The following is a 57,671-nucleotide window of genomic DNA, read 5'->3' as shown; positions in this document are numbered from 1 at the left end:
CAAGGTCCTCGACCGCGCCCACCCGTCGACGAAGAACCTGCCCGAGCTCTGGGAGCGTAACGAGGAGTGGTACAACTGGCGCACGAACCCGACCGGGAACGTGCACACCCTCGCCCAGATCAAGGTGCGTGACGGCGACAACAAGCTGGACGAGGGCGTCGACCACGCGTACTCGTGGTGCCAGAACTACGACGGCGGCCGGTCCTGGTACACGGCCGGCGGCCACTCGGCCTCGGCGTTCAGCGAGCCGGCCTTCCTCGAGCACCTGCGGTACGGCATCGAGTGGGCCGCCGGCGCCGTCGAGGGCGACTGCAGCCCCACGAAGAAGAGTTCCTACTCGCGCGTCCCGCTGGTCACCGACGGCCTGTCGGACCCGTTCGAGCTGGCCGTGGCTCCCGACAAGCGGGTCTTCTACATCGAGCGCACCGGCGCCCTGAAGGTCATCGACCAGGGCACCCTGGCCACCACCACCCTGCTGGACTTCGACTACACGGCCGAGCAGACCAGCCAGTCCGGCGGGCTGATCGGTCTGACCCTGGACAAGGACTTCGCCACCAACAAGTGGCTGTACATCCTGTGGTCCGACAAGACCCAGTCACAGCTCAACCTGTCGCGGTTCACCGTGTCGGGCAACTCGGTCGCCCTCTCCTCGGAGAAGCGACTGCTGACCATCCCGGTCTTCGTACCCAGCGGGAGCCGAGCGGCCTCGCACCTGGCCGGCTCGCTCGCCATGGACAAGACGGGCAACCTGTACGCCGGCATCGGTGACAACACCGACCCGTTCCAGTCCTCGGGCTACACCCCGATCGACGAGCGGGCGGGCCGTTCCGCGTTCGACGCGCAGACCACGGCGGGCAACACCAACGACCTGCGTGGCAAGATCCTGCGCATCAAGCCGCAGGCCGACGGCACTTACACCGTCCCCTCGGGCAACCTGTTCGCCCCGGGCACCGCGAAGACCAAGCCCGAGATCTACGCGATGGGCCTGCGCAACCCGTTCCGCATCACCGTCGACTCGCAGACCAACGCCGTGCTCGTCGGCGACTACGGTCCGGACGCGCGCGGCGCCGACCCGAACCGCGGTCCCGAGGGCACCGTCGAGTTCGACCGGATCACCTCTGCCGGAAACTACGGCTGGCCGTACTGCGTCGGGAACAACACCCCGTTCAACGACTACAACTTCGCCACCAACACCTCCGGTGCGAAGTTCAACTGCGCGGCCCCGGTCAACGACTCCCCGAACAACACCGGCCTGCAGAACCTGCCGGCGTCCAAGCCGCCGCTGGTGTGGTACGCCTACTCCGCCTCCGCCGAGTTCCCCGAGGTGGGCACCGGCGGCGGTGGGACGATGAGCGGTCCGGTCTACGACTACGACCCGGCCAACACCAACCCGAACAAGTTCCCCGAGTACTTCGACGGGAAGTGGATCACCTACGAGCTGACGCGCCAGTGGTTCAAGACGCTGTCCATCCACAAGACCGCGCAGACGTTCACCAACTCGAAGTTCGCACCCACCAAGGCCGGCGACCTGCAGTCGATCAACGGGATCTTCGGTGACATGACGTGGACCCAGCCGTTCGAGGCCGAGTTCGGCCCCGACGGCGCGCTGTACGTCATCGACTTCGGAGAGGGCTCCGGCTCGGGCCGCGGCGGCAGCAACGAGGGCGCGGGCATCTACCGGATCGACTACACGCCCAACGGGCCGGCGCCGGTCGCGAGCATCACGGTTGACAAGGACAGCGGGAAGGCCCCGCTGACGGTGGCGTTCTCCAGCAGCGGGTCCACCGGGACGAACCTCACGTACAAGTGGGACTTCGACAACAACGGCACGGTCGACTCGACCGCGGCCAACCCGACCTTCACCTACGGCACGACGGGCAAGAAGACCGTGAAGCTGACGGTCACCAACACGGCCGGGTCGAACTCCGCCCTCAAGGACATCGTGGTCGGCAACACCCGGCCCACGGTGAAGATCAGCATTCCGGACGGCGGCGTCTTCGAATGGGGTGACCGGATACCGTACGTGGTGACGGTCACCGACCCCGAGGACAGCACCATCGACTGTTCCCGTGTGATCGTCCAGACCAAGCTCGGGCACGACTCGCACGCCCACCCGCTGGACACCTACACCGGGTGCAGCGGCACGCTGCTCACCGACCCCAGCGGTGCCGACGGCCACGGCGAGGGTCAGAACCTCTACGCCGTGGTCAGTGCGCAGTACACCGACGCCGGCGCGCTGAACGGCGCCGTCCCGGCCCTGGCCGGCTCCACGGAGGTGGAGCTGCGGCCGAGGTTCATGGAGGCCGAGCACTTCGACGCCACCAACGGTGCGGTGAACGCCGGCCGGACCACCGCGCACGGTGGTGTCCGGGTCACGGACCTCGACCACGGTGACTGGATCAAGTTCTCCCCGCAGAGCCTGCAGTTGATCAACTCGGTCACGCTCGGCGCGTCGGCCGGGGCGGCCGGGGCGACTGTGGAATTCCGCGCCGACTCGCCCACGGGCCAGCTGCTCGGATCAGTGGCCATCCCGAACACCGGCAGCTACGACACCCTGGTTTCGCCCACGGTGCCGCTGACGAACCCGAACCGGACGTTCGATCTGTACCTGGTCGTCAACAACCCGAACGTGACGGGAGACCTGCTGTCGCTGGACTGGCTGCGGTTCAACGGGCGAGGCGTCAAGCAGGAGTCCGGCGCGGGCGGAACGGCCACCGTCGCTGCTTCGACGACGGCACGGACGATGAACTTCTCCGCGACGGTCACGCCGCCCGCAGGGCGGACGATCGTCGACCAGGCGTGGTCCTTCGGTGACAACAGCGCGGACGTGCACAGCTACACCACCACGCACACCTACGCCGCGCCGGGCAGCTACACGGCCTGGCTCACAGTGACCGACAGCGCGGGCGCGAAGCACTCGTTCACGCGCCCGTTCACGATCACCTGACAGCGGAGGGGAGGGGCGGGCCGGCCTGGCCCACTCCTCCCCTCCGAGTGTGATTCCCCTGGGTAGGTGGTGCCCCGACGGGGGTGGGGGCACCGCCTACCCAAACGCCTGTCCTGCCTCCGTCCCCCGGCGGCACCCGGGTCTCCCCAACCACTCCTGCCTGCGGATCCTCGTCGTCACAGCGCGTTAGGGTCCGCCCGCACATTCCTACCTACGGAACCCTCGCGCCGAATAGGGAGGGGCCCGTATTGTTCCGCTCGCGATCCGGACCTTTCCTGGACATGTCCGGTCCGTGCTCAAGCTCGGACGGGGGGCCTCACCGTACGGGAGTCGTCATGAACCGTCCTCTTGCTCCTGACCACCGTCAGGTCGTTCGGTCCGCTCCGTTGTGGCGGGTCTCCGCAGGCCCCTCGCTCTCCGTGGTCCAGGCAAGCCGGCAGGTCAGGGAGATGCTGTGCGGATGGGGCATGCCGGGCCTGGTCGACGCCGCAGTGCGCATCGACTCGGAACTGGTGACGAACGCTCTGCGTCACGGCAGCCGACCCGTATGGCACACACTGCGGCAGGTGCTGCTCGCTGACGGTGGCCACTCGGTCCACATCGTGGTGGGCGACCGGGGCGAAGGGTGGGAACTCCGATCGGGTCCGGCAACCGCTGCGGTGAAGGGCACGACAGCCCGGGGGCTCGACATCGTGGCGATGCTGGCGGCGGCCTGGGGAGCCACGCGTTCCTATGCGGGCCACCTCGTCTGGGCCGACCTGAGGATCGAACAGCAAAGATCCCCGGGATCCGGCAGCCCTCGATCCTCGACACCGACGGAGCGGCGCTTCACCAGCGCGATCTGACGTGCAACGTCCTTCGGGCGTTCCACCCGCTGCCTGACGGCAGCACCCCTGAGCGGCGGCCCGCGGCCGCCCCCCCGTCCTGACCGGCGAGGCCGCGGGCCGTCTTCCTGCCCAAGGTCGACGCCCCGCCATGGCGCGGGTCCTCCGGTCGGATGCCGATGCCCTCCGGACGGCATGCCGAGGGCCCGGCCACCGCCGTGGCCGGGCCCTCGATGTTCCGCGTCGCGGTCAGCGCCCTGCCAGCACATTCAGCAGCCGGGCGACTTCGTCCGCCACCGCGTCGCGCGCCGGCCCCAGGTACTTGCGGGGGTCGGCGACATCGGGGAGTGCCTCCAGCCGCTCGCGCACTGTGCGGGTGAACAGCTTGTTGAGGTGGGTGGAGATGTTCACCTTGGTCATCCCGGCCGCGACGGCCTTCGCGAGGTCCGTGTCGTCGACACCCGAGGAGCCGTGGAGCACGAGCGGCACGTCGAGCACGTCCTTCAGCCGACCTATGAGGCCGAGGTCGAGTTCGGCGTTACGGGTGAGCATGGCGTGCGAGCTGCCCACAGCGACGGCTAGGGCGTCCACGGCGGTCGCCGCCGCGAACGCGCGGGCCTCGTCCGGGTCCGTCCGGACGCCGGGTGCATGGGCCCCGTCCTTGCCACCTACTTCTCCGAGCTCCGCCTCGACCCATACGCCGGCCCGGTGGCAGTGGTCCGTCACGGTGCGAGTGGCGGCGACGTTCGCGCTGTACGGCAGGGTGGAGGCGTCGAACATGACCGACGTGAATCCGAGGTTCACGGCTTCGTGAACGAGCTCGATGGACTCGGCGTGGTCGAGGTGCACCGCCACCGGGACCGAGGCGGAAGCGGCGATGGCGAGGGAGGCTACGGCGATCGGCGCGAGGGAGCCGTGGTAGCGGGCGGTGTTCTCGCTGATCTGCAGGATGACGGGGAGCCCGGCGCGTTCGGCTCCGGTGACGATCGCCTCGGCGTGCTCGATCTGCACGACGTTGAAGGCGCCGACACCCGTGTTGGCGGTGCGCGCGGGCCGGATGATGTCGTCTGTGGGGGTCAGAGGCATGTGTGTGCTCCACGAAGCGGTGACGGAAGAACGGCTGGTGATGTGGGAACGGGTGTCCACATCACCAGCCCTGCCGGGGCGGCGTTACGGGACGGTTCTCAGGCGCCGGCAGACGTGAGGATCACGGAACGGGTCAGGTTGCGGGGGCGGTCGGGGTCGTAGCCGCGTGCTTCGGCCAGGTGAACGGCGAGACGCTGGGCCCGGATGAGGTCCGCGAGCGGGTCGAGGGCCCCGGCCCGGTCACCGGACGCTTCGGAGTAGATGCCCCCGACGCCGGCGATGTCATCGGCCAGCCCGAGCGGTTCGGCGCCGAACAGCCAGACGACGCGGCCGGGGCCGGTGATGCTGATGGGACCGTGGCGGTACTCCATGGCGGGGTACGCCTCGGTCCAGGCACCGGCGGCCTCGCGCATCTTGAGGCCCGCTTCGAGGGCGAGGCCGTAGGTCCAGCCGATTCCGAGGAAGGTGAACTGCTCGGCACCGCAGACCGTGGGGTCCAGCGGCTCCGCGACTGCGCGCTCGGCGTCCTCGATGGCGTCGGCCAGCGGACGTACACCGGCCGGCAGCGCGCCCTCGGCTTCGAGGTGGGCACGCAGCAGGACGAGGACCGTGGTGGCGAATCTGGTCTGGACGACGGACTGCTCGTCGGCGAAGTCCAGCACGGCGACGGCATCGGCGGCCGTCATGACGGGGGTTGTGGGGTCGGCGGTGATCGCGCCGGTGGCCACCGTGCCCTTGACCCGCGTCAGGAGGTCGAGGACTTCGGTGGTGGTTCCGGAGCGTGTGATGGCGATGATGCGGTCGTAGGTCCGGCCGGCCGGGAACTCGGACGCGGCGAAGGCGTCGGTCTCGCCGTGACCGCCGCTCTCCCGCAGCTGCGCGTAGGCGAGGGCCATGAACCACGAGGTGCCGCAGCCGATGACCGCGACGCGCTCGCCCCGCCGGGGCAAGACCTCTGCGTAGGAGTGGACGGAGGCGACGGCACGCCTCCAGGCGTCCGGCTGGGATGCGATCTCGAGCGATGTGCGGGAGGTCTCGACAGTGGTCACGGGATTCCTTGGGCTCGAAGGAGGGGAGGGAAGGAGGGCCGTCGCGCGCGGCAGTGTCCGACTCGATGCTTGCTCTCTAGGAGCATTGATATTGCCAAGATATGCTCAGAACAGCTTAGTTTCAAGCAGTTTCAAGCGTAGAAGGTTCGCCCTCCTCCACGCGGACCACTTGACGGAGCCGGCGATAGACGGAGGCGTCGATGTCGCCGGCGACGGCACACGGGACGGCGGCAGCCGAGAGGGCCACGGCCTCGCGCAGGATGTCCGGCCACCGTGCGGAGGCCGCCAGGCCCGACGCGATGGCGGCGACACAGGCGTCGCCGGCCCCGGTCGGGTTGCCCGTGAGACGTTCGGCGGGAGCCGCGCGCCATGTGCCCGCCGGCGTGATGGCAAGCAGACCGTCCGGACCCGCCGACACCACGACCGCCCGGGCCCCGCGGGCGCGGAGCTCCGCGGCGGCCGCCGCGCGGTCGTCGCACCCGGTCACCTCCTTGAGCTCCTCGGCATTGGGCTTGATTACGTCGGGCCCGGCTTCCAGGGCGGCCGACAGGGCGGGGCCCGATGTGTCGAGCACCGTCATCGCCCCCTCCGCGGCCGCACCGCGGATGAGTTGGGCGTAAGCGTCTTCGGGTAGACCGGGAGGAGTGCTGCCGCTCAGGACCACCACGCTCGCGCCCCGGACGAGCGAGGCGTAGTGCCGAGAGAAGGTCGTCCACTCCGCCGGGGACACCGTCGGGCCCAGCCCGTTGAAAACGGTGGCGTCGCCGTCGTCGCCCGAGACCACGGCCAGGGTGCGCCGGGAGTCACCCTCCACGGCCGTGAACGCGTCGTGAATGCCCGCGGAGCGCAGCCCGTCGCGTATGGCGCGCCCGGTGGGACCGCCCGCAAGCCCGGTGGCGACCGGCGTGTGCCCGAGGAACGCGAGCACCCGGGCTACGTTGATTCCCTTGCCGCCCGCCTGCTCGTACGTCGTGTCGACACGGTGGGAGCTCCGGGGCCGCAGTGCGGGGACGTTCCAAGTGACGTCGAGAGCGGCGTTGAGAGTAACGGTGATGATCACGAACTGGATGCTCCTGTCAGGGTGATGGGGATGCGGTGGCCAGCCGCCTGCCATGCCATCAGTCCGGCGCCCAGACATCCCGCGCGGTCCCCGAGCTCGGCCCGGACGAGTAGCGGGACGCGCTGGAAGGTGAGTCGTGCGGTCAGGCCGTCCCGTACGGGATCGAGCAGGAGCCGGTCTGCTTCGGCCAGGCCTCCGCCCAGGACGATCAGTTCCGGGGCGACTAGCGTCGTCACGGCGGCAAGTGCTTCCGCCAGGCCTTCTGTGGCGCTGCTCCAGACGGCCCGGGCCGCCCGGTCACCCGCCTCGACCAGCGCGGCGACGTCGGCCGCGCCCGCGACCGAACGTCCGGTGCGGGCGCCGTACGCCGTCGCGATGGCGCTCGCGGAGGCCACGGTCTCCAGGCAGCCGGTCCCGCCGCAGGCGCACGCGGTGCCCGCGCGCACCACCACATGGCCGAGTTCGCCGGCGAACCCGCCGGACCGCACGGGCCTGCCGTCACAGACGAGGGCTGCGGCGATGCCGGTTCCGACTGCCACGAAGAGCACGTTCTGCGCACCGCGTGCCGCGCCCAGGACGCACTCGCCCACGCCGCCCGCCCGGACATCGTGACCCAGCGTCACGCGCAGGCCGGTTCGGGCAGCGAGAATGGCGCCGAGTGGGAGGTCGCGCCAGCCGATGTTGGCCGACCAGACGGCCTTCTGCAGGTCCTCGTCCACGATGCCGGGGACCACGACACCGGCGTGGCGGACCGTCGCTCCGCGCTCTGCGGCCATGTCCGTCAGAGCGAGCAGGGCGCCGGCAATGGCGTCGACCACCGCCTCCGGTCCGTCGGCGCGCGGCGTCGGCAGGTGCAGTGTCGCGACGGGCTTGACGGAGCGGTCCACGACCGCGCCTTTCATGCCGGTCCCTCCTACGTCGAGAGCGATCACACACTCCGGGTCGCGACCTTGGCCGGACCTGGCTGCTTCCGCTCCGACCACCGGGGTCGAAGGGGGCGAGGCGTAGCTGTGCATCACTTTTCGAACCATTCTGTGTGAGCGATCATGCGTGTATGGCAAGCAAATCACGCGCATTCCTTCAATATTTGCGTTCGAAGTATCTGCTGCGGGACCCTTGAGGTCTAGAGAGGGGTGCCTCACACTCGTCCGACGTGCAGAAAAGTGCTGGTCTCCGCAGTGCGCGGATCATGGCGGTACTACGATCAACTTCGCGCATGCTTCCCCCGTCGGCTGTGAGTCCCCACGCCTGCCGTGAGACTCCGGGTGTGCGGTCGGAAGTCTCAGCGCCACGGAAGGGTGAGGTGGATGTCCAAGCAGGAGCGGTGGAGCAAGTTGCTCGAATTGCTGGCCGTCGAAGGCAAGCTGGACGTGGAGGAGGCGGCCGCGTCGGTGGAGGTGTCGGCCGCCACCATTCGCAGGGACCTCGACGAACTCGCCGAACAACGGTTGCTGGTCCGTACCAGGGGCGGGGCTATCGCGCACGGTGTCTCGTACGAGCTTCCCCTGCGGTACAAGTCCTCCCGGCGGGCTTCCGAGAAGCAGCGGATCGCCGGAGCCGTGGCCGACATGCTGGGAGTCGGAGAAGTCATCGGCCTCAATGGCGGCACGACCACGACCGAAGTGGCGCGCGCGCTCGTCCTCCGGGTCGGCGCAGGCCAGACCGAAGCGGGTGACGGCCTCTCCGGCCCCTTGTACACCGTGGTCACCAATGCCTTGAACATCGCCGGCGAGCTGGCGGTCCGGCCACAGTTCAAGATCGTGGTGACCGGTGGTGTGGCGCGACCGCAGACCTATGAGTTGGTGGGCCCGCTGACGGCCGGGGTGCTGAACGAGGTGGTGCTCGATGTGGCGGTGCTCGGTGTCGACGGGATCGACCCGCAGTTGGGGGTCATGACGCACCACGAGGACGAGGCCGGAATCAGCCGGTTGTTCGCCGAACGCGCCCGCAAGGTCATCCTGGCGACAGACTCCTCCAAGATGGGCAAGCGTGCCTTCGCGCGGATCTGCAGCCTCGATCGGATCGACGTGGTCGTCACCGACTCCGGCATCGCCCCGGACATGGTGACCCGGCTCACCGAGGCTGGCATCGAGGTCGTCGCCGTCTGAGCGCTGGTAGTCGCCGAGCCTCCGTGCGCCGGTAAGGACGCACGGAGTACAGCCGGTCCACGCCGGGAGGCGGGACGGTTGTGCCCGGCGGGCCCGGACCGCCGGTCTCCGGTGTCGCCGCCCCTTCTTCTCCTCTTCCTCCTCCTCGCTCTCCCCGCCCGGCTGACGTAGTCGCCGTTGCCCCGCGACGTCAAGCCGACGTGGCCCGCCGGATCTCGATGGTCGGCCCCCTCGCAGCGCTCCCTGCGCGCGGTCGGACCCCGCTAGGCGCGCACGGCGCAGAGGTCTGCCGCCGACCTGTGCGCCCGCTGTCGGCGGAGTCGGGATTCCGGCCGAGGCGCAGGTCGGCGACCGTGAACACGTCGATGCCGCCGGCGCCTACCTACGGATTCGGCGCCACCGTAGGTACCTGCCCTCATTGCTCCCCTGTGCGCCCTGTCCTTGACTGGGAAGAGCCAGTGCGAAGCGGACGGACCCCGTTGACCGCAGGTGGATTTGGCATCGTTCGCGTAACGACTCTTGGTGTCGATACTGGCGTTCGTGTTTACTGCGGCAGCAGCAGATGCTCGTTAATGAGTGAAAACCCGTGACAGCACCCAGAATTATGCAGGTCTCGCGTCTGCTGCTGGTTCAACTCCCCGGTTGCGTCGCTCCGACAGCCGGCAGATACAGAGGCGGTACTGATCATGAAGAAGCGGCTGCTCGTTGCGACCTGCACGCTCGGTGTGCTCACCCTCACGGCGTGCGGCTCCGGAAATGGCGGGGGCGGTTCGGCGGACGGTGAGGTGACGCTGAAGCTCGTCGCCGCCGACTATGGCGACAAGGCGTCGAACAGTTCGACGGTCTACTGGAAGGACGTGGCGGAGCGCTTCACCGCCGCCAATCCCAAGATCAAGGTCGATGTCCAGGTGATCAACTGGAACGACATCGATGCCCAGGTCAAGACGATGATCCAGAGCGGCAACGAGCCGGACATCCTGCAGACGGGCGGCTACGCCGACAAGGTCGCGGACGACCTGCTGTACAAGGCGGACGAGGTCCTGTCCGAGCAGACCCGGGCGAACGTCATCGACAGCTTCGCCATGGCCGGCGAGGTCGATGGCACGCAGTACGGCATCCCGTTCGTCGCCTCCGCGCGCGCCTTCTTCTACAACAAGGCCGTGTTCGCCCAGGCAGGCATCACCGAGGCACCCAAGAGCTGGGACGACCTCAAGGCCGCCGCCGAGGCGATCAAGGCCAAGGTGCCGGGCGTCACGCCCTACGCGCTGCCCCTCGGTCCCGAGGAGGCCCAGGGCGAGTCGCTGATCTGGGAACTCGGCAACGGCGGGGGCTACACCGACGCGGCAGGCAAGTATGCGCTCGACAGCAAGGCCAACATCGAGGCCTTCTCCTGGCTGAAGACCAATCTCGTCGAGCCCGGCCTGACCTACACCAATCCCGCCACCACCGACCGCAAGACGGCGTTCGCCGACTTCGCGGCGGGCAAGACCGGGATGCTCAACGGTCACCCTTCCCTGATCCAGATGTCGAAGGACGGCAAGGTCGACTACGGTGTCGCGCCCATCCCCGGCAAGGCGGGGGCGTTGAAGTCCACCCTCGGCGTCGCCGACTGGACTATGGCCTTCAAGAGCGGCGGCCACAAGGAAGAGGTCCGCAAGTTCCTCGACTTCGCGTACTCGAAGGAGAACACGCTGAAGTTCGACGAGACCTACAACCTGATGCCGGTCACGAAGGACACGCTCCAGGAGATGACCACCAACGGCAAGCACAAGGACCTGGAGCCCTTCTTCGCGCTGCTGCCGAACGCGGTCTTCTACCCGCTGGGCGACACCACTTGGGACTCCGTCTCCGCCGAGATCAAGAAGAGCGGCGGCACGGCAGTGAACGACCCGGCGAAGGTGCTGGGCGAACTGCAGAAGAAGGCCGAGACCGCTGTCGCCGACAAGTAGCCCGGCGCACCGCACGTCAGGGAAGGCACCTTCGTGTCCAGCAATTCATCAACCTCCGTCCGCCCCGCCCGCAAGGGCCGGGGCGGCCTGGCCCGCCTCGGGCCGCTGCCCTGGGTCGGTCCGGCCGTCCTGCTGATCGTCGTCGTCGTGCTCTGGCCCGTCTACGAGATGGTCCGCACGTCGTTCCTGAAGATCAGTAGCAGCGGGTTCGTCCGCGGCTCGGCCGGATTCGACAAGTACAAGCAGCTGTTCGACGAGCCGTCACTGCCCTCGGTCGTCGTGGCGACCGTCGTGTGGACGCTGGTCGTGGTCACCGCCACCATGGTGATCTCACTGGCGCTCGCCCAGCTGTTCAACCAGAAGTTCCCCGGCCGCCGCGTCACCCGCTGGGCCCTGATCGCGCCGTGGGCCGCCTCCTTGGTGATGACCGCCATCGGCTTCAAATGGATGCTCAACCAGACCGCCGGTGTGCTCAACACTGCGATGACGGACCTCGGGCTTATCGACGGTCCCGAGGACTGGCTGGGCGACCCGTCCACGGCCTGGCCCTGGATGATGTTCGTCGCCGTCTTCGTCTCGCTGCCGTTCACCACGTACACCCTGCTAGCCGGACTGCAGACAGTCCCCGAGGAGGTGTACGAGGCCGCGAAGGTCGACGGCACCAACGCCCGGCAGACCTACCTGCGGATCACACTGCCGTTGTTGAGGCCCGCTCTGCTCGTCGGCATGGTCATCAACCTGATCAACGTCTTCAACTCGTTCCCCATCATCTGGAGTATGACCCGCGGCGGCCCGGACAGCGACACCGCGACGACCACGGTGTTCATGTACCAGATGAAGAACTCCGACATCGGTCAGTCCGCGGCCATGTCCGTCGTGAACTTTGTCCTCGTCGTGGGCATGGTCGTCCTCTTCCTGAAGGCCAGCCGCTGGAACCAGGAGGAGAACTGATGGCCCAGCCCACCCTCGCGCCCGCACGCCCCGAGGCCCCAGTTCCCGCACAGGGCAGGAGGCGCAAAGCGGCCCCGCGGCGCCGGCGAACCCTGAGCCCACGCACCCTGCTGGTCACAGCGGTCGCCTGGCTCCTGGCCGCCGTGTTCCTGCTGCCGTACGCGGAGATGATCATCACCGCACTGCGGCCGGCGGACGAGCTGCGCGACGCGACGTACTTGCCGAGCGTGCTCGAATGGTCGAATTTCATCGACGTGTGGCGCGAGTCCCACCTCGGTGAAAACCTCCGTGTCACGCTGCTCGTCGCCGGGGGATCCACCCTGCTCGTCCTGCTGGTCGCGATCCCCGCCGCGTACTACACGGCACGCATGAAGTTCCGGGGCCGGAAGCTGTTCCTCCTGCTGGTGCTCGTCACCCAGATGTTCCAGCCGACATCGCTGCTGGTCGGCCTCTACCGCGAGTTCTACCAGTTGGACATGCTCAACTCGGTGTGGACCCTCATCCTCTGCAACGCCGCCTTCAACCTGGCGTTCGCGATCTGGATCCTCACGGCTTACTTCTCCTCCATCCCCGAGGCCCTCGAAGAGTCGGCCATGATCGACGGCCTCAGCCGGGGCGGCGCGCTCCTGCGGATCACCCTCCCGCTCGCGATGCCGGGCGTCGTCACCGCGATGATCTTCACTTTCATCGCGGCGTGGAACGAGTTCGTGATGGGCCTGACGCTCTCCACCATCCCGGAGAACCAGCCCCTGACCGTCGGCATCAACAGCTTCATCGGCAACTACACCGTCCAGTGGAACTACCTGTTCGCCGGCTCGGTCATCGCCATCGTTCCCGTCGTCATCCTGTTCGCGCTCATTGAGCGCAAGGTCGTCTCCGGACTGACCGCCGGCTCCGTCAAGTAACCCGAAGAGCTGCCCGCGGCCCGCTCGCCCACCATTCGTTCGGCAGGCGAGCCGGGCCGCTCTGCCGTCAGCCGTCCCGCACAGATGAAGAAGGGGGCAACACAGTGCCGAGGCACCGCCGGGTCCTGACTGCGGCCGCTACCGCTCTCGTTCTATCCGTCTCGTCGGCAGGCTGCGCCGACAGCCACGAGGATCGAGTCACCTTGCGGCTCGTGGCCGCCGACTACGAGGTGGGAGGTCAGTCCGACAGCACCGAACGGTACTGGGATGGTCTGATCACCGCGTTCGAGGCCGCGCATCCCGCCATCAAGATCGACGTGGAGGTCGTGTCCTGGGACTCCGTGGACCGCAAGGTCGCCGATATGGTCAAGGCCGGCCAAGCGCCTGACTTGGCGCAGATCGGGGCGTACGCCAACTACGCCGAGCGGGGTGAGCTCTACTCCGCCGACAGCCTGCTCGACCTTCGCGTGCAGACGAACTTCCTACGACCGTTCTCCGCCGCCGGAGAACAACGGACTGAGCAATTCGGCATGCCGTTCGCGGCCTCGACCAGGCTCCTCTTCTACAACGAGGACCTGTTCGCGAGGGCGGGCGTCGACCGGCCCCCGACGACCTGGGACGAGCTGAAGGCGGTCGCGCGACGACTGAAGAGCCGTGCCGGCGTCCCGTTCCCGATAGCGGTTCCGCTGGGACCGGAGGAGGCCCAGATGGAGACGATGGGCTGGTTGTTGGGAGGCGGAGGCGGATACACCCGCTCCGGCGGGTCCTACGCGATCAGCTCGGAGGAGAACGTAGACAGCCTGAACTGGCTGAAGGAGAACCTCGTCAAGGAGGGGCTCACCGGTCCCGTCCCGCCGGAGCAGCTCAACCGCAAGGAGGCGTACGCGGCCTTCCTGCGCGGCGAGGTGGGCATGGTCAACGGATTGCCTTCCTTGCTCAAGGAGGCGCGGGCGGCAGGGATCAAGGTCGGGACGGTGGCTGTGCCCGGTCGTGAGGTCAAGACCGCGCCGGCGCTGGCGGTGCTCGACTGGATCATGGCATTCAAGAGGAATGGGCACCGTAAGGAACTGGCCGCGTTCCTCAACTTCGTTTTCAAGGACGAGAACGTACGGGAGTTCGCGACGCGCAACAACCTGCTGCCCGTCACCCTGTCGGTGACCAGACAGATGAGGGCGGCGGACGAGTACAACGACCTTTGGAAGTTCCTGGACGGGCTGCCTTCCTCGCAGCTGCCCCCTGTCGACAAGACCTCGTGGGCAGCGGTGAGCGACAGCATCAAGCGGAACGTCGGCAGTGCGATGAGGCCCAGCATCAGCCCCGCAACAGCCCTGCGTCAGATAGCCGAAGACGCCAGGAGGGCCGAGGCCGGCCGGTAGCTATGGGCTGTCGTGGCCGTGACGGCCGGTCCGGGCGCGGACCGTACGGGACGGTGGGGCCGCCGGGACGGCGGACAGTGCCCGGCGCATCAATACGGGCAGTCGGAATGAAAGAAGTTGCTTGGTTTAATGCAATCTGAATCATGTATTGACAATCAGAGTGGTGTTGCGGTGCACTCGGCCACGATAGGAGGGGCCTGCCGGGGACGACATGGCCGGAGCAATCGCCGCTCGGGGCTAGAGGCACGGTGCCGTTCCCGGCCGCCTCCACGACCAAGGTGAGGAAGAATTCCCCATGCGAAGTCCGTCTCCCCGAACCACCGTGCGCACCGCCACCGCCCTGGCCGCGTCCGTCGCCGCCCTGGCGGCGTTCGTGTCCGTGCCCAGCGCCGAGGCCTCGCCCACGGCCACCAGCCCCTCCGGCAACTCGCTGGCCGTCACTCCGCCCATGGGGTTCAACAACTGGGCCCGGTTCGGCTGTCGGCCCGACAACCCCAACACCGGCGACGAGGGAGTCAGCGAGAAGCTGTTCCTCGACCAGGCCGACGCCCTCGTGAGCAAGGGGCTGGCGGCCAAGGGGTACGACACCGTCACCGTGGACGACTGCTGGATGACGAGGTCGCGTGACGCCTCCGGGAACCTCGTCGCCGACTCCACTCTCTTCCCGCACGGGATGAAGTGGCTCGGTGACCAACTGCACGCCAAGGGGATGAAGTATGGCGTCTACCTGGACAGCGGCACCTACACCTGCGGCGGCTTCCCGGGCAGCTGGGGCCACTATCAGGCCGACGTGGACCTGCTCGCCTCCTGGGGCGTCGACTACATCAAGCTCGACGGCTGCAACATGCCCTCCACGGCGAGCGACGCGGCCGGGTACATCAAGGCGTACAAGGACTTCGGCGCCGCGATGAAGGCCAACGCGAGCAAGCGCGACATGGTCTTCTCGGAGTCCTCCCCCGCGTACTTCTACATCGGCAAGTCCGACCTCGCCGACTGGTACACGGTCATCGACGAAGCCAGCAAGAGCGGCCAGCTCTGGCGCGAGGGCTATGACGTCAAGATGTACCGCTCCACCCACAACGCCTGGAGCACCAACATCAACCAGGCCGGGGTCATGGCCCAGTACGGCTACAACTCCCAGCTCGCCCGCTACGCGGCACCCGGCAGCTGGAACGACCCGGACTTCCTCATCACCGGCGACGCCCTCACCAAGGACGAGTCGCGCAGCCAGTTCGCGCTGTGGTCGATGATGGCCTCACCGCTGATCCTCAGCGTCGACGTGCCGAACCTCTCCGCGGACTCCCTGTCCACGCTGTCCAACACCGACATCATCGCCGTCGACCAGGACCCGCTCGGCAAGCAGGCCAGCATCGTCTCCCAGAACGGTTCGGCCGACATCCTCGCCCGCCCGCTGGCCAACGGCGACCGGGCCGTCGCGCTGCTCAACCGCGGGAGCAGCACCGCGACCCTGAACACCACCCTCACAAGCGTGGGCTTCCAGGGCGGCGCGGCCTGCACCGCATCGGTCAAGGACCTCTGGACGGGAACCACGTCCACCAGCAGCGGAACGATCAGCGCATCGGTGCCCGCACACGGTACGGCGATCTTCCGGATCAAGCCCGGCACGGGCTGCACCGGCCAGAAGCCCACCGGGCAGATCTCCGGCATCGGCGGCAAGTGCCTGGACGACGCCAACAGCCGTACCGGACCCAACAACCCGGTCACCCTCTACAGCTGCCACGGCGGCGCCAACCAGCGCTGGACCGTGCAGGGCGACGGCACCATCCGTACCCTGGGTGCTTGCCTGGACGCGACCTACAAGAGCACGGACAGCCGCTATGTCGGCTACTGGGCGGTGCTCAACCCTTGCAACGGCAGCGCCGGCCAGAAGTGGGCATACCAGCGCAACGGCTACCTGAAGAACACCGGCCTGAACCTCTGTGCCGACGACTACTACTCCCTCACCACCGACGCCAACCCCATCATCGTCGGCACCTGTGGCGTATCCAAGCCCAACCAGGGAAACCAGATCTGGGTCCTGCCCAACTGACGCCCGATGGGTGAGGGGCCGTACCCGCCGGGCGGCGGGTACGGCCCCTCACGTCAAGGTCTTTCAGTTGCGGCCGCCGTCGGCGCACCGACGCTCGCGCGGCCGAGGTCGTACCAGGAGGAGGACCAGCCGCCGGCGGCGGTCCAGCCGAGCTGGCCGACGTTGCCGGTGGAGGCCAGCTTGGCGAACACCTCGATCTGACCGGGGCCGCCGTGGCCGGCGGCTCGCTGGGCGCCCCGGTGGAGCCGGTGTTCGGTGATGATGCCGCTGCCGATCCCGGTGCCGATCTTCACGAACAGCAGGTGCTCGACCTCGGGGCTGGCCGCCCGATGTTCGCCGAGCGCCATGATGTCGACGTCGTTGTCGGCCAGGACGGGGGAGCCGAGTCGCGGTTCGAGCCAGCGGGGTACCTCGAAGTCGTCCCAGCCGGGCATGATCGGCGGGCTGATGGGCCGTCCGCTGGTGTGCTCGATCGGGCCGGGAAACCCGATGCCGACCCCGCACACATGGGTGAGGTCGTGCCCGGACTCGGCCAGGGCTAGGCGGCCATGTCCGTGATGGCGATCCGTGCGTGGGTGGCGCCGAGATCGGCGGCGAGGACGATCCGGCCCCCGGGGTTGAAGGTGAACGCCGGCGCGGGCCGTCCGTCGGAGGAGACCGCGTCGCCGGTCGGCACGATCCACTGCTCGTCGAGGCGCTGCGACACCGTGGACCTGGCGAGACCGGTGAGCTGCACCAACTCGGTGCGGGTGCGGGCCGTGCCGTCTCGCAGGATCGCCAGAAGAGTCCCTGCTGCCCCTGCGGATTCGTTGGTCAACTCCGCGCCTCCCCCGTATGCATGTGCTCCCCGTCGTCGGACTAATCGTAGGAACGGCTGCACTTATGCTTGACCTCCATCATAAGTCATTCATATGATCCGGGACATGCTCGAGATAAGACGAGAGTCAGCGGAAGTTAGGGCCGGCGTCGTCGGAACTGGCTTCATAGGACAGATCCACGCCCGAGCCGTCCGGCAAGCCGGTGCCAGGCTGGTGGGTATCGCGGGCGCGGACCTGGACAGCGCTCTGCAAGGCGCCCGGAGCCTGGGCGCGGAGAACGCATTCGAATCGGCCGACGAACTGATCGAGTCCGGTCTCATCGACGTTCTGCACGTCTGCACCCCCAACCACCTGCACGCGCCCATCGTCCTCAAGGCGCTGGACGCCGGGCTGGCCGTGGTCTGTGAGAAGCCGCTGGCCACCGACGCGCCCACCGCCGAGATGATGGCCGGCCGCGCTCGAGAGGCAGGCGTGGTCGCCACGGTCCCGTTCGCCTACCGCTTCCACGCGATGGTCCGTGAGGCCAGGGCGCGGCTCGGCGACCTCGGCCGGATCAGTCTGATCCAGGGCAGTTACCTGCAGGACTGGCTGCTGAAGTCGACCGACGACAACTGGCGGGTGGATCCCAAGCAGGGTGGACCCGGTCGTACGATCGGCGACATCGGCTCACACTGGTTCGACCTGGTGGAGTTCGTGACCGGCGACCGGATCACCAAGGTCTGCGCGCAGACCTCCGTGGTGGTCGCCGATCGGTTGAGCGGACCGGTCCTCACCGAGGACCTCGCCACCGTCCACTTCGCCACCGCGACCGGTGCGCTCGGCTCGGTCTCCCTCAGTCAGGTCGCCCCCGGCCGCAAGAACCGGTTGTTCCTGGAGATCTCCGCGGCCTCCGGCAGCCTCGCCTTCGACCAGGAGGACCCCGAGCGGCTCTGGCTCGGCGGGCGCAGCGGCTCCAGCGTCTTGGTGCGCGACCCGATGACGCTCTCCAGTGCCGCGAAGCCCTACTCGCCGCTGCCGGCCGGTCACGCGCAGGGCTTCCACGACTGCTTCGACGCGTTCGTCGCCGATACCTACGCCGCGATCAGGGGCGAGCACCGTGACGGCCTGCCCACCTTCGAGGACGGTGCGCGTGCCGCTCACATCACCGACGAGATCCTTCGGTCCGTCCGAGAGGGAGGGTGGGTCGAATGCTGAGGATGACGGGCATAGGCAAGAGCTTCCCCGGCGCCCGCGTGCTGAGCAACGTCGACCTCGACGTCGCCGCCGGGGAGGTGCACGCCCTCATCGGCGAGAACGGCGCCGGGAAGTCCACGCTGATGAAGATCCTCGCCGGAGTGCACCGGCCCGACGAGGGAACCATCGAGCTCGACGGTCAGGCCTTGGAGTTCGGGCACCCGATCGATGCCCGGCGGGCCGGCGTCTCGATCATTTACCAGGAGTTGACGCTCCTGCCCGAACGGACCGTCGCCGAGAACGTCTTCCTCGGTCGGGAGCCCGCGCGCCGCGGCCTGGTCGACCGGGAGGCCATGGAGAAGGCCACGGCCCTGCTGCTGGACGAACTCGGTGAATTCTCCTTCGGCCCACGCGACGTGGTGGCCCGGTTGTCGGTCGCGCAGCAGCAGGTCGTCGAGATCGTCAAGGCGCTCTCGGTGGAGGCCCGGATCGTCGTCATGGACGAGCCCACCGCGGCCCTCGCCGAGCACGAGGTCGAGCTGCTGTACCGGCTCGTGCGCCAGTTGAGCGAGCGCGGCATCGCCGTCCTCTACATTTCGCACCGGCTGCGCGAGATATTCGAACTCGCAGACCGTGTCACCGTGTTGAAGGACGGGGTCAAGGTCGCCACCGTCCCGATCGATCAGCTCACCACCGCCGACCTGGTCCGCCTGATGGTCGGCCGTGATGTGACGGACTACTACCCGGCGCGCGCCACCCGCGAGGCCGGGGACGTACTCCTCACGGTGCGCGGTGGTGGCAACGACCGGCTCGACGGCATCGACCTGGAGCTACGCGCCGGGGAGATCGTCGGGGTCGCCGGGCTCCAGGGCGCGGGCCGCACCGAACTGGCCAAGGCCCTGTTCGGTGCCGAGCCCTTCAGCCGGGGTGAGATGACCCCCAAGCGCCCGAGATCAGTGCGGGAGGGCATCGCCGCCGGGATCGGCCTGGTCACGGAGGACCGCAAGTCCGAGGGGCTGGTGCTGCACCAGTCGGTCCGCGACAACGCGCTGCTGGTGGCCCGGACACGCGGGCAACGCTCCGGAGCGAAGGTACTGGACCTCCTGAAGCGGGTCCGTCTCGCCCCGCCGAGCCCGGAGAAGGAGGTGCGCCTCCTCTCGGGCGGCAACCAGCAGAAGGTCGTGCTGGCCAAGTGGCTGACGGTGGCTCCGAAGGTGCTGCTGTTCGACGAACCCACCCGCGGTGTCGACGTCGGCGCGAAGGCCGCCATCCACGAGCTCGTCCGGGAGCTCGCCGAGGACGGCATGGCCGTCCTGATGATCTCCTCGGAGCTCCCCGAACTCATCGGCATGAGTGATCGCATCGTTGTCCTGCGCGACGGCCGGATAGCCGGTCACCTGCCCGCAAACCCCTCGGAGGAAGCCGTGATGCACCTGGCGGCCGGATCATGACCCAGCTCGTCGCAAACCTGCGGGCGAAGAGCCCCGCCCCTCGAGGCCTGGCCGTCGACAGCCCCGCCCGCCCCGTCTACCTGGCCCTCGGCCTCTTGCTGGTGGTCAGCTGGCTGCTCTTCACCATCGACGGCGGCCAGTTCTTCAGCCAGGCGAACATCGTCGGCATCCAGCAGCGCTCGGCAGCGCTCGGCATCGTCGCCGTCGGGCAGACCCTGGCCATCCTGGCCGGCTCGCTCGATCTGTCGGTCGCCTTCCTGATCAGCCTGAGCTCGCTCATCGCGGCCGAGACCATGGCCGAGTACGGAGTCCTCGCGGGGATCGGCGCCACGCTCACGGTCAGCGCCGTGGTCGGCCTGGTGAACGGACTGGTCATCACCAAGCTGAAGGTGCACGCCTTCATCGCCACCCTGGGCGTCGCACTGATCATCAAGGGCGTCTTGGAGAGCCGGTACGACGGGCCCGCCGGCCATGTCCCGGAGTCGTTCCAACGGCTCGGCTACGACCGGATCGGCCCCGTGCCGGTCTCCGCCCTCCTCTGGATCGCGATCGCGGTCGCGGCCTGGTTCCTGCTGAGCCGCACCACCCTCGGCTACCGGATCTTCGCCGTTGGCGGTGACCCCGAGGTCGCCCGGCTGTCCGGGGTCCGGACCGACCGGGTCATCGTCACCACGCACGTCCTGTGCTCCCTCGCCGCCGGCGCCGCGGGCCTGCTCCTGGCCGCCCGGCTCGGCGCCGGAGCGCCCACTGTGGGCACCGACGGCGGCTACGACCTGGAGTCTGTCGCCGCCGTCGTGCTTGGCGGAACCGCACTGGCCGGCGGCCGCGGCGGCGTCGCGGGCACCGTCGGGGGAGTCCTGCTCCTGGCGGTCCTCGACAGCCTCTTCAACCAGCTCGAAATCAACTCCTTCGCCAAGGACGTGGTGCGCGGCGTCGTCCTCGTCGCGGCCCTGGCGGTCTACGCCCGCAGGAGGTACGCCCGATGAGACGCAACCTGCCCATTTTCGGCGTGCTGACCGTCCTGCTCGTCGCCATCGCCATCGCCAACCCGTACTTCCTCGAACCCCAGGGCTTCCTGGCCTTCGTCAAGCGGGCCGCCCCGCTGGCGATCCTGGCCGCCGGCCAGTACTTCGTCATCGTGTCGGGCGAGTTCGACCTGTCCGTCGGCTCGCTGGTCACCGCCGAGGTGGTGATCGCGGCCCGGCTGGTCGACGGCGACCCCGGCGCGACCTGGCCGGTGATCGCTCTGCTGCTCGCCTTCGGCGCGCTGGTCGGAGCGGTCAACGGACTGGTGACCACGCTGCTGCGGGTGCCTTCGTTCATCGTGACCCTCGGCATGCTGATGATCCTGTCCGGCGCCGTCTCTCTGTGGACGGACGGTTCACCGCGCGGTGCGCTCAGTCAGCAGTTCCGTCAGTTCGGACGGGGCAGCCTCGGGCCGGTGCCGTGGTCGGCGCTCGTCCTCGGCGCGGTGGTGGCCTTCGTGGTCTGGCTGATGCGGGCCGACTTCGGTCGCACCCTGGTCGCCACCGGTGACAACCAGACGGCGGCAGCCCTGTCCGGCGTACGCATCAACCGGGTCAAGACCATCGCGTTCGTCCTGTCCGGCCTGTCCGCCGCGGTGTGCGCCATTCTGCTCGGCGGCTTCGCCGGCGTGTCGGCCCAGGTCGGTCAGGGTCTGGAGTTCCAGGCCATCACCGCCGTCGTGCTCGGCGGTGTGGTGCTCGGAGGCGGCCGTGGCTCGGTCGTCGCCGCCATCGCCGGAGCCTTCACCCTGCAAGCCCTGTTCACCCTGCTCAACCTGCACGGCATCTCCGGCGCACTGGAGTTCACCGTGCAGGGACTCATTCTGATCGTTGCCGTCGCCCTCGGAACCCTCCAGCTCCCGTGGCACCCACGCCGGCGTGCCACCCCCGCCCTCGCTTCGTAAGGAACCACCATCGTGCCGCTCGACCGCAGATACGTCCTTGTCGCCGCCGCGCTCGCCACACTGCTCCCGCTCAGCGCCTGCGCCACCGACAAGCCCGCGAGCTCCTCCTCGCCGGGGGCCACCGCCGGGGCGAAGAAGAACAACACCGGCGACCAGTCGAAGTTCTTCGTCCAGGCCGACTACGAAGCCCAGCTCGCGATGCGCTCCAAGCCGGCGACCGGTCCGGCGGAGAAGCCGTGGGAGCAGGCCATCGACCCGCAGCCGGTCGACACCGCCCAGTACAAGAAGGCCGGCCCGTACCACCTGTGCTTCTCCAATGCGGCGACCAACAACCCCTGGCGGCAGGTCGGCTGGAAGACCATGCAGGCGGAGGTCGCCACCCACCCGGAGATCAAGGAGTTCACCGTCCTGGATGCCGAGGGCAAGGACGACAAGCAGATCTCCGACATCGCCGAACTCCAGGCCAAGGGCTGCGACGCGCTCATCGTCTCGCCCAACACGACCACCACTCTCACCCCCGCCGTCAAGGCCGCGTGCGGGAAGATCCCCGTCATCGTGTTCGACCGTGGCGTCGAGGCCGACTGTCCGGTCACCTTCATCAAGCCGATCGGCGGTTACGCCTTCGGCGCGGAGGGCGCCGAGTTCCTCAAGCAGAAGGTCAAGCCCAAGGGCAAGATCCTCGCGCTGCGCATCCTGCCCGGCGTGGACGTCCTGGAGACTCGCTGGTCGGCCGCCAAGATCGCCTTCGACAACAGTGAGCTCGACGTCGTGGGCGTGGAGTTCACCGACGGAGACGCCGCCAAGACGAAGAGCATCGTCACCAACTACATCCAGCGCCACGGCAAGATCGACGGCGTCTGGATGGACGCCGGTGCCACCGCTGTCGCCGCCGCCGAGGCCTTCGAGGACGCCGGCCAGACCGTCCCGCCGATCAACGGCGAAGACCAGCAGGACTTCCTGCAGAAGTGGAAGGAAGCGAAGCTGACCGCGATCGCGCCGACCTACCCGACCTACCAGTGGCGCACCCCGATCATCGCCGCCCTGAAGGTCCTGGGCGGCGAGAGCGTGCCCAAGGTCTGGAACCTGCCCCAGCCGACCATCACCCAGGACAACCTGGCCGGCTACCTGAAGCCGGGCATGCCGCCGCTCCACTACGCGCTCTGCGGTTGTGAGGCCATGGCCGGCTACCCGCAGAACTGGGGAGGCAAGAAGTAGATGCTCCCGATCGGCGTCAACACCTGGGTCTGGACCTCGCCCCTCACAGATGCCGCACTTGCTCGACTCGCACCACACGTAGCCGGGTTGGGCTTCGATGTGATCGAACTCCCGGTGGAGCAGCCGGGTCAGTGGGACCCGCACGCAGCCGCCGACCTGTTGCAGGGGCTCGGCCTGGCAGCCTCCGTCGTGCTCGTCATGCCGCCCGGCCGGGAACTGGTCGCCGCCTCGCCCGAGACCATCCACGACACCCAGGAGTACCTGCGGCACTGCGTGGACGTGGCGGCCGTCGTCGGCGCCCCGGCGATCAGCGGGCCCGCGTACGCCTCGGTGGGCCGGACCTGGCAACTGGGCCGCGACGAACGGAAGTCCGTATACGCGGAGTTGAGGGAGAACCTCAAGCCGGTCCTGGACCATGCCGCAGGGCGCGGGGTGAGGATCGGCGTCGAGCCGCTCAACCGCTATGAGACCAGCCTGATCAACACCGTTGAACAGGCGCTGGATGCACTGCCCGTCGAGTGCGGCCTCGCCCTCGACACCTACCACCTCAACATCGAAGAAAGGAGCCCCGACCGGGCCGTTCGTGCGGCCGGGGAGCGGATCGTCCACCTCCAGGTCTGCGGTACCGACCGCGGCGCCCCCGGAGGCGACCATTTCGACTGGCCGGGTTTCGCCGCGGCCGTCAACGACAGCGGCTACCTGGGCCCGTTGGTCATCGAGTCATTCACCCCCGACAACACGACGATCGCCACCGCGGCGTCCATCTGGCGCCCGCTGGCGCAGAGTCCGGACGCGCTCGCCGCAGACGGCCTCGCCTTCCTGAAATCGCTCTGAGCACTGATCCACCCCCGTTTCCCCCCATTCATCGGGAGATTTCTAGTGCAACGACCCCGACTGAAGCGCGCCCTGACCGCGCTCAGTGCCCCCCTCCTCGCCCTGGCCGTGGTCCAGGCGCCGCCCGCACAGGCCGCTACGCCGGATTTCAAGGTCCTGGTGTTCACCGAGACCGCCGCTGGCGCCTACCGGCACGGCTCCATCGATGCGGCCGTTGGGATGTTCAAGCAGCTCGGCACCGACAACAACTTCCAGGTCGACCAGAGCGCGGATTCGGCGATCTTCGCCTCGGCGAACCTGAACGATTATCAGGCCGTCGTCATGCTCCAGACCTCCGGGATGGTCTGGGACACCGATGCCCAGCGCCAGGGCATGCAGAACTACGTGCGCAGCGGCCGCGGTGTCGTAGCAGTCCACAACGCGGTCGACATGAACATCGAGAGCCAGTTCCCCTGGTGGGACCAGACCGTCATGGGCGGCGCCCACATGACGCAGCACTCGGCGATCCTCGCCGGCACCGCAAAGGTCGCCGACCAGGCCCACCCCTCGACCAAGGGGCTCCCGAGTCGCTGGGCGCGCACCGAGGAGTGGTACAACTTCGACAAGAACGCGCGCGGCGACGTGCACGTGCTGGTCACCGCGGACGAGACCACCTATGACGCCGGCCCCAACAAGATGGGCGCCGACCATCCCATCTCCTGGTGCCGCAATGCCGAGGGGGGCAAGGTTTGGGCCACCGCCATGGGTCATGAGGCCTCCGCGTACTCCGAGACGCTGTTCAAGCAGCACCTCTTGGGCGGCCTGAAGTGGGCGGCGGGCAACGCCCCCGGCGACTGCGGTGGCAGCGTCACCCAGCGCTACCAGAAGGTGACCCTGGACGGAGCGCCGGACCAGCCCATGCAGCTGGACGTGGCCCCCGACGGCAAGGTCTTCTACATGTCGCGTTCCGGGAAGGTCAACGTCATCCACACCCATGACGGTGCACCTGAGACGCACCTCGCGGGCAAGCTGGACGTCTACGACGGTGGCGAGGACGGCGGTATCGGCCTGGTGCTCGACCCCGCCTTCGCCACGAACCGCTGGATCTACGTCGACTACTCACCCACCGGCACGGCCGAGGTCAACCGCGTCTCCCGCTTCACGGTGAAGGCGGACGACACCCTCGACATGGCGAGCGAGAAGAAGCTCATCGAGATCCCGGCCTACCGTGGCACCGACGAACCCGGCCACACCGGAGGCAACCTCGCCTTCGGGCCCGGCGGAAACCTCTACATCGGTGCCGGCGACGACACCAACCCGTTCGCCTCCGACGGCTTCACCCCGATCGACGAGCGGCCGGGCCGGGAGAAGTTCGACGCCCAGCGCTCCTCGGCCAACACCAACGACCTGCGTGGCAAGATCCTGCGCATCAAGCCGCAAGCCGACGGAACTTACACCATTCCCTCGGGCAACATGTTCGCCCCGGGCACCGCGAAGACCAAGCCCGAGATCTACGCGATGGGCTTCCGCAACAGCTTCCGCTTCTCGGTCGACAAGACCACCGGGTGGATCGCGGCCGGCGACTACGGGCCCGACTCACACGCGGCAAACGCCAACCGCGGCCCCGAAGGCACGGTCGAGTGGAACTTGATCAAGGAGCCGGGCTTCTACGGCTGGCCGTACTGCACGGGAAACAACACGCCGTACAACGACTACGACTTCACCAAGCCGACCACGGTCCTTCCGAAGTTCAACTGCGCTGCGGCGGTTAACAACTCGCCCAACAACACCGGGCTGACCACCCTGCCGGCTGCCAAGCCCGCGACGGTCTGGTACAACTACCACGCCTCCGCCGAGTTCCCCGAGATCGACCTCGCCGGTGGTGCGGCCCCGATGGGCGGTCCGTTCTACCACTACGACGCGGCGAGCACCTCCGAGCGGAAGTTCCCGGCGTACTTCGACAAGACGCCGTTCTTCTACGAGTGGACCCGCGACTTCGTCAAGGAGATGCGCCTGGACTCCGCCGGCAGCCTCCTGAAGATCAACCCCCTCGCCGCACAGCTCAACGCGCACGCCCTGATCGACATGAAGTTCGGCCCGGACGGCGCGATGTACGTCGCCGAGTGGGGCGAGGGCTACGGTCATGCGAACACGGACGACGGTATCTACCGGATCGACTACGTGGCCGGCAACCGGTCGCCGCTCGCCAAGGCGACCGGCAGCCCCGACTCCGGCCAGGCCCCGTTGAACACCACCTTCTCCGCCGAAGGGTCCAGTGACCCCGACGGTGACGCCATCACCTACAAGTGGGACTTCGGTGACGGCACCACCGGCGTCGGCCTCAAGCCGTCCCACAGCTACACGACCAACGGTACCTACACCGCCCGCCTGACGGTAACCGACCCGGGTGGTAAGACCGGCACCGCCAACGTGACCGTCACCGTCGGCAATACCCGACCCAAGGTCACCCTGACCACCCCGGTGAACGGCGGCTTCCTCTCCTTGGGCGACACCATCAACTACACGGTGAGCGTGGTCGATCCAGAGGACGGCACCATCGACTGTTCGAAGATCAAGGTGACCGCCGCCCTCGGTCACGACAGCCACAGCCACGACACCGGCCAGTACACCGGCTGCTCGGGAACGATCCAGACCAGCGCCTCCGGCCACGACGCGGACGCCAACACCTACTTCGTGCTCTCGGCCGACTACACCGACCGGGGCGGGTTGACCGGCACCACCAGTGCCACCCTGCAGCCCAAGAAGAAGCAGGCCGAGTACTTCACCGGCCAGTCCGGCATCCAGGTCGTCGAGGGCGCTGCTGCCGAAGGCGGGAAGCGCATCGGTTACATCGGCACCAACGACTGGATCTCCTTCGCCCCGATGAACATGTCCGGGCTGGACTCGGTGTCCTTCCGGACCTCGGCCCCGACAGGCGGCAGCGGCACGGTCGAACTGCGCGCCGACTCCCCGACCGGCACGCTCATCGCCACCAGCCCCGTCACCAGTACCGGCGGTTGGGACACTTACGCGTCTCAGCCGGCCGTCAAGATAACGGACCCGGGAGGCACCCACACCGTGTACGCGGTGTTCAAGCCGGGCTCGGTAGCCTTCGACGTCGATTCGGTGACCTTCAACGGCCGTGGTGTCGCCACCGGTTCGGCGACGGGCCCGCAGGCCGGGTCGACGTACAACCTGACCAACAAGGCGACCAGTTTGGCGGTGGACGTACGCTCCATGTCCTCCGCCGACGGTGCGGCGGTGATCCAGTACACGCCGGGCACCGGCGCCAACCAGAAGTGGCGGTTGACGGACGCCGGCAACGGCACCTTCGCGCTGGTGGCGGCGTTCAGCAGCAAGTGCATGGACCTGCCGGGCGAGAAGATCACCACGGACGGTGCCCTGATCCAGCAGTGGGCCTGCAATAGCGGTGCGAATCAGAAGTGGCGGGCCGAGCCCGTCAGCGGGACCACCGACCTCTACCGGCTGGTATCGGTCGCCAGCGGCAAGTGTCTGGACGTCCCGGGCGCCAAGGCGACCAACGGCGCCCAGCTGATCCAGTGGACGTGCCACACCGGCACCAACCAGCAGTGGAAGTTCACCAAGGTGAGCTGACCCCGCAACCCCCGGCGCCCGCCCGACCTGACAGCGGGCGGGCGCCGGGCTCTACCCTCCCAAGATCCCGGTACAGCAGAAGTGCATCCTTCGGGACACGTCCGATCACCCTTTTTGGCCGGACAGTGGGCAGACCTCCCGTTCGGGGAGGTGTGCCACTGTCCGGCCAATGGGGGCTACGACATCCTCGACTCGCAGTCCGGGCCGGGGGCCTTCTCCGGTCCGAGCAGGTGGACCGACATGGAGATGTTGGGACAGTGCGCGACACCGGCAACCGCGGGGTGGTCTGGCTCGGCTCCCCCTCCTTTCTCGACGCCGCCGGCGAGGCCCTTGCCCCACTGAACCGCTCCTTCGGCGCCGGCGACCTCGCCCCCGGAGCCGCGGCGGCCGGCGTCAGCGTCGTCGAACGGACTGATCGCCGTCGCCGAGGCCGGCCTCGCGTACGACCTGGTCGTCAAGCCGCACCGGTTGCCCGCGGCCGCGCTCGGGGCGGCCTGGCTCGTCGGGCTGACATTCGTCCTCGACCACCTGGGCAAGCCGCTGGGCGCCGAACGCACCCTTGATCCGTGGGCGGCACACGTTCGCAAACTGCCGCCCTGCCCGACAGCGTCCGCCAACTCCACGGGCTGGTGACCGAGGCCGCCACCGGCCGCGGACGCGCTGTGCGCCGACGTGGTCCTGAGGCCTTTGACTCAGACCGGCTGCTCTTCGGCTCGGACTGGCCCGTCTGCACCCTCCGGGCCGACTACTCCGAGGTTGTCCGGATCGCCGGGCACCTCGTCGAGGGGCTGAGCCCGGGGGAGAGGAACGCGGTGTTCCATGGCAATGCGCTCCGTGTCTACCGGCTCCAGCCGCCCGGCGACATACCGAAGGTAGTGAGGGTCCGGGGGGTAAGGACGAACCGCGAACACGAGGCACCGGCCTCCGCCACGGCGATTGCCGCGGCGCGGTCGCGCGGACCCGCGAGCAGCACCGCGCGACCTTCGACGCCATCACCCAGCGCAGCCCCGAGCTCGCCCCAGGCCTGGGCCACGGTGCACGTGGCCGGGGTCGAACAGAGGCTGCGCGGCACCCTCGGCGGCAGCAGGGTTGGCACTCGGATGACACCGGCTCGCCGAGGCGCGCGGGCGGAGCGATCTGGAGGTAACTCTTACGGTGTGTGCTGAGTCTGTGACGCTGCGGTTCTCAGCCATCTGCCTGTACGCCGGGCAGCCTCTGCGCCGGACATACCCACCGCGCCGCGGGTGTTTTGCCTGTGTTGTGGGCGCCACGTTGCCGTGTCTCCTGGATCGACCTACCGTTCCGGATATGGCCACTCCTGTGCGGACTCGCTGGGGTGGTACCGGCATGCCGGTGGAGTTGACGACCTTCGTGGGGCGTCGGGAGGACATCACTGCGGTCAAGGCCGCGCTGTCCGAGTTCCGGGCGGTGACCCTGACGGGTATCGGTGGCGTTGGCAAGACACGGCTGGCGATGCGGGTGGCTACCGACCTGCGGAGGGCGTTCGCGGACGGTGTGTGGTTCGTCGACCTGTCCGCGGCGACGACGCGTTCGGCCTTGGACGCGTCTGTGATCGAGGCCCTGCGGATCCACGACAGGTCGGGGCATGAGGCCGCGGACGTCATCCTGGACTTCCTGCGCGAGCGGCAGGTGCTCCTCCTCCTCGACAACTGCGAGCAGATCGTCGGTCAGGCCGCGTCCTTGATCAACTCGGTGATTCGCCGGGCGCCGCGGGTACGGATCTTGGCGACGAGCCGCGAACGCCTTTGGGTTACCGGTGAGTGTGTGTGGCGGGTTCCTTCACTGCCTGTCCCGGAACCGGAGCTCAGAGGGGGAGGTGCGCAGAGTTCGCCGGCGCCGGTGCAGTACCCGGCGCTGGTGCTGTTTGCGGAGCGGGCCGCGGCGGCCAGTGGGGCCTCGGTGGACAGAGAGGACTGGCCGGACGTGGTGCGGTTGTGCCGCAGGATGGACGGCTTGCCGCTGGCCATCGAGCTGGCCGCAGTCCAGACCCGGGTGTTCTCCCCCGGACAGCTCGTCCGGCGTTACGACGAGCGGCTCGGGCCGATGGGCACGCCCGACCGGACGGTGCCCGACCGGCACCGCACCCTTGAGGCGGCGATCGACTGGAGTTACGAACTGTGCACTCCACACGAGCGGCTCCTGTGGTCCCGGGCGTCGGTGTTTGCGGGCAGGTTCGGCCTGGATGCAGCCGAAGGCGTCTGCTCGGGCGAGGACCTACCACGGGAGCAGGTCCTGGACGTCCTTGCCGGACTGGTGGACAAATCGATCCTGGTCCCTGAGGAACAACTCGGCGAGCTCCAGTACCGGCTGCTCGAAACCCTCGCCGACTACGGGCGCACCCGGCTGCGCACAGCCGGCGCGGAGGAGACGCTCGCCAGACGCCACCGCGACTGGTACCTGCAGCAGACCGAGGAGATGGCTACGGAGTGGTGGGGACCCGACCAGCTGGACTGGTCGCGGTGGTTGCGTCGTGAGTACGGCAATCTGCGGGCCGCCGTGGAGTACTGCGTGACGACGCCGAGGGAAGGGGAGGCCGGGCTGAGGCTCACGGCCGCACTGCTGCCGTACTGGCACGCGGGCGCTGAGGCAAGTGAGGGGCGGCTGTGGCTGGAGAGGGCCCTGGCCGCCGACACGGAACCTACCCTGGCCCGTGCGATGTCCCTCCGGAGTCTGGCCTCGATCTGCGCCAGTCGGGCGGACTACGCCCCTGCCGAGGCGGCCCTGAGGGACTGCCACATCGTGGCGCGACACCTGCGCGACCCGCTCATGGCCGCCCGTGCGCACAGCGTCGAGGCGGAGCTGGCGGTGAACCGAGCCGATTACCCTTCGGCGCTCGCCCGCGCGAAGCAGGCCCTGGCGTGCCCCGAGTACGCCGGAGGGCCCGAGCGGGCACAGTTGTTGTCCGCTGTGATCGTCGCGCACGCGATGCTCGGCCACTACGACGAGGCGGTCAGCGCCCACGAGGAGGCCGTACGGTGCAGCGTGGAGTTCGGGGGCCGTGCGGACCTCGTCTGGGCACTGGCCGGCCGGGCCATCGCGGAGTACGGCGTCGGCGACCACCAAGCGGTGATCCGGTACGCGAGGGAGTGCATCCAGATCGCACGTGACTATGACAATGCGATCGGTCTGGCCACTTCCTATTTGCTCCTGGTCCGCTCCTTGGCGGCCGAGGGCGCTTTCGGACGCGCCGCCGAACTCCTCGGAGCGCGTCGGCGGATCTGTAACGAGCTCGGCGTACCTGTCCTCAGTGAGATGGAGTCCGTCGTGAACGATGCTCTCGCCACGCAGCTCAAGGCGGAGCTCGGTGGGCCGCCCTTCGATGCGGCCGCGGCGCGGGGCTACGCCTTCGATCTCGACGCGGCGATCGACTATGCGCTCGGCATCGAAGGCGACGAGCCCGAGCGGCCTGCCGATGCGGACACCGCGGACGCGGAGCCCAGTCCGCTGACCGCACGGGAACGGCAGGTTGCGGGGCTGGTGGCGAGCGGACTGTCCAACCGGAAGATCGCCGAGGGGCTGGTGATCTCCCCGCGGACCGTCGAGGGGCACGTCGATCACATCCTCACCAAGCTCGGCTTCACCTCCCGAGCCCAGATCGCCGCCTGGGCAGTCCGTCAGGGCGGCTGACGAGGAGCAGGCGGACGTACGGTTGCCCCTCCAAACAAGCGAGTGTAACCATCGAACATGGAAGACACCGTTCCGTCCCACCGCGGATCCGCCGGCGAGATGCCCGCCGAGCTGACGAGCTTCGTAGGGCGGACGGAGGACATCGGCAAGGTGAGTGCGCTGCTGTCCGAGTCCCGGCTGGTCACGCTGACCGGACCCGGTGGCATCGGCAAGACACGGCTCGCCCTGCAGGTGGCCACTCAGGTTCGCCGGTCGTTCCAGGATGGCATGCGCTTCGTCGACCTGGCGCCCCTGACGGACGGTGGTCTACTGGCCTACTCGCTGGTCGACGCACTGAGGATCGACAGCTCGGCCAGGGGCGGTGGGCTGGAGGCTGTCATTGCCTTCCTTCGCCAGCGGAGCATGCTCCTGGTGCTCGACAACTGCGAGCAGGTCGCTTCGGCCTGTGCGGAATTCATCCGTGTGGTCCTGCGGCGGGCCCCTGATGTCCGGATGCTGGTGACCAGTCGGCAGTCCTTGGGCATGAGCGGGGAGCCCGAGTGGCTGGTGAAGCCGCTTCCGGTACCGGCTCCGCAGGATCCGGGCGGTGGTCGTCCCATGACGCTTGCCGCTGCCGCCGAGTTTCCGGGGATCACGCTGTTCGCCCAGCGCGCCGCAGCCGCGAGCGGATTCCTCCTCTCGGAGGAGAACGTACCCACGGTCGCACTGGTCTGCCGTCGGCTGGACGGCCTGCCGCTGGCGATCGAGTTGGCCGCGGGCCTGACCCGGGTGCTGTCTCCGGGGCAGATCCTTCAACGTATCGAAAACCAGTTCGGGTTTCTGGCGACGGGGGACCGTGCGGTCCCCACCCGGCAACGCTCCTTGAGGGCCACCGTCGACTGGAGCCATGAGCTCTGTTCGGACGAGGAACGCCTGCTGTGGGCTCGGTCCTCCGTGTTCGCCGGCTGGTTCGGCCTGGCTGCGGCCGAGGACGTGTGCGGCGGGAAGGACCTGCCGGCCGGGCTGGTCCTCGAGACGGTCACCGGCCTCGCGGACAAGTCGATCCTGATGAGGGAGGAGAGGCTCGGAGACGTGCAGTACCGGTTTCTGGACACGCTCGCTCAGTACGGGCGGGAGCGTTTGCAAGAGTCCGGCCGTCAGGCTGAATTCGCCCGGCGGCATCGGAACTGGTTTCTGGCCTTGGCCACGCGGATGGAGAAGGAGTGGTTCGGCCCTGAGCAAGTCCGTTGGGCGGGGCGGATGCGGGCGATGCGCGCCGATCTGCGCGCCGCTCTCGAGTTCAGTCTCTCCACTCCCGGGGAGAGCCAGGCGGGCATTCGGATCCTTGCGGCCATGGACGCATGTTGGGTTGCGTCCGGGCCTGTAGGGGAAGGCCACCACTGGCTGAAGCGGGCGCTCGCGCTGGATACCGAGCCGTCACGTGCGCGGGCCGGCGCCTTGAGGACCCTGGGGCATCTTGCCTCCATCCAGGGCGATCAGGCCGCGTCCGCAGGAGCGCAGCGGGAGTGCGAGAGCCTCGCGGAGCGATTCGGGGACCGGCCACTGGAGGCGAGTTCCCTGGCCAGCCAAGGGCTGATCGCCCTGAGTGCTGGTGACCTGGCCGCGGCAGTCGAGCTGGGTGACCAAGCTCTGCGGCGCCTTGGAGAGGTGGACGGGACGGACTCGGACGAGGTGCAGGCCAAGGTACAGGCGCTCCTCCTGCTGGCCCTGGCCACGGACCAGCTCGGAGACTTCGACCAAGCCGCGGCAGCCGCCGAGGAGGCCCTCGGCTACTGCGTGAACAACGATGAGCAGTGGTTTCGCTCCTGGGCGCTCATCGCCCTCGGCTTCGCCGAACTCGGCCGACTCGATCCGATCGCAGCAGCCGGCCGAGGGCGTGAAGTCCTCCATATCGCGCAGGCCTTCAGGGACATCACGGGCACGGGTCTGGCCACCCTGCTCATGGCGGGGGCGGGCGTCGTCAGTGGCGAGAACGAGCGCGGCGCCATTCTTCTGGGCATCACCGAGAGGCTGGGCGAGAAGGCCACGCTGCTCAGGTCCATCGCCTTCTACGACAGCACGAGAAAGCTCTTCGGGAAGCTGGCCCGGGAGCAGCTCGGCGAGGGCTCGTTCGACGCCGCCGTGGCCCGCGGGCACGGCTTCGGCATCGACCAGGCGGTCGCTTACGCCCTCGGTGTGACCATCGGCGAGGATGCGGCTGCGCGGACCGGGTCCGCCGCATCCGGCAGGGAGCTCCTGAGCCGCCGGGAGTGGGGCGTCGCCACACAGGTCGCCCGGGGTCTGTCCAACAAGGAGATCGCCGCAGCACTGGCCATCTCGCAGCGCACCGCTGAGGGCCATGTCCAGAAGATCCTCGTCAAGCTCGGGTTCCGCTCCCGCGCACAGATCGCCTCCTGGATGGCCGGCCACCCGGACGCTTGAGCCCTGGGCGGTGGTCATTTAACGGCCGTCGGCGACGACGACCCTGGCGAGGCAGGCCCCGGCCCGCGTAGATCTTCCTACCCAGTGCCTGGAACGTGCTGCCGCACCTGCCATCCGGTACCCCAGGTACTACGCGGGTCGTACGTGGTGGCGAACAGGTAGTACTACGGCTGTGCGCGGCGGGTGGACCGGCGAATGTGGATACATCGTCCGATTCATCCCTTGGAGTCCTGATGACTACAGCAGCCGTTCGTACCCGGCCTTGCGTCGTAGGTGCCTCCGGGCCGGATCTGACCCTCAGCACGGATCACGTAGCGGGCATCAGCACGATGCGGCGGCGGCTGATCGAGACCCTCGGGGTCTGCGGATGTGCCGAGCTGATGGTCGACACGGCGGCGCTGCTGGCCACGGAGCTGCTCAGCAACGCACTGACGCATGCCGACGTGGGCGGTGAGCCGTTCCGGGTCCGGATGGACGTGTACTGGAGCGCGTGCGGTCTGACCATCGTGGTGACCGACCCGGACCCGCGGCTGCCGGTCGCCACGAGCGCCGACGACGACGCGGAGCACGGGCGGGGCCTCGAGCTGCTGCAGGCGCTGGCCACCCGCTGGGGTGCCTGCCCGGTCGCGGCCGGCAAGACCGTGTGGTGCCACATCGCCTGAGTGGCGATGGACCGCCGGACCCGGCCTGCCCATCGAGTGGCCCAAGATCTTACCGAAGCGAACCGAACCGAAGAGTAGGGGAGCACCCGATGTCTCGAACCTCGGACGATTCACCGGTCACGTTGTCGCCGCACCCGGCGTTCGATCCGGTCCGCATGAACCGGAGCGGCCGGCCGAATCGGCGCCAAGGGCGCTGGTCAGGCGTGCGCGGGAGCGGCGGATGTGGCTGCGCATGGCCGACTCGGCGATGTCGAGGTCCTCCGCGGCGAGCGCTTCCAGGATGCGATTGTGCTCCTGGCAGGTCTCGGTCGCCACGTCCTCCCGAGAGTGCAGCCGGTACAGGTGTGCGTGGGCGTGCAGGCGGTCGAGCATTCGGCGCATCAAGGCGCTTCCGCACGCGGCGGCGATGCGGTCGTGGAAGTGTGCGTCGTGATCGAGGAAGGACTGGCGGGACCCGCGGCTGCTGAAGCCGCGGGTGTCCCACAGCGCGGTGAGGTCTTCGGCCAGTGAGGCGAGCTCGGCCTCGGTGATCCTGCCGGCCGCCTTCCCCACCGCTGCCGGCTCGAGGATCATGCGCATCTCGAACAGTTCGCCGAACTCGCGGCGCCCAGCAGTGGGGCCGCCGCGTAGCCCGCGAAGGAGCGCCGGACGAGCAGTCCGTCCGGCTTAAGGCGGGCCAGTGCCTCGGGGATCGAGGTGGGGGAGACATCGAGCTCTTGGGCCAGCGCGTTGACGTTCACCATTTTTCGCCGGGTCGGCCGATGTCGTTCTCGACGAGTCTGAGCCGGATCGGCTCGCAGACCGTGTCCATCGGCATCTGCCTCGGTGATGTCACGTCCCGCGCCCTCGTCCTCTTCTGAGCCTCGGGTCAGCAGGTGGGCACCCTGTCGGGCGGAAACCAGCAGAAGGTAAGCCTCGCGAAGTGGCTTGCCGGCCAAACCGAGATGCTCATCATCGACGAGCCGACCTTCGGGATCGATGTCCGTACCAAGGTCGAGTTCCACGAACTCATCTGGGTCGACAACAACGACCACGACCACGACTACGAACCGATCCTTCCGGTCCTCCAAGCGGTGGCTACTTTCCACACGTCGGTGCACGCACACTCTCGCCACGACCGACGGACCCTACGCCGCACCTTGGGGCAGAACCGGATCTGTCCGACTGCGCCAGCGGGACACCTCCGCCGAGCACCCGTGGAAATCCTGCCCAGTGCGCACCCCCAGTGCGAGCCGGCCGGCTGGTCAGCTCACAGAACCACAGGCGGCCGGCCTCCCTCGCCACCAAGCCCCGGCTCGCCGGCCGGGCCACGCGCAGCGGACACGGGACGCGGCAGCTCACGGCGCACGAAAGGCCAAGCCCACATCCCCGCCCTCACGGTATCCACTGAAGGACGAAGCCATGCCTCCTTCCGCCCTTGCAAAGAGATTCGTTTCGAAAGTTCTCAAGAGTTCCGCTGGCGGGCTCACCGCAGCAGCGCTTCTCCTCGTCGTGAGCAACGTGGTCATGTCCGCCCAGGCATTCGCAGCACCTGCCGCTGACAAGCGAATTGGCGGTTGGATCAAGCACGCGCTGCTGGTGATGAAGGACAACGGAATTCCCGGAAGCTATGACGGCATCTACCGGAACCTCATGCGTGAGTCGAGCGGTGACGTCTTCGCCATCAACCTCTGGGACTCGAACGCCAAGGCAGGAATCCCGTCAAAGGGCCTCATGCAGGTCATCGATCCGACCTTCCGCGCCTACCACGTGGCCGGCACCTCGTGGGACGTCTACGACCCGATTGCCAACATCTCGGCAGCGTGCAATTACGCAGCCCACCGCTACGGGTCCATCGACAACGTCAACGGCCCCTACTGACAGCGGATCCGCGGCAGCTCCCTAGCGCGGAGCTGGCCAGGCCCGCCGACACCCATCGGACCGCTCACTCATGTCTGGGCAGCGCGTCCAGGAAGTAGACCCGGCTACCAAGGCGTCGTGCACCTCTCCCACACACCGGCCCCACACCGAGCAGCCCGGCTCGACGAGGGGCGATCACTGCCCTCATGCCGCTCCTCGCTCCACCTCCACACCACGCGACGGCTCGCACGTACGGTCCTCCCGCTCTTACTTCGTCCCCACGGAGCCCCTGATGCGCTACCCCCATGCCTCATCCCTCCCCCTCGACGGGCGGCGCTTTCTGAGCGGCCTCCTCGTGACCACCGCAGCCATCCCCCTCGTCGCTGTGGCGGGCGCGGCGCCCGCCACAGCCGCCGCACCGGACACCTGGGGCAGGGTCGCCGGGCCTCGATGCGGTTGAGTCAGGAGCGGTTGGTCGGTGTGTAGGCCATCTCGACGTTGTTCGCCGCCGACCAGGTGCCGACGCGCTGGCATCTCTTCGTGGTGAGGTGCGGGGAGAAGTTGTCGCTGACGATCGAGATGCGGACCTCCGGCGGGTAGAGGCTGCGCAGGTAGCGGCAGAACTTCAGGAACTGGGTGCGCTTCCTGACCGGCTTGATGTGGCCGTAGAGGTTGTTCTTGGCCAGGTCCAGGGCGGCGAACAGGTGCCGCACTCCGCCGTAGCGGTTGTAGGTCGCCCGGCGCCGGCGGCGGGGCTCACGGTCGGAATCCTTGTGCTTGCCGCCGAGTTCGGCCACACCCGAACCTGCTGGGCGCGATGCCCGCGGTCTGGAACGACCAGACTTGGGCGACCTACACCGAACTGCAGGTCCGCGGACTGATCGAGAAGACGCACCGGACTCGCGGCCACCCCGATCAGCATGCCGCTGCCTGTGACCACAATCCGCCGAGTCCGGCCGCCAAGGTCGTTGCCGGAACGCCGGGTCGGTCAGAACGCGCTGTCGTAGCGGTAGCGGCGCAAGTGATTGTGCATGTCGGCCGGCGTGGTGTCGTTCCACGGCTTCATCCGGTCCCCGAAAGCAACCACGTTGGGGGTCGCCGTGGTCGGCAGGTAGCCCTGATCGGGGTGCCGGGCGCGCCACTCGGCCCAGAGCTTGTCTATGAAGCAGTGGTGGAGCCAGAACACCGGGTCGTTCGGCGACATGCCTTCGGCCATGTTCCCGCCCACCCAGACGTGCACCCGGTTGTGAAGATTCACCCCGACCCAGCCCTCGAGCTGGTTGCGGAAGCTGCCGGAGGAGGAACTGTTCCAGGGCGCGGTGTCGTATGTCCCGACCGCGAGCACGGATTCCACGTCGGCACGTGTGGGCAGGCCGGCGGTGCTTGAGCCGAGCGAGCGCCGCAGGTAGTCCCGTGTGTCGGTGCGGACCGTGATGGGCCACTTGCCACCGCTGAAGGCGAACGGACCGGTGGTCACTTGGCGGTCGGTGGTCCGGCCGTTGCCGCCGAGCAGGTCGGGTCCCCACAGGCTGGCGTCGACCGTACGGTCGACGGTCCAGTCCCAGTACGGCAGGGTCACGTTGGGGTTGATCGACTGTAGATCAGCTTCGAACTGCAGCAGGAAGCGGCGGTGCCAGGGCAAGAACGACGGGGAGCGATGCCCGGTCCGCTCTCCGTTGTCCGTGTCTCCTGTGATGAAGGCGTTGTGGGTGGTGATGTAGCTGTCGTAGCGGCCTCGGCGCTTGAGTTCGAGGACGGCGGCGACAAAGTCGCTCTTCTCCGCGGCCGTGAGGGTGGCTTGGTTCTTGCGCGTTGCCATGCTCGGTGATCCTTGTCGATGGGCTGACAGCGGAAGGGTGGTACGGGCGATCTCTGCGGCTGAGGCGCGGGCTCAGCCGAGCGGAAGCAGAGACGCTCCCTGGAGCTCGATAACGGCAGCGCGGGCGAGGGCGCGCGGGCTGCCGAAGGTCTGGTAGTGGTGGATGACGCTGATCCAGGTGCCGTCGGCGTTCCGCATCGCGTGCAATTCCTGACCATCGATCAGGATGGTTTGGCTGCCGTGATTCTGGTGTCTGGCGGCGTGGGGCTGGCGTCTGGCGGCGAGCAATTGGTCTTCGGCGGCGGAAGTCCCCCGGATCCTGCGGCCGTGGTAGGTCTCGTCGAAGTCGGTCTCGGCATCGGTGGCTTCGGTGGCGCGGGCTGGTTCGGCAGCCGGGCCGGCCAGGCCGAGCACGGCGAGTCCAGCGGCGGCCAGTGTGCCCCCCGTACCCAGCAGCATTCGCCGTCGGGTCAGTTCGGTGCTGTCTTCGGGCATGGCAATTCCCCCCAGGGTGGCGACGCTGTCTGCGGCAACCGTTGCTGTGGTGATGGTCTATGACGATGAGTCGGATAACAGGCGGTCGGCAGGCTGCGCGGTCGTGATCGCAACGCGGCACTCGTGTCCGTAAGCGCGCTCGCTGCTCCGCAACGGCCTGTGGCCGGGGACGATAGGCGGGTGTGCGCGGAGAGGGCGATCGGTGGGCATCTCTCGCAGGATTGCTGCGCATTGCGCCAACCGACAACATGCGGTCCGGAGTACGACCCCCATGCGTACGATTGCAAGATTACACGCCATTCGAACAAGTTCTGTGCTCGATGCGCACAATTCCAGCTCTGGTCACATCTCCAAGACTTCGTAAATCGGGACATATCAATACCGTGTGACAGAAGTGCGCAACATTTCTGTCACAGAGACTTCGGCTGTCCTCGGCGCGAGGGGGCCTGCGAACTGCTGGAAGGTGTGGTCGAGGCCGAGGCGCGTAGCGTGCCATCTGGCGCATGCCGACCCCTGTGTCGGTCATTTTCGACTTCGGGACGTGGCGGTCGGGCGACCTTCGGCTGATCGGCGTGCCCTGGGGTCGTCACCCCGCACAGCACTCGCCGCGGACGGCGGAATGTCTGGCCTGCGACTGCCGACGGCCTCGTCGTGACGGCCGGGCACGGCTACCCCCGGGTCTCGGCACGGGATGACGCGCCTGCGAAGCAGGACGTCTGAGATGCGGATCGCACTATTCGCCACGTGCCTCACGAACACGCTCTACCCGTGGACCGGTCAGGCCGTGGTGAGCTTGCTGGAACGCCTCGTCCACGCCATCGAGGTGCCGTCCGCGCAGTCGTGCTGCGGGCAGATGCACTTCGACACCGGCTACCGCCGCGAGGTCGTGCCGATGGTCGCGGTTCGCCGAGGTCTTCGAAGGCCCTTGGTCACCATCGACATCGAACTCGATCGGGTGGAAGGCGTCCATGGACCGCACACCGACGAGATCGTCATCGTCCTCGACGACCGCCACGACACGGCATCCGCGGCAGACGAGGGCCTGCCCTTGCGGTGAACCTTCCCATCGTAGGAAGGTCCGCATCTCCCGAACCCAAGTGGTCTAGACCCTTGACGCCTGCATGGTCGTGGGTTGAGTATTCAGCAAAGATCGGATGTCAGTGCTGCACCGGTGGGACCCACCGGCATACCGCTCTTCCGGCGGCGAAGGTGTCGGGGACCGTGCCCGGCCTGATTGAGCTACGGCTGGTGCGCGGGGCCGCCGAATTCCGCAGCGGGCACGGCGACGTTCTCGACGCTTGGCGCGCGCAGGGTCGTGCGCCGCCGCCACACACGCCATCCGCCAAGACTCGGCGTGATGGTCGCCATGACCTCGGACGCGATCGAAGCCCGTAGGGGGCCAGGCATCGACCGGCGTCTGCTGACGGATCCGCCGACGCGGACTCCATCCGAGGAACACAACCGGCACCACTCCACCTGAAAGGACGCCATGAAAAGACCCCTCGCTGCCACACGGGCAGCAACGGTGGCCGTCGTTGTCCCCAGCCGCCTGACGGCAGCTCCGGCGGGATCGCGCATCGCGGTCCAGGCCTGTACCTCGACCGGCGAGACCACCTGCGTGGTTCCGGCCGGGCGAAGGGCCCCTGAGGCGGGCTCAGGCAAGTGTTCCCCTTCTTCCCGGCGGGAGGTCCGCAGATGAATACCACTTGGCGCGCGCGTCTGTCGCAATTCTTGGTGGTCGGCGTGGTCGTGGCGGGGCTGGCACCCGCGGCCGGCGCGGCACAGTCGGCCGAGGTGAATTCGGCACCGCCCGGTGTGGTGCCCGCCCTGCAGAAGTGGACGGGGGGAACCGGACGGCTGGTACTGTCCGCGAACAGCCGGGTCGTCGTGCCGGCGGCAGCTCCGGCCGGGCTGCAGCAAGTGGCACAGCAGCTGGCGGCGGACGTGGCCGAGATGACCACGCTGCATCCCACCGTCGTCACCGGGACGCCCGCGGCCGGGGACATATCCCTCCGTGTCGACGCGGCAGCGGACTTCGGGGCGGCCAAGCCCGAGTTGAAGCCCGAGGCGTACCGCCTCGCCGTCGGTTCCACCGTCGAGATCGTCGGCGGGAGCGACAAGGGCGCCTACTACGGCTCGCGCAGCCTGGTGCAGGCCGTGGTCAGCTCATCCGACCACCTGAGTCTCCCGGTGGGCACCGCGGTCGACTACCCGGACTACGCCGTGCGCGGGTTCATGCTCGATGTTGGGCGGCGGTTCTTCACGCCCCAGTACATCCAGTCCACGCTGCGCTGGATGGGGTGGCTGAAGATGAACACCCTGCAGATCCACCTCAACGACAACGGGTTCGCCTCGAAGTACGACAATGACTACTCGAAGACCCCGGCGGCCTTCCGGCTGAAGGGCACCAACCCGGAGTTCGCGGGCCTCGCGGCGACGGACGGGTCCTACTCGCGTACCGACTGGGACGGCTTCGAGAGCACCGCCGCGAAGAACGCGATCACGATCATCCCTGAGATCGACGCGCCCGCGCACTCCCTCGCGTTCATCCACTTCAAGCCCGAGCTGGGGCTCAACGGTGGGAATTCCGACCACCTGGACCTGAGCAAGCCCGCCACCACCGCCTTCATGAAGAGCTTGTTCGCCGAGTTCACGCCGTGGTTCAAGGGCCCGACCGTGCACATCGGCATCGACGAGTATCCGAGCGACAAGACGGCCGAGTACAAGGCCTACGTCAACACCATCGCCCCGTACGTGCGATCTCTCGGCAAGAAGGTCAACGCCTGGGGCAGCTTCACCCAGATGTCCGGGGGTGGTGCGGGCTACGACAAGGACATGGTGATCAACAGCTGGAACAACGACTGGTACTCACCCAAGGCCGCCATCGCCGACGGCTACAAGGTGATCAACTCCAACGACGCTCTGCTCTACGTGGTGCCGTTCGCGCCTTATTACCACGGCCAAGGCCTCGACGGCGGCTGGATCTTCAACAGCTGGGCCCCCAACATCTTCGGAGGCAGCAACAACCTTCCCGCGCAGGACCCGAACCTGCTCGGTGGGATGCCCGCGGTCTGGAACGACCAGACCTGGGTGGACTACACCGAGCTGCAGGTCCACGGGCTGATCGAGAAGAGCTTTGCCGCGCTGGCCCAGAAGATGTGGTCGCCGACGGCGGGAGGGACGGACTATTCGGCCTTCCTCCTCAAGGTCGCGACGGTCGGCCAGGGGCCGGGCACGAGCTACCTGCCCGAGACCGTCATGCTCAACCGCAACCCCAGTGACCTCGCCTACGGGCGCCCGGCGACCGCGTCCTCGTCGGAGACGAGCGGGCTCGGCGCGGCGAACGCGGTGGACGGCCTGGACGTGAGCCGATGGGCGAGTTCCTACAGCGACAGCCAGTGGCTGAAGGTCGACCTCGGCAGCTCCAAGTCCTTCAACTCGGTCCGTCTGAACTGGCAGAACGCCTACGGCAAGGACTACGACATCCAGACGTCCGCCGATGGCACGACCTGGACCACCGTGGCCCAGCGCCGTGGTCTGACGGCCTCGGGTCTGGACACGTTGACCTTCCCCCCCGCGACCGGCCGGTACGTCCGGATGCAGGGCATCACCCGCGGAACGTCGTTCGGCTACTCGCTGTTCTCGTTCGAGGTCATCAGCGACGACCTTGCGCGGGGCCGCACGGCGACCGCGTCCTCGTCCGAGACGAGCGGGCTCGGCGCGGCGAACGCGGTGGACGGCCTGGACACGACCCGCTGGGCGAGTTCCTACAGCGACAGCCAGTGGCTGAAGGTCGACCTCGGGAGCTCCAAGACGGTCAAGTCGGTCCGCCTGAACTGGGAGGGTGCCTACGGCAAGGACTACGACATCCAGACCTCCGCCGATGGCACCACCTGGACCACCGTGGCGCAGCGCCGCAGTCGGACGACCGCGGGTGTGGACACGGTGACCTTCCCGGCCGCGACCGGCCGGTACGTCCGGATTCAGGGCATCACCCGTGGCACTGGCTACGGCTACTCGCTCTACTCCTTCGAGGTCCGGGCCTGACAACAACGGTGGGCCACCACCTGCTGGTGGTGGCCCACCGGCAGGTGGCTGTGATCGCTGCGAGGAGCCGCCGGCCGTCACTCCAGGGCAACGGGCCCGCCGCGCCACCGCGCGGCGGTCCCGCCAGTACTGCCCGTTACAACTGCAGCCTGTCCGGCTCCCACTGCCGCGCTTCCGAGGGCTGCGCCCGCGCACAACGTGCCTCGAGGGAACGGCATTTGGAGTCCCTGAAGCCGTGGCGCGGATGGTGCTCCAGTGCTGGGCGTTCCCTGTCGCTGGTCCATTGACGCGGGCCGCAGTCCGCCCCTAACCTTGCTGCTTTGTTAGGGAAAGCCCCTTCCGTAAAGAGGAGCTGACATGAATGATCAGCTTCCAGGCGGGGTGGGGATCTCCTTACTCCGGGTGTACGGCGGGAAGCCGGCGGCAGACGGTCTGGTGGGCGGGTCGCCCCATATGCACCTTGCTTGTTCCGAGGGGTACTACGTCGTCTCGGGTCGCGGAATGGTCCGGACGTCGAACTCCCGCGGCAGCACTGACACCCGGCTGGAGCCGGGTGCGGTCGTGTGGTTCGACCCGGGGACCATTCACCGTTCGGTCAACGATGAAGACTTGACGATTTGCTCAGTGCGGCGTCGGCAAGGGCCTTCGAGGACGGTGTCTTGAGGGAGGCGAGGCTGGTGTCGATCCAGTTCTGGGTGAGGCTGTAGCCCTGCTCCCGGTACTCCACTGCCTGGACCAGGCACTCCAGCTTGTCGGCGTCGCGGGCGACGATCGCCTCCGGGGTCGTGCCGGCCTCGTACTCGTCGACGGCGCTCTGTGCGCCGTCTGACGCTCGTGCTCACAGCAACACTCCACGGTTCCCGTGGACATCCCCCAGCACCGAGCTGCCCTGCGAGCTGCAGGCATCACAGCGGCATCGGTTCGACCGGGTTCGCCGGTTCAGCGCCTGTGCGCAGGTCGATGCATCGCGGCCGGGGGTGAGGCTGCAACCGGCTTCTGGGCGAGATGGAGGGCAGGGTCGGCGTGGCGTGGGGGCGGCCGATGACTGTAGCCGTGAGCCAGTTCGAAGGTGACGTCCTGGATGAGGGCCGTGGGAGCGTGCGTGGAGAGGTGGATGGTCCAGGTGGGGCTGTTGACCGTGCTGCCGCCCCAGATGGTCCAGGCTGGCAGGACGTTGCCTTGCTTGACGAGAGTATCGAAGCGCAGGCCTGCCCCGTCGGTCGTGGGTGCCGTCCAGTCGATCAGCCGGGCTCCGACCTTCAAGGGCCAGCCCGCGTCTTCCAGGGGGCGGGACGCACGGGCGAGGTCTTCCTCCTTGACGGGGGTGCTGGGGTTCAGGCCCCAGGAGTCCTCGGTGCTGAGGCTGTTGAGGAGGATGCGCGTGATCTCGACGGGGGTGGCCGGGGTAGCGGTGGCGTGCCAGAGGCGATCGCCGACGGGTGACTCGTAGGCGGCGATCGTCCAGGCGCTGTCGCCGTGGGTGGCCTCGTGGAGGAACTCGACGCGCAGAGTGAGGGACTCGTGGCTGGCGATGGTGGTCTCGTCGTGAGGCCGCCATTTCTCCCATTCTCCGTTGGCGGCGAAGAAGTCGTTCAGGAGGGCTTCGTGGTCGCCAGGACCGTTGGCGTACACAGGTACCAGCTGTGGCGTCTCCTCGGCTGCGACGAGCGACGGCGCTGCCGTCGGGGCCGTGGACGACGGTGCCATGCCCAGGATTTCGAAGGCGTCACGCTCGATGTCGGTGAGAGGGTCCGGTCCGGGGCGGACCGCAACGGTGTGGCGGCGGTGGAAGTCGGCTACGGACTCGGCTTCGGAGGCGTAGTCCGTCTCCTCTGTGCGGAGATGGTCCTCACCGTGGAGGTGGAGAACGAACAGCCTAAGACCCGTCGCCAGAAGGCTGCCAGCTCGATCCGATTCAAGCCCGTCGGGACCCGGTAGGTTCCGTGCTGCTCGACGTGCTGCCGGATCCTCTCCACGATGGTTCCGCTGGACCCCGAGAAGCCGCCGACGGAGCCGCCGGGCCACCCGCTCGCGCCCGGCGGGTCACGCTGACCCGCGGGATGCGGCAGAGTCAGTTGCCCTGCTGGGCAGCCCAGGCTGCGATGTTGGCGCGGGAGGTGAAGCCGAGCTTGGTGAGGATGTGCTCAACATGTCCTTCGACCGTGCGCGGGGAGAGCACCAGCTCCGCCGCGATCTGCTTGTTGGACATTCCCTGCGCCACCAGCGCTGCGACCTGTCGTTCGCGGGCCGTCAGCGGACTGGATTCCTCCTGCGCCGTGGCCGGCTCGGGCGGGGCCTCGGTGCCGAGTGCGTAGTCGAGCGCTGCGTCGAGGTCGAAGGACAGCCCGCGGGCTACGGCGGCCTCGTAAGGCGCCTCGCCGAGTGCTTCTCGCATCTGGGAGACGAAAGCTTCGATGACGGCGGACTCATCCTTGTGGGCAAAGGAGAGACCGAAGGCGCGGCGGATCCGCTCACGCGCTCCGACCAGTACGGCGCTGCGTGCGAAATCGCCCATGGCCGCCGTGGAGCACAACACAAGCGTCATGGCCGGGGAGAGGCCGACCGCATCGTTGAACTCACGCCAGATTCGCATGGCCTCCCGCGAGTGCTCGATCACAGCTGTGTTCGCTCCTACGCCGAACTCCGCGCAGATTTGGCCTTGGAGTGCCCAGGACAGGTGGTAGCGCTCCCCGGACTCCGCGCTGCAGCGTTGCGCCGCCTCGTAGTCGCGGAGCGCCGCCTCGTAGTCGCCGAGCATCCCATGGGCGACAGCCATATAGCTGACCGTCTCTACGCGCTCCAGGCGTCCGGCGTACTCGGGGATCGTCAGCGCGCTCTCGGCGTGGGCGAGCCCTGCGGCGTAGTCGCCGCGGACCAGCGCCAACCCCGCCTCGGAGGTGATTGCGCACGCCTCCATGAACGGGTCCTGCAGTTGACGCGCCAGGGTCCCGCATTCCCGCAGGGCGGCCTCGGCGGCAGCAAAATCGTATTGACCGGTACAGATCTTGCCCAGGTTGCGCAGGGACATGACGCGCGCCGGGGTGGGTTCCTCATCCGCCGCCAGGGCCCGCTCCAGCCACCGCCGCGCCTCCGTCAGCTGGCCGCCCGTGTGCCAGTAGGGGATGAGTGCGGCGTTGAACCGCAGCCCCATCTGCTCTTCCCCCGGCGTCGACAGGCAGTATTCCATCGCGGCGCGTAGGTTCGGGTACTCACGGTGCAGGCGCTGGGAACACGACAGCTGCTCCGCACTGAACCACCGCGTCGCCAGCTCCTCGGCCCACTGAACGAACCAGTCACGGTGACGCCGGACGAGCTGTTCTTCCGCGCCGGCTTGGCGCAGCCGGTCGCGCCCGTACTGGGCGAGGGTTTCCAGCAGCCGGTACTGCCCCTCCCCCTGTTGTTCCTCGTGCACGAGGACCGATTTGTCCACCAGGCCGACGATCCCCTCCAGGACCTGCTCGCGTGGCAGGTCCTCGCCCGAGCAGACGCCCTCGGCCGCTTCGAGACCGAATCGGCCGGCGAAGACCGAGGCCCGGGCCCACAGCAGACGCTCCTGCGGCGAGCAGAGCTCGTAGCTCCAGTCGATCGCCGCCTCCAGCGTGCGATGCCGGGCCGGCGCCGCACGGTCCAGGGTGCCGATGGAGCCCAGCCGATCATCGAAGCGCCGGACCAGCTGCCCCGGGGAGAACATCCGCGTCTGGACCGCGGCCAGCTCGATGGCCAGCGGCAGCCCGTCCAGCCTGCGGCACAACCGGGCCACGTCTCCCCAGTCCTCCCTGACCACCGAGACCCCGCTCACCGCGGCGGCCCGCTCGGCGAACAGCGCCAGCGCCGGATATTCCGCAGGCCTCGACGACCCCCGCTCGGACTCCGGTGCGTCGACGGCACGTGGCACGGGCAGGGACGGCACCCGCCACACGTACTCCCCGGTGACCCATAGCCGCTCACGGCTCGTCGCCAGCACCCGCACCCGCGGAGCCTCACGAATTACGGCATTGATCAGCACCCCACACGCATCGGCGATCTGCTCACAGTTGTCGAGAACAAGCAGCATCTGCCGCTCACGCAGGAACTCCGCAATGATCTCCGACGTCCCACGAGCCGACTGGTCACAAATCCGCAAACTCTCCGCCACCGACGACTCCAGCGCCGCCGGATCCAACACCGACGACAGATCGACGAAACACACACCATCCGCGAAAGCCCGCCGAAGCTCCCCCGCCACCCGCACCGCCAGCCGCGTCTTACCCACACCCCCGACACCCGTCAAAGTCACCACCCGAGCCTCGGACAGCACCCTCTTGACGGCACCCACCTCCTGCCGCCGCCCCACAAAGCTCGTCAGCTCAACCGGCAGGTCGGCATCCCCCCAGCGAGTCACCACAGAAGCTGTCATATCCGGCACGTTAGTACGTCCAGCCACTGCGTCAACGCACGCCCCGCACCACTGGTGCCACCGAGTACGCGGGGAGACCGCTGGCGGTACGCGGCGCCGGTGTACGCGCCCCGCAGAGCCACCTGGGTGGAGCAGCAGGGAGTCACCCGCACCGTCCCGGGAGCCCCGATGATCACAGCAGCCGTTCAGCTCCGGCCCGCCCCGGCGGCCCGCAGCCGGACCTGACTCTGGCCCCGAAAGCGGGTTGGGGAGGTCACCGTTGTTCAGATCGGCGAGGTCGGCGTGGGCTGCTCGAGGGCTTTGGGGTGCCTCGCGGTTGGTGTGCTCGGCAAAGGCCCAGTAGGTCCCGGCGACGGACGGGTTCTGCCGCTTGCGCTTGCTGAATCACCAGCGGGTGGTCATGGAGACCTCGGCTCCGTAGACCTCGGCCAGGTGGGGGAGATCCCGTCGTGGGTCAGGCCCTTCGCGCAGAGCGACAGGACGATCTCGTCGACGCCCGTCAGCCGACGCTGACGCTTCTTGACGATCTGCGGTTCGAACGCTCCCTGGCGATCCAGCGGCGTTGCCCGCAGGATCGTGCCGGTCATAGCCGAGTTGATCCTGTGAACTCGCCCGTGAAGCTCTTGTTGTGCGCGCGGACGAGCTGTCGGGGACGTGGCTCACCGGGTGGCCAGCGGTTGCCCATCCCGTGGATTGTTCCCGACCGTTCCCTGGGTTGGGCGCTGTCGCGGGAGGCGAAGCGGAAGGGCGGAGAAGCAGGCTGAGTTCCGCCTCTCGGGCCCGTTTAGCACTGGGTGTTGGCTGGCGCGCCGCGGTGAGTAAATTCGAGTGCACGACCCGCCCCAGGATGCCGTAGGAGGTTGGCCAGCCCGTCCGCGCCTCTGGTGAGACGGGCCCTTGCAGTCGGTGTCCAGGAACCGCCGGCCGATCTGTCGAGTCATGGGCTGTGGGGTGCCGAGTCGCTCTGCGCCGACGAGCAGATTCCACGGCTCGACACTCGTGGTCACCACTCGATGTGTGAGTTCCCAGGGATCGCCGGCGAGACGGCCGCGCACGACGGCCTCGTCGGAGGCCTTCGCGATCAGAAGGGCTCGGATGTGGTCGTGCCCGCTGGCGGCGAGCGGGCCGGCGAACAGTACGACGCCCTCGTCCGCGAGGCTGTCCATGAAAGCGGCGTGGTCCTTCACAGCAGGCTGCTCGAAGGAGCCTTGGCCATCGATCCAGCTCGGACCGGCTTCACGGGTGACGGCGAACAGGCTCAGGGTCTTTCCCTTTCCCTCCCGCCGGAGCGTCACGGGCGGGTCGCCCGGATGGTCCAGGTCGCCGAGGCGTAGTGGACGCCGCCGGCGGTTTCGTGGGCGGTGAGGGTGGCACTCAGGTCGTCGATGGCGCGCCGCCGGCCCGCGTCGTCGAGTCCGTCGAGCATCCAGCCGAGCATGCCGAGTATGAACCGCTCCGCGTCGTCGGCGTCCTCGCCGAACCACATCGCCTCGCTGTGGGGTTCCAGCTCGATGTCGGTGAAGCCGGCGGTCTTGAGGATGGCCCGGACCCGATCCGGGTCGGCGAGCCCGAACGGTCCGGGAGCGCCGGGCGAGGGTGTGGGCAGCGAGCGTCCGGCGGCCAGGGCCCGGGTGAACGAGAGGAACCACTCGTTGTCCGCCGGTGCCTGCCAGACCAGTTGGACGAGGCGTCCGCCGGGCCGCAGCGCGCCGGCGATGTTGCGGAAGGCAGCGACCGGGTCGGCGAAGAACATCGTCCCGGTGCGGCTGACGGCCACGTCGAACGCCGCGGCGGGGAAGGGGTGGACCTGGGCGTCGGCCTGGACGAACTCGGCGTTGTGCAGTCCTTCGGCGGCCGCGCGCTGCCGTGCCACCCGCAGCATCGCCGCCGACAGGTCCACGCCCAGGGCCCGCCCGCCGCTCGCCCGTAGCGCGGCGTCGCGGGTGGTCTGGCCGGTGCCGCAGCCGATGTCCAGCACCTGGTCGGTGGCGGACATGCCGGCCGCGGCGAGGAGGTGCGGGCGATGGGCGCGGATCGCCCGGTCGTACCGATCGGCGTGTTCCGCCCAGTAGGCGCCTTCCTGGCCGTCCCAGGCACGGGCCTGTTCGGTGTTGGCGGGATCGACCCGAAGAGTGCTGATCATGACCACTACCGCCTATGCTGTCAAAATAGTCCCAAAGGGACTATTTCCGGAATACGCCTCAAGGCTGGCGATGTCAATGGACCCGGCGCTCACCACCACGTCGTACGCGATCCTCGGCCTGCTCTCCGTCCGGCCCTGGAGCACGTACGAGCTCGCACGGCAGATGGACCGGAGCCTGGGCCGCATCTGGCCCCGGGCCCAGAGCAAGCTGTACGAGGAGCCGAAGAAGCTCGTCCGCCGCGGCCTGGCCGAGGCGACGCGAGAAGCGGTCGGACGGCGGCCGCGCACCGTGTACAGCATCACCGCCGAGGGGCGGCGCGCGCTGGCCGACTGGCTGCCCGAGCCGAGCGCCGGGCCGGTCCTGGAGTCCGAACAGCTCCTGAAGGTGTTCTTCGCGGACTCCGGCACCAGCGCCGACACCCTGGCCACCCTCCGCGGTGCCCGGGCCTGGGCCGAAGAGCGCAACCAGGGCAACGCCGCGACCGCGCACGCCCATCTCGCCGGCGAGGCCCCCTTCCCGGAGCGGGCCGCCCAGACCTTGCTCGTCGGCCGCTTCCTCACCGACTACTACCGGCTCGTCGCCACCTGGGCCGACTGGGCCACCACCATCGTCGAGCAGTGGCCCGACGAGCCCGCGGACGCCGCCCCCGACCCCCGGGAGCTGGCCGAGATCGTTCGGCGAGCGAGCTGGAGCGCCACGGGCAAGGCCTGAGGGGTCCGGGGGTTCAGATTGCCGCTCCACCCAAGCGGCGTAGCGTGAATTGAGGGCCTATACGCCGGCGGGTAGTCCCGGAGCTCGCTGGAGGTCACACCGTCCCGAGCCGGGGCAAGAGGAGCGATGGCCATGGGCAACCTCACTCTGGACCAGCTGACCGAAAGGGTGCGCGGCGCCGTCGTCACTCCGGGGGACGAGGCTTACGACGAAGCCCGCACGGTCTACAACGCCATGATCGACAGACGGCCGGCCGTCGTCGTGCGCTGCGTCAATGCCGGCGATGTCATGGCGGCCGTCGACTTCGCCCGGGAGAACGGGCTCGACCTTGCGGTCCGGGGAGGCGGGCACAGCGTGCCCGGCTTCGGCACCTGCGACGACGGCGTGGTCGCCGACCTGTCCGCGATGCGCGGCGTCCGCGTCGACCCCGTACGGCGGACGGCGCGCGCCGAGGGCGGCGCGACCTGGGGCGACTTCAACGCGGCCACCCACGCCTTCGGCCTGGCGACGACCGGCGGGATCATCTCCACCACCGGCGTCGGCGGCCTCACCCTCGGCGGCGGCATCGGCTACCTCGACCGTGGACTGGGCCTGAGCTGCGACAACCTGGTCTCGGCCGATGTGGTGACGGCGGACGGACAGCTCGTCGTGGCCAGCGAGCAGGAGCACGAGGACCTCTTCTGGGCACTGCGCGGCGGTGGTGGCAACTTCGGCGCGGTGACCTCCCTCGAATTCCGGCTCAGCCCCGTCAAGAACATCTACGGCGGGCCGATCCTCTACGAACTGGACAGCGCCGGCGCCGTGCTGCGCGCCTACCGGGACTTCATCGCCGACGCGCCGGAGCAGCTCGGCGGGTTCCCGGCCTTCCAGATCGCCCCGCCGCTGCCGTTCATCCCGGAGGACCGGCACGGCGACACCTTCATCCTGATGGTGTCGTGCTGGGCGGGCCCGGTCGAGGAGGGCGAGCGGGCCCTCCAGCCCTTCCACGACTTCGCCCCGGTGGTCGCGGAGCACGTCGGCGTGATGCCGTATCCCGCGTTGAACAGCGCCTTCGACGCGCTGGTGCCGCCCGGTCTCCAGCACTACTGGAAGGCCAACTTCGTGACGGAGCTGAGTGACGACGCGATCGCGGCGCACCTGGTGCACGGCCCCCGGGTGCCCGCCGTGAACTCGACGGTCCACATCTACCCGATCAACGGTGCCTGCCACCGCGTTGCCCCGGACGCGACGGCCTTCGCCTACCGGGACGCCTCCTTCGCCACCGTCATCGCGGGCATGTGGCCGGACCCCGCCGACAACGAGGCCAACACCGCCTGGGTCCGCGACTACTACGGGGCCACCGCCCCGCACTCGGAGGAGGGTGGCTACGTCAACTTCATGGCGGACGACGACCAGGACCGCATCCGCGCCAACTACAAGGGCAATTACGACCGCTTGGTCCAGGTCAAGGGCACGTACGACCCGGGCAACCTCTTCCACCTGAACCAGAACATCAAGCCCTAGTGGAGCGGTGGGCACCACGGTGTGGGGCGAAGGGGAAGCCTACGAGCCGTACATCGGGCGGTGGAGCCGACAGGTGGCGCTGGAGTGCGTCCGCCGGCTGGACGTCGCCCCGGGCGGCGACTGGCGGGACATCGGCTGCGGTACGGGTGCCGTCACGCAGGCGATCCTGGATGTGGCGGGCCCCGAGCGGGTGGTGGGAGCCGACCCGTCGGACGGCTACGTCCGGTACGCCCGCCGGCACGTCACGGATTCCCGGGCTCGGTTCGTACGCGGCGATGCGACGAGGCTGCCGTTCCCGGACGGCCTGGCGTCGGTGGCGGTCAGCGGGCTGGTCCTCAACTTCGTCCCCGTTCCCGAGCGGGCCGTCGCCGAGATGGCCCGCATCGTGCACCCTGGTGGCACGGTCGCCGCGTACCTCTGGGACTACACACGGGGAGGCGTGGAACTCATCCGCTCCTTCTGGGATGCCGCCGTCTCCCTGGACGCGGACAGCCGGGAGCTGGACGAGGCCCTCCGGTTCCCCTTGTGCGCGCCCGGGCCACTGGCCGAGCTGCTGCGGTCTGCCTGGCTGACGGACGTGGAGGTCGACGAGATCAACATCCCCACACGCTTCAGGGGCTTCGACGATTACTGGGCCCCGTTCCTGGGCGGGCAAGGGCCCGCACCTGCGTACCTCGCTTCACTGCCGCCGAAGGGGCAGGACGCGTTGCGAGAGCGTCTGCGCGCCGACCTTCCCACCGGGGCCGACGGCTCGATCGCCCTCACCGCACGTGCCTGGAACGGCCGGGGAAGACGCCCGACCCGCTGAAGTCAGGCCGTGGCCCCCTCATCGGGGCCGCTTCCCTCGGCTGAACTCCCCACGCCAGCCTGCCGGTCCGAGCGGCGGTCACCGCGCGCACTGCCGTCGAGATGGTGTTGGGCGGCGTGAACTGGGGCAGGCTTACCGCAGTTCTGGTCCGAGTCCCTGGCTGGTGTAGTGCGTGGCCGCTTGCCCCCTCTCCAGGTCGCACCCGTCATCGAACGTGGCCCGAGGCGCGGGGCTCCACCCTTGTCTTCTCCGGAGCCACCACCTCATGGGCCCGACGTCCCCGCCCGACGAGCGCGGGCACTGGCGCGTGGGTACGGTGCCGTCCGATTCCTCCCCGGAGCCGTGATATGGGTCACTGGCGACATGGCGCTTCCGTGCCCAGCAGCGATCGTCTGCCTACAGATATTTGGCGGTATGTACCTATTGGCATCGATCTGCCGCACTCCACTGGAAACGGAATGCCAGACTCCTCTTTCCCTTGCTTCAACACGGCTGACGGGGATTGGTTCTGGCGGTGAGTCAGTCGCGTGCCCCAGTGGCCTCGACCAGGGAATGCACGATCTTTCGGCCATTTCAAGATGCGTCCCGCACCCTCCTGCGCGACCGGTCGGCGGGGGCTTGTCAGGCCGTCGGCGGCTCCTGAGAATGGCGCTTCCTACGGCGCCTTCACGGTCAGGCGCCGGGAGCTTCGCGATCACCGAGTGAGGTCCCGCATGAAGAAGCACCGGAAGAGGACGCACCACCGCAAGATAGCCGTCGCTGTCGGGGTCCTGGCCCTCGTCGCAGTACCCAGTACGGCCATGGCTTGCTTCGGCCCGCAGGGCCCCGGCCCCATGCGGCCGGGCGTGGCCCAGAAGGATGGCCACCCCTGGCACGGAGGCCCCTTCGTCGACCCGGGCGAGGAGGTCCCGGTCCTGACTGACGCTCCCGCCGAGATCTTCGAGTCGCCGGTCCCCGAGGAGCCCACCGAGCCGGTCGCCGAGTCCGAACCCCCTGCAGAGCCCCCGTCGCAACAGCCGACGGACCCGACCGCCGAGCCGGCGGGGACCTCCGTGCCCTCGGACTCCGCGGCACCCTCCGGTGCTTCGGCCGAGGTCCTCGCGCTCGTCAACAAGGAACGTATCGCCGTTGGGTGCCCGGTAGTGACCGTGAACGAGAAGCTGACGAAGGCCGCGCAGGACCACAGCGAGGACATGGCGGCCCACTCCAACATGTCCCACACGGGCTCGGACGGATCCGATCCGGGTCAGCGGATCACCCGTGCCGGGTACGAGTGGCGTACGTACGCGGAGAACGTCGCGTACGGCTACCCCAGCGCTGCCCAGGTCATGGAGGGCTGGATGAACAGCCCGGGCCACAAGCGGAACATCCTGGACTGCGGCGTCAAGGAGATCGGCATCGGTCTCGCGCAGCCCGGTCAGTACTGGACGCAGGACTTCGGCGCCACCCGCTGATCCGGCCGCTTCCGTAGCCGGCGTACGACGAGTGAGGGCGGACGAAATTCGTCCGCCCTCACTCGCGTGCACATCGGCACGGTGCTCCACGCCGTCGCAGCCGACGCCCAGCCGATCGTTGAGGTCGGTGGGCGCGTCACCTCCCGATCGTACGGAGCGGGGGAGTCGGCACTCGTCGCCGGGGGTGACGTAGGTCTCCTCGCTCGACGCCAAGGACCGGGGCGCTGGGTGGTGATCCTTTTCCGGCCGCCGGCGATCACGACTCTGGCTAGGCGGCCCGGCCCGCGTAGGTCTTCCCACCCAGTGCCTGGAACGTGCTGCCACAGCCTGCCATCAGGCACTCCAGGTAATACGTGGGACGTACGGGTAGCGAACAGGTAGTACTACGGCTGTGCGGGGTGGGTGGACCGGCGAGTGTGGATCCACGACCGATGGACCCTACGCCGCACCTCAGGGGCAGAACCGGATCTGCCCGACCGCGGTAGCGGGACACCTCCGCCGAGCGTCCGTGGAAATCCTGCCCAGTGGGCGCCCCCGGGTGTGAGTCGGCTGGTTGGTCAGCTCCCAGCACCGCAGGCAGCTTCCCCCGTCAACAAGCTCCGGGTCCGCCGGCCGGGCCACGCGCAGCGGACACGGGACGCGGCAGCTCATGGCGCACGGAAAGCCAAGACCACATCTCCGCCCTCACGGCATCTACCGAAGGACGAAGCCATGCCGCCTTCCGCCCTTGCACGGAGAATCACTTCGAAAGTACGCAAAAGCGCCGCTGGCGGGCTCACCGCAGCAGCGCTTCTCCTCGTCGTGAGCAACGCGGTCATGCCCGCCCAGGCATTCGCAGCACCTGCCGACGAAAAGCGAATTGACGGTTGGATCAAGCACGCGCTGCTGGTGATGAAGGACAACGGAATTCCCGGAACCTACGACGGCATCTACCGGAACCTCATGCGCGAGTCGAGCGGTGACGTCTTCGCCATCAACCTCTGGGACTCGAACGCCAAGGCAGGAATCCCCTCCAAGGGCCTCATGCAGGTCATCGATCCGACCTTCCGCGCCTACCACGTGGCCGGCACCTCGTGGGACAGCTACGACCCGATTGCCAACATCTCGGCAGCGTGCAATTACGCAGCCCACCGCTACGGGTCCATCGACAACGTCAACGGCCCCTACTGACAGCGGATCCGCGGCAATCCCCTAGCACGGAGCCGGCCAGGCCTGCCAACACCCATCGGACCGCCCACTCGTGCCTGGGCAGCGCGTACAGGAAGCAGCCCCGGTCACCCTCCACGCCGCGCGACGGCTCGCACGCACTGCCCTCCCGCCCTTACTTCGCCCCCACGGAGCCCCTGATGCGCTACCCCCATGCCTCATCCCTCCCCCTCGACGGGCGGCGCCTTCTGTGCGGCCTCCTCGTGACCACCGCAGCCATCCCCCTCTTCGCTGTGGCAGGCGCGGCGCCCGCCACAGCCGCCACCCCGGACACGTGGGACAAGGTCGCCGCGTGCGAAAGCAGCGGCAACTGGGCCATCGACAGCGGCAACGGCTACTACGGCGGCCTCCAGTTCGCGCCCGCCACCTGGGCCGCCTTCGGCGGCCACGCGTACGCAGCCAACGCGAGCGAGGCGAGCAAGGAAGCGCAGATCAGCGTCGCCGAGAAGGTACTTGCAGAACAGGGTCCCGGAGCCTGGCCCACCTGCTCCGTCTCTGCGGGGCTGACCCGCGACGGTCAGAGCTCCCCACCGCCCACCACTGCACCGGACTCAGGTCCCGCAGGTAGCCCGCCCTGCGAAGCCGACGGATTTTTCACCGCGGAGGAGACCGGCAGCCTCGACTCCATGGAGCCCCAGCCGTGCGTCGGCTGGGAAGAACCGGGAGACGAGAACGCGATACCCAACGGCGCCGACCCCGACGAAGACCTCCAGCCCGGACCGATGCTCATCAACGACTGCGACAAGGAGCAACCCGACCCGTACATCACCCCCGACCCGCAGACGCAGCAGAACGCTTGCTCGGACATGTCTGGCGGAGCAGGGCAGGAGGCCGCGGCCCAGGCGGCTGCAGTCCCCGCGGCCCAGCCGGCTGCAGCCCCCGCGGCCCGGCCGGCTGCAGGCGTCGGGGCCCTCCCGGTTGCAGGTGCCGTGGTGACGACCCCCTACCGGCAGCCCGGACCCTGGGCAGCCGGGTTCCACACCGGCATCGACTTCGCCGTCCCGACCGGCACCTCCGTGGTCGCCGCCGCCGCGGGCACCGTCGTCACAGCCGAATGGCAGGGCGCTTATGGCAACGCGGTGACCATCCAGCACGCCGACGGCAGGTACACCCTCTATGCCCACCTCAGCAGGATGACCGTGCAGCAGGGCGACCAGGTTGCCGCCGCTCAGGAGATCGGCCTGTCCGGCAGCACAGGGAACTCGACCGGCCCCCACCTGCACTTCGAGGCCCGCACGAGCAACACCTACGACGGACACACCGACCCCGTCGCCTTCCTGAAGGAGTTGGGAGTCTCCCTCTGAACGAGGCCGGCTACGACGGCACATTCGGATTCTGCCATCTTCTCCAGTCACCACTACGAGCGTCGTCCCGCCCTACGAACTGGGCTCCGGCCGACGATGCACAGGACTCACCCCACCCCGGAGCAGGGCGACCTTACGGCGCCCTGCTGGCCGGGGTAGCGGCGCGCCCATGAGGCCGAGCACCGACCTGCTGCTGACACGTCATGCCACTCGGAACCTGCGCCGGCAGGCGCAGTTCATGACGCAGTAGGTGAGCCGCTTAGGAGGATGGCCTCCTCGGCCACCGCCTTCGTAGAACCGAGGCTTGATGCCGGGCTCCCGACCGCACCGCTCAGCCATGCATGCCTGCCGTCCGGCATGCACCGGAAGCAGCTCGCCGCCGACGCACACGTCCCGTGGCCAGATGTCGACCCTGCGTGGCGAACGTGTCCGCTCAGGGAAACATCAGGTTTCTCCTGGGTACATGTATTGACCTTCCATGGAGCGGGGCTACACCCTCTGCAAGAACGTGAGTGGAAGTACGCGCTATCAAGCATGATCGCTCACTAGAGATGCTCTCACTATGGCAAGTGCGCACCAGGGGGCCCCGTGCTGTTGCGGAAGGAGATCACCAGAATCTGTACGGCCGCGGCGCTCGCCGTCGCAGGCCTCGCCGTTCCCGCGATGTCCGGCACCGCGTCCGCTGACAACGTTGCCATGAACACCAGCACCGCCATCGGGACCAAGCCCATGATGGGCTTCAACAACTGGGCGCGCTTCACCTGCGCCGCTCAGGCCCGGCTGGACGGCACCCGCGACGGGTACTCCTTCCAGCAGTTCATGCAGGACCAGGCGAAGGCGATGAAGGACACCGGCCTGATGGCGGCCGGATACAAGAACCTGACCGTCGATGACTGCTGGATGCAGCGCACGAGTGCGGGTTATCTGCACGGTGCGGCGACGTGGGGCGGCAGCAGCCAGCCCGGCTACGACTGGGAACTCAACGACTACGCCGACTACGTGCACGGCCTCGGTATGGAAGTCGGTCTCTACAGCACCTCCGGCGTCAACACCTGCCAGCAGGTCCCCGGCGGCGTGATGGGCCACGAGCAGGACGACGCCAACTCCCTGGCGTACTGGGGCGTCGACTCCCTGAAGCTGGACAACTGCGGCACCACCGCGGCCAACCGGCAACAGGAGTTCACCCTCATGTCCAAGGCGCTGGGCACCGCGACCGCGAACAAGAGCCGCAAGATCCTCTTCAACGAGTCGGCCCCGGCCGGCTATCACCCGTCGAGCAGTGACAAGTACAAGGTCATGGAATGGGTGCGCGGCCTCGGGCAGATGTGGCGGGTCAGCCCCGACATCGCCGTCTGGCACTCCCCGGGCACCAGCGCGTGGGACTGGCCCCAGGCGTCGAGCGCCTACGAGGGCGGCGTCTACCAGAACCTCACCGACACGGCCGCTCTCGCCCGCTACAACGGCCCCGGCAACTACAACGACGCCGACATGCTCCTCATCGGCGACAACAACCAGCTCACCCTCGCCGAGCAGCGCAGCCAGTTCGCCCTCTGGTCGGCCATGGGCTCCCCGCTCATGATCAGCACCGACGTCCGCAAGATGGCAGCCGACCCGCAGGCGTACGCCGAGCAGCTGAGCATCCTCAAGAACTCCGACATCATCGCCGTCGACCAGGATTCCCTGGGCGCCGGCGGCTACGTCGCCTCCCGCAACGGCTCCGCCACCTCGGGCATCGACGTCGTCGTGAAGCCCCTCGCCAACGGCAGCCGCGCGGTCACGGTGGTCAACAAGAACGCCTCCTCGACCACGTACACCCTGGACCTCGCCCGGCTCGGCTTCGACAACCTCGGCTGCACGCGCACCGCGCGCAACCTGTGGACCCACACCAACCAGA

Annotated in this window: 43 protein-coding genes and 5 pseudogenes (2 of these 48 only partly in view); 32 read left to right on the top strand and 16 right to left on the bottom strand. The window is 68.4% G+C overall.

Going from position 1 to position 57,671, the window contains the following annotated elements:
- Positions 1 to 2,947 carry the 3' portion of a ThuA domain-containing protein gene (locus OG247_RS05170; protein ID WP_327251082.1) on the top strand. Its footprint begins 476 nt before the window's first position, so the window shows 2,947 of its 3,423 coding nt (coding positions 477-3,423); the start codon falls outside the window, past its left edge; it ends in the stop codon at positions 2,945 to 2,947.
- A 467-nt stretch (positions 2,948 to 3,414) separates the two neighbouring features.
- Positions 3,415 to 3,792, top strand: a complete 378-nt coding sequence (locus OG247_RS05165; protein WP_327251081.1) for an ATP-binding protein — start codon at positions 3,415 to 3,417, stop codon at positions 3,790 to 3,792.
- Positions 3,793 to 4,020: 228 nt separating this feature from the next.
- On the opposite strand, the gene OG247_RS05160 is transcribed toward OG247_RS05165, so the two are convergent.
- The 4 genes from OG247_RS05160 to OG247_RS05145 form a co-directional block, all read right to left on the bottom strand.
- Positions 4,021 to 4,857, bottom strand: coding sequence for a class II fructose-bisphosphate aldolase (locus OG247_RS05160; RefSeq protein WP_327251080.1), 837 nt, complete (start codon positions 4,855 to 4,857; stop codon positions 4,021 to 4,023).
- Between the two features lie 98 nt (positions 4,858 to 4,955).
- On the bottom strand, positions 4,956 to 5,906 hold the full coding sequence (locus OG247_RS05155; RefSeq protein WP_327251079.1) for an SIS domain-containing protein: 951 nt from the start codon (positions 5,904 to 5,906) through the stop codon (positions 4,956 to 4,958).
- A gap of 121 nt (positions 5,907 to 6,027) precedes the next feature.
- The gene (locus OG247_RS05150) at positions 6,028 to 6,966 is read right to left on the bottom strand and encodes a 1-phosphofructokinase family hexose kinase (RefSeq protein WP_327251078.1); all 939 of its coding nucleotides are present in this window, start codon (positions 6,964 to 6,966) and stop codon (positions 6,028 to 6,030) included.
- Complete coding sequence (locus tag OG247_RS05145) at positions 6,963 to 7,868, bottom strand: ROK family protein (protein ID WP_442813223.1); 906 nt, start codon at positions 7,866 to 7,868, stop codon at positions 6,963 to 6,965. Before OG247_RS05145 ends, OG247_RS05150 begins: the two co-directional genes overlap by 4 nt.
- A gap of 405 nt (positions 7,869 to 8,273) precedes the next feature.
- On the opposite strand from OG247_RS05145, the gene OG247_RS05140 reads away from it, so the two are divergent.
- The 6 genes from OG247_RS05140 (at position 8,274) to OG247_RS05115 (ending at position 16,305) form a co-directional block, all read left to right on the top strand.
- Positions 8,274 to 9,074 carry a DeoR/GlpR family DNA-binding transcription regulator gene (locus tag OG247_RS05140; RefSeq protein ID WP_327251076.1) on the top strand — a complete coding sequence of 267 codons (801 nt, stop codon included), beginning with the start codon at positions 8,274 to 8,276 and terminating at the stop codon, positions 9,072 to 9,074.
- Between the two features lie 686 nt (positions 9,075 to 9,760).
- A complete protein-coding gene (locus OG247_RS05135) occupies positions 9,761 to 11,023 on the top strand; it encodes an extracellular solute-binding protein (protein WP_327251075.1) in 1,263 nt (420 codons plus the stop codon).
- A gap of 33 nt (positions 11,024 to 11,056) precedes the next feature.
- Entirely contained in the window at positions 11,057 to 11,974 is a 918-nt protein-coding gene (locus OG247_RS05130; RefSeq protein WP_327251074.1) for a carbohydrate ABC transporter permease, read from the top strand.
- Positions 11,974 to 12,879, top strand: a complete 906-nt coding sequence (locus OG247_RS05125; RefSeq protein WP_267039775.1) for a carbohydrate ABC transporter permease — start codon at positions 11,974 to 11,976, stop codon at positions 12,877 to 12,879. Before OG247_RS05130 ends, OG247_RS05125 begins: the two co-directional genes overlap by 1 nt.
- Before the next feature lie 104 nt (positions 12,880 to 12,983).
- A complete protein-coding gene (locus tag OG247_RS05120) occupies positions 12,984 to 14,255 on the top strand; it encodes an extracellular solute-binding protein (protein WP_442813222.1) in 1,272 nt (423 codons plus the stop codon).
- A gap of 295 nt (positions 14,256 to 14,550) precedes the next feature.
- Positions 14,551 to 16,305 (top strand): ricin-type beta-trefoil lectin domain protein, encoded by a 1,755-nt coding sequence (locus OG247_RS05115; protein ID WP_327251073.1) that lies wholly within the window; start codon positions 14,551 to 14,553, stop codon positions 16,303 to 16,305.
- 53 nt (positions 16,306 to 16,358) lie between these two features.
- Here OG247_RS05115 and OG247_RS05110 read toward each other — a convergent pair whose 3' ends face one another.
- Positions 16,359 to 16,811, bottom strand: coding sequence for an ROK family protein (locus tag OG247_RS05110; RefSeq protein WP_327251072.1), 453 nt, complete (start codon positions 16,809 to 16,811; stop codon positions 16,359 to 16,361).
- Between the two features lie 32 nt (positions 16,812 to 16,843).
- Complete coding sequence (locus OG247_RS05105) at positions 16,844 to 17,122, bottom strand: hypothetical protein (RefSeq protein WP_267039796.1); 279 nt, start codon at positions 17,120 to 17,122, stop codon at positions 16,844 to 16,846.
- 94 nt (positions 17,123 to 17,216) lie between these two features.
- On the opposite strand from OG247_RS05105, the gene OG247_RS05100 reads away from it, so the two are divergent.
- Genes OG247_RS05100 through OG247_RS05070 form a run of 7 tightly spaced genes read left to right on the top strand, consistent with a single transcriptional unit; the run spans position 17,217 to position 27,320 of the window.
- Entirely contained in the window at positions 17,217 to 18,317 is a 1,101-nt protein-coding gene (locus OG247_RS05100) for a Gfo/Idh/MocA family protein (protein ID WP_327251071.1), read from the top strand.
- Complete coding sequence (locus OG247_RS05095) at positions 18,311 to 19,747, top strand: sugar ABC transporter ATP-binding protein (RefSeq protein WP_327251070.1); 1,437 nt, start codon at positions 18,311 to 18,313, stop codon at positions 19,745 to 19,747. The genes OG247_RS05100 and OG247_RS05095 overlap by 7 nt, the downstream gene beginning before the upstream one ends.
- A complete protein-coding gene (locus OG247_RS05090; RefSeq protein WP_267039799.1) occupies positions 19,744 to 20,733 on the top strand; it encodes an ABC transporter permease in 990 nt (329 codons plus the stop codon). The genes OG247_RS05095 and OG247_RS05090 overlap by 4 nt, the downstream gene beginning before the upstream one ends.
- Positions 20,730 to 21,677: an ABC transporter permease gene (locus OG247_RS05085; RefSeq protein ID WP_327251069.1), complete on the top strand. Its 948-nt coding sequence runs from the start codon at positions 20,730 to 20,732 to the stop codon at positions 21,675 to 21,677. The genes OG247_RS05090 and OG247_RS05085 overlap by 4 nt, the downstream gene beginning before the upstream one ends.
- A gap of 12 nt (positions 21,678 to 21,689) precedes the next feature.
- Positions 21,690 to 22,892 carry a substrate-binding domain-containing protein gene (locus OG247_RS05080; RefSeq protein ID WP_327251068.1) on the top strand — a complete coding sequence of 401 codons (1,203 nt, stop codon included), beginning with the start codon at positions 21,690 to 21,692 and terminating at the stop codon, positions 22,890 to 22,892.
- Complete coding sequence (locus OG247_RS05075; protein WP_267039802.1) at positions 22,893 to 23,726, top strand: sugar phosphate isomerase/epimerase family protein; 834 nt, start codon at positions 22,893 to 22,895, stop codon at positions 23,724 to 23,726.
- Positions 23,727 to 23,771: 45 nt separating this feature from the next.
- Entirely contained in the window at positions 23,772 to 27,320 is a 3,549-nt protein-coding gene (locus OG247_RS05070) for a ThuA domain-containing protein (RefSeq protein ID WP_327251067.1), read from the top strand.
- A gap of 176 nt (positions 27,321 to 27,496) precedes the next feature.
- Here OG247_RS05070 and OG247_RS05065 read toward each other — a convergent pair whose 3' ends face one another.
- Positions 27,497 to 27,778 carry a hypothetical protein gene (locus OG247_RS05065; protein ID WP_327251066.1) on the bottom strand — a complete coding sequence of 94 codons (282 nt, stop codon included), beginning with the start codon at positions 27,776 to 27,778 and terminating at the stop codon, positions 27,497 to 27,499.
- 108 nt (positions 27,779 to 27,886) lie between these two features.
- On the opposite strand from OG247_RS05065, the gene OG247_RS05060 reads away from it, so the two are divergent.
- The 4 genes from OG247_RS05060 (at position 27,887) to OG247_RS05045 (ending at position 34,051) form a co-directional block, all read left to right on the top strand.
- Positions 27,887 to 28,486 (top strand): amidohydrolase family protein, encoded by a 600-nt coding sequence (locus tag OG247_RS05060; protein ID WP_327251065.1) that lies wholly within the window; start codon positions 27,887 to 27,889, stop codon positions 28,484 to 28,486.
- 142 nt (positions 28,487 to 28,628) lie between these two features.
- Positions 28,629 to 30,968: an ATP-binding protein gene (locus tag OG247_RS05055; protein WP_327251064.1), complete on the top strand. Its 2,340-nt coding sequence runs from the start codon at positions 28,629 to 28,631 to the stop codon at positions 30,966 to 30,968.
- A 57-nt stretch (positions 30,969 to 31,025) separates the two neighbouring features.
- A complete protein-coding gene (locus OG247_RS05050) occupies positions 31,026 to 33,389 on the top strand; it encodes an ATP-binding protein (RefSeq protein ID WP_327251063.1) in 2,364 nt (787 codons plus the stop codon).
- Positions 33,390 to 33,622: 233 nt separating this feature from the next.
- The gene (locus OG247_RS05045) at positions 33,623 to 34,051 is read left to right on the top strand and encodes an ATP-binding protein (RefSeq protein ID WP_327251062.1); all 429 of its coding nucleotides are present in this window, start codon (positions 33,623 to 33,625) and stop codon (positions 34,049 to 34,051) included.
- 276 nt (positions 34,052 to 34,327) lie between these two features.
- On the opposite strand, the pseudogene OG247_RS05040 reads toward OG247_RS05045, so the two are convergent.
- A pseudogene (locus OG247_RS05040) lies at positions 34,328 to 34,624 on the bottom strand (FCD domain-containing protein); the annotation flags it as partial.
- Between the two features lie 293 nt (positions 34,625 to 34,917).
- Here OG247_RS05040 and OG247_RS05035 point away from each other — a divergent pair.
- Together OG247_RS05035 and OG247_RS05030 are read left to right on the top strand one after the other, a co-directional pair.
- Positions 34,918 to 35,067: pseudogene (locus OG247_RS05035) on the top strand (ATP-binding cassette domain-containing protein); the annotation flags it as partial.
- A gap of 385 nt (positions 35,068 to 35,452) precedes the next feature.
- Positions 35,453 to 35,911, top strand: coding sequence for a transglycosylase SLT domain-containing protein (locus OG247_RS05030; protein WP_327251060.1), 459 nt, complete (start codon positions 35,453 to 35,455; stop codon positions 35,909 to 35,911).
- Positions 35,912 to 36,354: 443 nt separating this feature from the next.
- On the opposite strand, the pseudogene OG247_RS05025 reads toward OG247_RS05030, so the two are convergent.
- The 3 genes and pseudogenes from OG247_RS05025 to melC1 form a co-directional block, all read right to left on the bottom strand.
- Positions 36,355 to 36,684: pseudogene (locus OG247_RS05025) on the bottom strand (IS630 family transposase); the annotation flags it as partial.
- Between the two features lie 194 nt (positions 36,685 to 36,878).
- Complete coding sequence (melC2, locus tag OG247_RS05020; protein WP_327251059.1) at positions 36,879 to 37,709, bottom strand: tyrosinase MelC2; 831 nt, start codon at positions 37,707 to 37,709, stop codon at positions 36,879 to 36,881.
- Positions 37,710 to 37,781: 72 nt separating this feature from the next.
- Positions 37,782 to 38,204 carry an apotyrosinase chaperone MelC1 gene (melC1, locus tag OG247_RS05015; protein WP_327251058.1) on the bottom strand — a complete coding sequence of 141 codons (423 nt, stop codon included), beginning with the start codon at positions 38,202 to 38,204 and terminating at the stop codon, positions 37,782 to 37,784.
- A 721-nt stretch (positions 38,205 to 38,925) separates the two neighbouring features.
- On the opposite strand from melC1, the gene OG247_RS44745 reads away from it, so the two are divergent.
- From OG247_RS44745 to OG247_RS05000, 3 genes are all read left to right on the top strand, one after another.
- Entirely contained in the window at positions 38,926 to 39,261 is a 336-nt protein-coding gene (locus OG247_RS44745) for a heterodisulfide reductase-related iron-sulfur binding cluster (RefSeq protein WP_442813221.1), read from the top strand.
- Positions 39,262 to 39,899: 638 nt separating this feature from the next.
- Positions 39,900 to 42,251 carry a discoidin domain-containing protein gene (locus OG247_RS05005; protein WP_327251057.1) on the top strand — a complete coding sequence of 784 codons (2,352 nt, stop codon included), beginning with the start codon at positions 39,900 to 39,902 and terminating at the stop codon, positions 42,249 to 42,251.
- Positions 42,252 to 42,608: 357 nt separating this feature from the next.
- On the top strand, positions 42,609 to 42,914 hold the full coding sequence (locus OG247_RS05000) for a cupin domain-containing protein (protein WP_327251056.1): 306 nt from the start codon (positions 42,609 to 42,611) through the stop codon (positions 42,912 to 42,914).
- On the opposite strand, the pseudogene OG247_RS04995 reads toward OG247_RS05000, so the two are convergent.
- The 4 genes and pseudogenes from OG247_RS04995 to OG247_RS04980 form a co-directional block, all read right to left on the bottom strand.
- A pseudogene (locus OG247_RS04995) lies at positions 42,847 to 43,074 on the bottom strand (HD domain-containing protein); the annotation flags it as partial. The gene OG247_RS05000 and the pseudogene OG247_RS04995 sit on opposite strands and share 68 nt — an antisense overlap.
- A 116-nt stretch (positions 43,075 to 43,190) precedes the next feature.
- A complete protein-coding gene (locus tag OG247_RS04990) occupies positions 43,191 to 43,958 on the bottom strand; it encodes a DUF317 domain-containing protein (protein WP_327251055.1) in 768 nt (255 codons plus the stop codon).
- A 364-nt stretch (positions 43,959 to 44,322) separates the two neighbouring features.
- Positions 44,323 to 46,647 carry an ATP-binding protein gene (locus OG247_RS04985; protein WP_327251054.1) on the bottom strand — a complete coding sequence of 775 codons (2,325 nt, stop codon included), beginning with the start codon at positions 46,645 to 46,647 and terminating at the stop codon, positions 44,323 to 44,325.
- 393 nt (positions 46,648 to 47,040) lie between these two features.
- Positions 47,041 to 47,234 (bottom strand): annotated as a pseudogene (locus OG247_RS04980) (transposase); the annotation flags it as partial.
- A gap of 273 nt (positions 47,235 to 47,507) precedes the next feature.
- On the opposite strand from OG247_RS04980, the gene OG247_RS04975 reads away from it, so the two are divergent.
- Positions 47,508 to 47,981 (top strand): hypothetical protein, encoded by a 474-nt coding sequence (locus tag OG247_RS04975; protein ID WP_327251053.1) that lies wholly within the window; start codon positions 47,508 to 47,510, stop codon positions 47,979 to 47,981.
- Here OG247_RS04975 and OG247_RS04970 read toward each other — a convergent pair.
- The gene (locus tag OG247_RS04970) at positions 47,939 to 48,790 is read right to left on the bottom strand and encodes a class I SAM-dependent methyltransferase (RefSeq protein ID WP_327251052.1); all 852 of its coding nucleotides are present in this window, start codon (positions 48,788 to 48,790) and stop codon (positions 47,939 to 47,941) included. The genes OG247_RS04975 and OG247_RS04970 overlap by 43 nt on opposite strands.
- Positions 48,791 to 48,860: 70 nt before the next feature.
- Between OG247_RS04970 and OG247_RS04965 the strand changes: the two genes are divergently transcribed.
- The 7 genes from OG247_RS04965 to OG247_RS04935 all read left to right on the top strand — a co-directional run.
- A complete protein-coding gene (locus tag OG247_RS04965; protein WP_327251051.1) occupies positions 48,861 to 49,502 on the top strand; it encodes a PadR family transcriptional regulator in 642 nt (213 codons plus the stop codon).
- Positions 49,503 to 49,628: 126 nt separating this feature from the next.
- Positions 49,629 to 51,005 (top strand): FAD-binding oxidoreductase, encoded by a 1,377-nt coding sequence (locus OG247_RS04960; RefSeq protein WP_442813220.1) that lies wholly within the window; start codon positions 49,629 to 49,631, stop codon positions 51,003 to 51,005.
- 7 nt (positions 51,006 to 51,012) lie between these two features.
- Complete coding sequence (locus OG247_RS04955; RefSeq protein WP_327251049.1) at positions 51,013 to 51,813, top strand: class I SAM-dependent methyltransferase; 801 nt, start codon at positions 51,013 to 51,015, stop codon at positions 51,811 to 51,813.
- A gap of 713 nt (positions 51,814 to 52,526) precedes the next feature.
- Positions 52,527 to 53,267 (top strand): CAP domain-containing protein, encoded by a 741-nt coding sequence (locus tag OG247_RS04950; protein ID WP_327251048.1) that lies wholly within the window; start codon positions 52,527 to 52,529, stop codon positions 53,265 to 53,267.
- 711 nt (positions 53,268 to 53,978) lie between these two features.
- Entirely contained in the window at positions 53,979 to 54,437 is a 459-nt protein-coding gene (locus tag OG247_RS04945; protein WP_327251047.1) for a transglycosylase SLT domain-containing protein, read from the top strand.
- Between the two features lie 176 nt (positions 54,438 to 54,613).
- Positions 54,614 to 55,777, top strand: coding sequence for a peptidoglycan DD-metalloendopeptidase family protein (locus OG247_RS04940; RefSeq protein WP_327251046.1), 1,164 nt, complete (start codon positions 54,614 to 54,616; stop codon positions 55,775 to 55,777).
- Positions 55,778 to 56,473: 696 nt separating this feature from the next.
- Positions 56,474 to 57,671, top strand: the 5' portion of a protein-coding gene (locus tag OG247_RS04935) for a ricin-type beta-trefoil lectin domain protein (RefSeq protein ID WP_327251045.1). It continues 500 nt past the right edge of the window; only the first 1,198 of its 1,698 coding nucleotides appear in the window; it begins with the start codon at positions 56,474 to 56,476; the stop codon falls past the right edge of the window.

Source organism: Streptomyces sp. NBC_01244, assembly GCF_035987325.1.
In the GTDB taxonomy this organism is placed as follows: domain Bacteria; phylum Actinomycetota; class Actinomycetes; order Streptomycetales; family Streptomycetaceae; genus Streptomyces.
This window is presented reverse-complemented; position numbering and strand designations above follow the sequence as displayed.

Coding starts and splice junctions, on each gene's coding strand:
- OG247_RS05165 (WP_327251081.1), top strand. CDS start 3,415: ATGCCGGGCCTGGTCGACGCCGCAGTGCGCATCGACTCGGAACTGGTG.
- OG247_RS05160 (WP_327251080.1), bottom strand. CDS start 4,857: ATGCCTCTGACCCCCACAGACGACATCATCCGGCCCGCGCGCACCGCC.
- OG247_RS05145 (WP_442813223.1), bottom strand. CDS start 7,868: ATGAAAGGCGCGGTCGTGGACCGCTCCGTCAAGCCCGTCGCGACACTG.
- OG247_RS05140 (WP_327251076.1), top strand. CDS start 8,274: ATGTCCAAGCAGGAGCGGTGGAGCAAGTTGCTCGAATTGCTGGCCGTC.
- OG247_RS05135 (WP_327251075.1), top strand. CDS start 9,761: ATGAAGAAGCGGCTGCTCGTTGCGACCTGCACGCTCGGTGTGCTCACC.
- OG247_RS05125 (WP_267039775.1), top strand. CDS start 11,974: ATGGCCCAGCCCACCCTCGCGCCCGCACGCCCCGAGGCCCCAGTTCCC.
- OG247_RS05115 (WP_327251073.1), top strand. CDS start 14,551: ATGCGAAGTCCGTCTCCCCGAACCACCGTGCGCACCGCCACCGCCCTG.
- OG247_RS05100 (WP_327251071.1), top strand. CDS start 17,217: ATGATCCGGGACATGCTCGAGATAAGACGAGAGTCAGCGGAAGTTAGG.
- OG247_RS05095 (WP_327251070.1), top strand. CDS start 18,311: ATGCTGAGGATGACGGGCATAGGCAAGAGCTTCCCCGGCGCCCGCGTG.
- OG247_RS05090 (WP_267039799.1), top strand. CDS start 19,744: ATGACCCAGCTCGTCGCAAACCTGCGGGCGAAGAGCCCCGCCCCTCGA.
- OG247_RS05085 (WP_327251069.1), top strand. CDS start 20,730: ATGAGACGCAACCTGCCCATTTTCGGCGTGCTGACCGTCCTGCTCGTC.
- OG247_RS05075 (WP_267039802.1), top strand. CDS start 22,893: ATGCTCCCGATCGGCGTCAACACCTGGGTCTGGACCTCGCCCCTCACA.
- OG247_RS05055 (WP_327251064.1), top strand. CDS start 28,629: ATGGCCACTCCTGTGCGGACTCGCTGGGGTGGTACCGGCATGCCGGTG.
- OG247_RS05050 (WP_327251063.1), top strand. CDS start 31,026: ATGGAAGACACCGTTCCGTCCCACCGCGGATCCGCCGGCGAGATGCCC.
- OG247_RS05045 (WP_327251062.1), top strand. CDS start 33,623: ATGACTACAGCAGCCGTTCGTACCCGGCCTTGCGTCGTAGGTGCCTCC.
- OG247_RS05030 (WP_327251060.1), top strand. CDS start 35,453: ATGCCTCCTTCCGCCCTTGCAAAGAGATTCGTTTCGAAAGTTCTCAAG.
- melC2 (WP_327251059.1), bottom strand. CDS start 37,709: ATGGCAACGCGCAAGAACCAAGCCACCCTCACGGCCGCGGAGAAGAGC.
- melC1 (WP_327251058.1), bottom strand. CDS start 38,204: ATGCCCGAAGACAGCACCGAACTGACCCGACGGCGAATGCTGCTGGGT.
- OG247_RS44745 (WP_442813221.1), top strand. CDS start 38,926: ATGCGGATCGCACTATTCGCCACGTGCCTCACGAACACGCTCTACCCG.
- OG247_RS05005 (WP_327251057.1), top strand. CDS start 39,900: ATGAATACCACTTGGCGCGCGCGTCTGTCGCAATTCTTGGTGGTCGGC.
- OG247_RS05000 (WP_327251056.1), top strand. CDS start 42,609: ATGAATGATCAGCTTCCAGGCGGGGTGGGGATCTCCTTACTCCGGGTG.
- OG247_RS04990 (WP_327251055.1), bottom strand. CDS start 43,958: ATGGCACCGTCGTCCACGGCCCCGACGGCAGCGCCGTCGCTCGTCGCA.
- OG247_RS04985 (WP_327251054.1), bottom strand. CDS start 46,647: ATGACAGCTTCTGTGGTGACTCGCTGGGGGGATGCCGACCTGCCGGTT.
- OG247_RS04970 (WP_327251052.1), bottom strand. CDS start 48,790: ATGATCAGCACTCTTCGGGTCGATCCCGCCAACACCGAACAGGCCCGT.
- OG247_RS04965 (WP_327251051.1), top strand. CDS start 48,861: ATGTCAATGGACCCGGCGCTCACCACCACGTCGTACGCGATCCTCGGC.
- OG247_RS04960 (WP_442813220.1), top strand. CDS start 49,629: ATGGCCATGGGCAACCTCACTCTGGACCAGCTGACCGAAAGGGTGCGC.
- OG247_RS04950 (WP_327251048.1), top strand. CDS start 52,527: ATGAAGAAGCACCGGAAGAGGACGCACCACCGCAAGATAGCCGTCGCT.
- OG247_RS04945 (WP_327251047.1), top strand. CDS start 53,979: ATGCCGCCTTCCGCCCTTGCACGGAGAATCACTTCGAAAGTACGCAAA.
- OG247_RS04940 (WP_327251046.1), top strand. CDS start 54,614: ATGCGCTACCCCCATGCCTCATCCCTCCCCCTCGACGGGCGGCGCCTT.